Genomic DNA, 55,646 nt, shown 5'->3' with positions numbered 1-55,646 from the left:
GCATGGTCTCTCCGGATAAACCGGACAGCCTTGAACCGCTACGTTTTAGATAGCTGCTTGCGACCAGCAGACAAGGGCTGGAGGCCAATTTGACTCATAAAAAGTGGATGCAAGGCCTGTGGGCCGCTGCAGGCACCCGATGCGCGGCGGTAACGCGGCGAACAGTGCAAAAAACAAACCCAGGCCCTGAACGAAGTCAGGGTGCCTGGGTGATGGGCGGTTTCGGGCAAACCGCCCTGGCGGGCTAAAGGGCTTAGCCGCCTTTGTGTGGGCGCTTGCCCGGGTTTTTCTTGCTGCGTGTCCAGGTGCCACGCTCCAGGCTGACTTTCTGGCCACGGCCGGCGGTGCGGGTCATGCCGGCGGCAGGAATGGGTTTAGGGGCGCAAATGTCGGCTTCGACTCTGATTTTTTTCGGCATGAAGGGCTCCGGTTCGGGTTAGTGAAACCCCTAATTAGGCCACAATCCGGCGCGGCCTTGCCGCCGGGACCATGGACTGGGGCGAAAAACAGGGAAATTGAGGGGTTGGCAGCCCAGATGGCGCGGGATTTACGCCACATTTCGCCGATAGTTGGCCTACCCAGTTTTTTGAAACCCGCCATGAAACGACGCGCCCTTCTGCTGTCCGCAGCCGCTCTGCCCCTCCTGCCCGCCACTACCCAGGCCAGTGAAACTTGGGGCCAAGCCCAGGATTACCCTGGCGGCTGGGGCAGCCCGCCCAACTGGGCTGGCCACAAGACCTTGCGTGTAGGCAACTATTCGGGTGGTTACGAAAAAATGTTCCCCTGGCACACCATCGCCGCGCCGGCACACGCCAGCCCGCTCCGTGTCGACCTGCGCGACGACCTCAGCTACCGCTGGGGCCTGTTCAGCAAGACGGCCCCGGAGTACCTCAAGGGCTCGCCCGTCACCGGCCTGCTGATCGCGCGCCAGGGCGTGATCCTGGCCGAGCATTACCAATTTGATCGCCAGCCCCAGATGCGCCTGACCAGTTGGTCCATAGCCAAAAGCATCACCTCTTTGTTGCTGGGCATTTGCCTGGACCGCGGCCTGATCCGTTCGCTGGATGACACGGCGCAAAGTTATGTCCCAGAACTCCAGGGCACGCTGCACGGCGGTATCACGCTGCGCAACCTGGCCAATATGTCCAGCGGCGCGGCCATCCTGCATGACCGCGACAACCCGCAGATTTACCCCAAGGCTTTTTTGCGCAAAAACAGCGACCTTGAACTGACGATCAAGGACTGGAACCTCAGCGAAGGCCCGCAGGGTGCGCGCTACAACTACAACGAGTTGTGCCCGCTGACGGTCGGCATGGTGATACGCCGGGTCACCGGCAAAACCCTCGCCGCGTTTTGCCAGGAAGCCTTGTGGCAACCCATGGGCGCCGAAGCCGACGCGAGCTGGCTGACCGATTCAAAAGACCGGGAGTACAACTGCATCGGCTTTGCGGCCCGGCTGCGCGACTGGGCACGCCTGGGTCAGATGGTGGCGCAGAACGGCGCGATGGAAGGCCGGCAGGTGGTCAGCGCGCGCTGGATCAACGAATGTGCGTCCTGGTCGGACAAGGACGCCCAGGTGCGCCATGGCACGGCCATGAACGGCATGGGCTACAAGTGTTTTTTCTGGCACCCGAAAGCCGACGGCGCGTGGATGATGATGAACGGCCACCACGGCCAGCGTGTGTTGATTGATCGCAAGACACAAACCGTGATGGTGCAGACCGCGGTGGACAGCGAAGGCCCGTGGCAGCGCGAGTTTTTTGAGCTGTTTGCGGCAGCGACGCGGCTAACGTAAGTCCGCGCCAGCGACCGCTTAAGCCTTACTCAATCGTCGCGCCGGAGGCCTGCACAATACCCTTCCACTTCTGGTAATCGGTCTTGAGCAGATTTGAAAACTGCTCGGCGCTCATGTTCTGGGTTTCGGCGCCCTGCGCATGGATGGCGGCCTTCATCTCCGGCGTGGCCAGCAGCTTGTTGACCTCGGCATGCACCGTGGCGACGATGTCCTTGGGCGTGGCGGCCGGCATGAACAGGCCATACCAGGTGCTGACGTCAAAGTCCTTGTAACCCAGCTCGGCCACGGTGGGCACATCGGGCAGCGAGGTGCTGCGGCGGGCCGAGGTGACGGCCAGCGGGCGCAGCTTGCCGGCCTTGATCTGGCCCATGGCCGAAGGCAGGGACGACACCATCAGGTCCACATTGCCGGCCAGCACGTCCATCAGGGCGGCGTTGGAGCCTTTGTAGGGAATGTGCCGGATCTTGATGTTGGCGGCGGTCTTGAAAATTTCGCCGGCCAGGTGAATCGTGGTGCCGTTGCCGGGCGAGCCATAGGTGATGGCGTCGGGTGCGGCCTTGGCAGCGGCCACCACGTCGGTCAGCGACTTGAAGCGCGAATTGGTGCTGGTGACAATCACCACCGGCGTGTAGGCCACATGGGCCACGGCCACCAGGTCTTTGGTCGGGTCGTAGCTGAGGTTTTTGTACAGCCAGGGCGCGACCACCATGTTGTCTTTCTGGCCCATCACCATGTCGTAACCCGCGGGCGCAGCGCGCACGGCTTCGGCAATACCGATGGTGCCGCCGGCACCCGCGCGGTTGTCGGCAATCACGGTCCACTTGCTGACCTCGGTGAGTTTGTTGGCCACCAGCCGCGACAGGATGTCGGTGCCGCCGCCCGGTGGGAAAGGCACGATCATGCGTATCGGTTTGGCCGGGTAGGACTGGGCCTGCGCCGCACCCGCCGTCAATGCGAGGGCGAGCAACACAAAAGAAGAAAGCTGTCGAAACATGGATGGATCACCTGGAAGGTCCGCGCGCAGGGCGGAGGAACAATGAAAAAAAAAGGCGCACGGGCAAAACGCCTGGCAGCCCGCATTTTATTCGCCGTTAGCTTGGCAGCGGCTTACTGCCGTGCTGCGGCCAGCGGCAAACTCAGCAGCAGGTTCTGCGGCTTGAGTTTGACGACCTGGTCGGCCGTCATCATCAGTCCCAGGTAAACCGGTTTGCCGGCCACGTCGGCGCGCATCTCCTGCGGGTTGGCAAAGTCCAGCCGGAACAAACTCAGCAGGCGCGACATGCGCTCGGCCTCGACCGGCCGGTCTTCGTACAAATCATTGAGCAGCGCCGTGGCTTCCACGTCCAGCCCCACGTGCCAACGCCAGGCTGCGTCGTCAATTTTTTGCAACGGCCGGATGCTGACGGCGACACCGAGGAAATGTTGCACCCACTTTTCCAGCACGCGGGCCAGCGCGCTCAAGCCGGAACGCGCGCGCGTCATGGTGAACACCAGACCGTGGCTGAGGTCGTTGTGGACTTCGTGGGTCAGATCGAGCAGAAAGTGATGTTTGTCGCTGGCCGGCCAGTAGTCGGGCATGTTGTGGTCGCTAAGCACCTGCAGCTCGATGCTTCGCAGCGGGGCTTTGGCTTCGGCCAGAAAACGCCCGAAGTCGCCCAGCCCGCCGGTCTCGTTCAACATGTCCATCACGGCACGGTCGCCGGCCAGCACCTGCCCCTCCTGCGTGGAGAGGCGCTGGCTGCGAAACAAGAGTTCCGCGGCACGTACTTCGTAAGCGTCGTTCACATCGTCCAGCAGATGGCGCAGGATGGCCTGGGCCAGCAGGTCGATGAACAGCGGCGGGATGGTGATGGCCTTGCCGCGAAACAAACCCAGGTAATAAGCCTCCAGCGTGCCGGCAGCCAACAAGCCGTCGCGAAAAAGCAGGAACAGGCGATAACTGTCACGCGCATCGCCGTCCGCAATGGCCTGCAGCTCGGCATCCGCCACAGCCCGTGAGGGCGCTGCCCGCAGCGCGGCGTGCAAAGCCTGTTCGGCCGCGCAGGACTCGGGCAGCAAGGCCAGCTCGGGGCGGTCCAGGAACAGGCGCAGGTAGTTGTCGGTGGGCAGCAACCAGCCCCGCGTGTTGCGCTGGAGCTGGCTGTAGCCGCTGGAAGGCCAAAAGTTTTGCATGGACGCCATCGTCGCATATTGCGCAGTGTCGCTCATTTGCTACCAAATCAATAGCTTATTGCGCCCGTCGGATAAGGGCTAGAGACCTATTCTTCATATAAAAATGATCCAAATCACTCGCTGAAGGGAAACCGCCAGAGGCAAAGTCGGCACCGGTGTTTCCCGGCTTTGCGTAAAGTAGCGTTGTTCCCATCCGCTGGAGACACCCGATGAACAACACAATCACGCTGCCCCTCTGTTTACGCCCCCTGTCCGCGTTGCTGGCCACCAGCCTGCTGATGCTGGTCGGCCTGCCCGCCTGGGCGCAGTTTCCCACCACAAGCAACCGGACCGAAATCTGGAGCGGCTCAGGCGCAACGCCGGACCGCGACGCCATCGACAGGGACAACTGGCAATGGCAGCGCGAGCAACAGATGCGCCAGCAGCGTGAGTTGACACGCCAGCAGGACGAACAAATCCGGCAAAGCCAGGAGTCACTCGGCCAGCGCGCCTTGCGAGAGCAGGCGCAGCGCAACGGCACTTATGTACCCGACGGCCCCGGGCTCAGCGACCAGGAGCAAGCCTGGCGCGAACAGCAGCAACTGCGGCGCGCGCAAATTCAGCAGCAACGCGAATTGACACGCCAGGATGATTGGCGGCAGCAGCAAAGCCAGGAGTCGTTGGGCCAGCGCGCCTTGCGCGAGCAGGCGCAGAACCGGCGGGAACAGGGCCGCGCCGCGGTGCAGGACAACCGCCAGTTCAGCCCTGACACCAGCCCGCCGACCCGGCCACCCCGCCCCATGCCACGCCCGGGCCGGGACTAGGCAACCCGCGGCACGCGGGCCACCGTCCCCACCGTCTCGCGGTAACGCGTCGCCTCCTCGTCCAGCCAGGCCCGAAACAGCGCCAGCACGGGGTTGTCCGATTTTTGTTCGGGTAGATCAGGTAATAACGCCGGTCGCTGGAAAACTCATGCGGAATCAGCTGGACCAGGCGCCCCTGCTGCAAATCGTCTTCAATCAAAAAGCGCGGGATCAGGGCCAGGCCCTGGCCATGGATGGCGGCCTCGGTGGTGATGGAAAACAGCTCCATGCGGGCACCGGCCAGGTCGTTCTCGACCGACAGGCCCAGCGACGCAAACCATTGGCGCCAGGCATAGGGCCGGGTGCTCATCTGCAGCAGCGGCAGGCTGGCAAAATCCGCCGCCTTCAGCGTGCGGCGGGGTTTAACCAGCGCCGGGCTGCCCACGGCCACGATGCTTTCGTCCATCAGGAAACAGGACTCGGTGCCAGACCAGCCCGCCTCCACGGCACAAATCGCCGCGTCCAGGGCCGTATCGGCAAACAAAAAAGGCCGTGTACGGGACGACAGGTGCACCGTGATGTCGGGGTGCAGGCGGTGAAAAGCGCCCAGGCGTGGCACCAGCCATTTGGCGGCAAAGGTCGGCACAATGCCCAGCTCCAGCGCACCGCCGGCGCCGCCCTTGGCCATCATCTGCAGGGTGTCGCGTTCGACATCGTCCAGGCGGGCGCGCACATTGCGGGCGTAGTTGGCACCGGCGTCGGTCAGCAGCACACCGCGTTTGGTGCGCCGGAACAGCTTGACGCTCAGAAAATCTTCCAGGCCGGCGATCTGCCGGCAAACCGCGCTTTGTGTTACCGAGTGTTCCTCCGCCGCCTGGGTGAAACTCTGGTGGCGCGCCGCCGACTCAAACAGTGCCAGGGCCGTGGTCGAGGGGATTTTGCGTCGCATGGGGCTGGGCCTTCCGATCTTGGAGTTCTATTTTCGCACAAACATGTTCCAAATAATGGCTTGCGTCCAGGCCTCAGCTAGTCGTATGCTCTGGAAATCTTGTGATTCCCTCAAGGCCTGAGTTGCGATTTTCGCACACAGTGCGTTCCCCACACCCCCTGGAGATTTACCCATGAGCACTTCCCTGAAAAAAGCCAGCTTCCACTGGGCCGACCCTTTGCTGCTGGACCAGCAATTAAGCGACGAAGAACGTATGGTGCGTGACTCCGCACGCAGTTATTGCCAGGAGCGTCTGGCGCCACGCGTGCTTGAAGCCTTTCGCCACGAACGCACCGACGTCGCCATCTTTCGCGAGATGGGTGAGCTGGGCCTGCTGGGCGCCACCATTCCCGAAGCCTACGGCGGCGCCGGCCTGAACTACGTGTGTTACGGCCTGGTCGCGCGTGAAGTGGAACGTGTCGACTCCGGTTACCGCTCCATGATGAGTGTGCAGTCCTCGCTGGTCATGGTGCCTATCAACGAGTTCGGCAGCGAAGCGCAAAAGCAGAAATACCTGCCCAAGTTGGCCACCGGCGAATGGATTGGCTGCTTCGGCCTGACCGAACCCAACCACGGCTCTGACCCCGGCAGCATGATCACACGCGCCCGCAAGGTGGCCGGTGGCTACGCGCTGACCGGCAGCAAGATGTGGATCACCAACAGCCCGATCGCCGACGTGTTCCTGGTCTGGGCCAAGGACGACGAAGGCACGATCCGCGGCTTTATCCTGGACAAGGGCAGCAAGGGCCTGAGCGCCCCGGCCATCCACAGCAAGGTCGGTCTGCGTGCATCGGTCACCGGCGAAATTGTCATGGACGCGGTGTTCTGTCCTGAAGAAAACGCTTTCCCCGACGTGCGCGGCCTCAAAGGCCCGTTCACCTGCCTGAACTCCGCACGTTATGGCATCGCCTGGGGCGCCCTGGGTGCGGCCGAGGACTGCTTCGAAAAAGCCCGCCAGTACACCATGGACCGCAAACAGTTTGGCCGCCCCCTGGCCGCCAACCAGCTGATCCAGAAAAAACTCGCCGACATGGAAACCGAAATCGCACTCGGTCTGCAAGGCTGCTTGCGCCTGGGACGCATGAAGGACGAAGGCACGGCCGCGGTCGAAATCACCTCCATCATGAAACGCAATTCCTGCGGCAAGGCGTTGGACATCGCCCGCATGGCGCGTGACATGCTGGGTGGCAACGGCATCAGCGACGAGTTCGGCGTGGCACGCCACCTGGTCAACCTGGAAGTGGTCAACACCTACGAAGGTACACACGATGTGCACGCGCTGATCATAGGCCGCGCCATCACCGGCATCGCCGCTTTCTCCTGAAGCCGATGAACACGACTGCTGTTCGCCCGCCGCCGCTGACCGGTATTCGGGTGCTGGATTTGTCGCGTGTGCTGGCCGGGCCCTGGGCCGGCCAGATGCTGGCCGACCTGGGCGCCGATGTGGTCAAGGTCGAAAAACCCGGGAGCGGTGACGACACACGTTCCTGGGGACCGCCCTACCTGAAAGACGCCTCGGGCCGGGACACCAGCGAAGCCACGTATTTTTTGTGTGCCAACCGCAACAAACGTTCGGTCGCCATCGACATCGCCACACCCGAGGGCCAGGCGCAGATACGCGCGCTGGCGCAACAGGCCGACGTGGTGCTGGAGAACTTCAAGCTGGGCGGGCTCAAGCGTTACGGGCTGGACTACGCGAGTCTCAAAGAAAGCAACTCGCGCCTGGTGTATTGCTCCATCACCGGTTTTGGCCAGACCGGCCCTTACGCGGCGCGTGCGGGTTACGACTTTCTGATCCAGGGCATGGGCGGGCTGATGAGTGTGACCGGCCAGCCCGACGGCGAGCCGGGCGCCGGGCCACAGAAGGTTGGCGTAGCGCTGACCGACATCATGACCGGCCTTTACGCCACGATTGCCGTGCAAGCCGCTTTGGCCGAACGCGAAAAATCCGGTCTGGGCCAACACATCGATCTGGCTTTGCTCGACGTGCAAATTGCGTGTCTGGCCAACCAGGCCTCCAACTACCTGGCCGGTCAGTTGGTGCCACGCCGCATGGGCAATGCCCACCCTAACATCGTGCCTTACCAGGACTTTCCGACAGCCGATGGCGACATCATCCTGGCGGTGGGCAATGACGGCCAGTTCGCGAAGTTCTGCGCGGTGGCCGGCCACCCGGAATGGTCGGCCGACGCGCGTTTTTCAAGCAACGCCCAGCGTGTGGCCAACCGCGCCGTGTTGGTGCCGCTGCTGCGCCAGGCGACAGTGATGCGCCCCTCTAGCGACTGGATAACCGCGCTGGAAGCCGCCGGTGTGCCTTGTGGTCCGATCAACCGCATCGACGAGGTGTTTGCCGACCCGCAGGTGCAAGCGCGCGGTCTGCACATCACCCTGGACCATCCGCTGGCGGGCACTGTGCCGCTGGTGGCCAACCCAATTCGCCTCTCCGGCTCACCGGTCAGTTATCACTCACCGCCGCCTATGTTGGGCCAACACACGGACGAGGTGTTGGCGCAGTGGCTGGGCACGGTGCCCGCGCTTTGACACTCCTCCTCAGCCAAGGCTGAGGTTTTTTCGACAGGACTCTGCAGCATGAAACGCAACTACATTGCCGGCGAATGGGTGGCTGGCGCCAGCGCCAAACCCAACATCAACCCCTCGGACACCAGTGATGTGCTGGACGACTACGCCCACGCCGACGTGTTGCAGACCGAAACCGCGATTGCCGCCGCACGCCAGGCTTTTCCCGCCTGGTCCACCGGCTCCATCGAGGCACGCGCCGCGGCACTCGAAAAAATCGCCGCCGAACTGCTGCTGCGCAAGGACGAGTTGGGCAACCTGCTGGCGCGTGAAGAAGGCAAGTCACTGCCCGAGGCGATTGGCGAGGTTGCCCGCGCCGGACAGATTTTCCGGTTTTTCGCCGGCGAGGTTTTGCGCCAAAGCGGCGAACGCCTGCCCTCGGTACGGCCTGGCCTGTATGTGGAAGTCACACGCGAGCCATTGGGGGTGATAGGCATCATCACGCCCTGGAATTTTCCGATTGCCATCCCGGCCTGGAAAATTGCGCCGGCGCTGGCTTACGGCAATTGTGTGGTCTTCAAACCGGCCGACCTGGTGCCGGGCTCCGCCTGGGCGTTGGCCGAGATCATCAGCCGGGCGGGTCTGCCCGAGGGCGTGTTCAACCTGGTCATGGGCCCCGGCAGCCGGGTCGGCCAGACCATGATCAACCATCCCGACATCGATGCCATCACCTTCACCGGCTCCGCCGGCGTGGGCCGCCAAGTGATGGGCGCGGCCACCAGCCGCCTGGCCAAGGTGCAGCTGGAAATGGGTGGAAAAAATCCACTGATTGTTCTGGCCGACGCCGATCTGCAGACCGCCGTGAATTGCGCAATCCAGGGTTCTTATTATTCGACCGGGCAACGTTGCACCGCGTCCAGCCGGCTGATTGTTGAAAAAACCATCCTGCCGCAATTTGTGGACGCCTTGACCACACAGCTGCGCGCCTTGCGTGTGGGTGACGCGAGAAAACCGGACACCGACATCGGCCCGGTGGTGGATGCGTCCCAACTGGCGCAGGATTTGTCTTATGTGCAGATCGGCCAACAGGAAGGCGCACGTCTGGTCCACGGCGGTGTGGCGCTCCAGCGCGAGACCCACGGGTTTTATTTTGAGCCCGCGCTGTTTGTCGACGCCGACGCGTCCATGCGTATCGCCCGTGAAGAAATTTTTGGCCCGGTGGCTTGTGTGATCGCCGCCGACAACTACGAACACGCGCTGACGCTGGCCAACGACACGGAGTTCGGTCTGTCGGCCGGCTTGTGCACCACCTCGCTGAAACACGCGACCCACTTCAAACGTTTCGCCCAGGCCGGCATGGTGATGGTCAATGCACCCACGGCGGGTGTGGACTACCACGTGCCGTTTGGCGGCCGCAAAGGCTCCAGCTACGGGCCACGTGAACAAGGCCGTTATGCCGCCGAATTTTTCACCATCGTCAAGACCGCTTACACCGCGAGTTAAGACCCCCGCCAGGCGCTAAGCCTGGCGGGCTTAATGTTCGTCCGCGGCGTCGCGCAAGCGAGAAATACTGCTCTTCAAGTCGCGCCACGCCGGCTCGCCCGGCGCATAACGGCTGCGCATGTAAGTGGCCAGTGACTCGATCTGTTCATCGTTCAGGCTGTGGCGGAAGGCCGGCATGAACCCGAGGTCTGTGGTCGCAGGAGCACGGATGCCGCCGAGGATCACACGGATCAAGTTGTCGGGCCGCTCGCTGTGCAGATTGCTGTTGAGCGCCAGCGGTGTGTTCACGCCCAGCAGGCGCGGCCCGTCGCCGTCGTGGTGGCAGGAGGCACAAGCGCCGTTGAACAGGCGCTGGCCCGGGCCCGGCAAACCGGTGAAGGACTGCTGCGCGGACAGGACCACTTGCCTGGCGCGTTCGGCACTTTCCGCCTCGGACACAGGCTCGTTGTACGACGCCAGATAAGTGGCCATGGCCCGGATATCCTGGTCCGGCAGCGCACCCAACTCCTTGACCACCGGCCCCATGGGGCCAGCCGCCATGCCGTGTTGCGGCGAGTGGCCTTTGCGTAGGTAGCTATACAGTGCGTCGCCGGTCCAGGGCACGGGTGAGCGCGAGAGTGCGGTCAACGCCGGCGCCTCCCAGCCATCCACCATGGCACCGCTCAAAAAGGCTTTGCCACTGCGCTCGGCGCCAAAGGCGTTGCGCGGCGTGTGGCAGGCGCCGCAATGGCCCAGGCCATTGACCAGGTAGGCGCCGCGGTTCCACTCCACCGTCTGGGTCGGGTTGGCCTGGTACGGCGTGGGGTCGTGGAACATCGCGTTCCAGGCGGCCATCAGGGGCCGCACGCTGTAGGGAAAGGCCAGCTTCGTCGCCGGTAGTTCTGAACGCACGGCCGGCTGGGCCATCAGGTAGGCGTACAGCGCGGTCAGGTCCTCGTCGCTGGTTTTGGCAAAGGCGGTGTAAGGAAAAGCCGGGTACAGGTGATGGCCGTCGCGCGAGATGCCTTCACGCATGGCGCGCTGAAAAGCACTGAACGACCACAAGCCTATGCCAGTGGTCGCATCGGGCGTGAGGTTGGTGCTCACTATCTGGCCAAAAGGTGTGTCCATGGCCCGGCCGCCGGCATTGGGGATACCTCCCGGCGCGGTATGGCAGACCACACAATCACCCGCGGCCGCGAGTTGGCGACCGCGCTCCAGCGTGGCCGCCGTGTAAATCGACGCACCGCCCTGCACCACGGGCGCAATCGCCGGCCGCCAGCCCAGCAGGGCCGCCGCCAGGCCAAACACGCCGGTCAGCAAGGCGCCGGTTCGGGACCAGCGGCCCAGACCTCGCGGCCAGACCGCCTTTTCTGGCAATCGCGCCGGCCTCCGCGCGGGTCCCGGCAGACGTGTCGCTTCCTGTTCCGGCACCGGGTTGAGCGCCGCTCGCACCACCTCAGGCGTAAACGGCGGCTGGCGAAAACGCACACCGGTGGCATCAAAAATCGCATTGGCGATGGCCGCCGTACCGGGCACAGACGAAGACTCGCCGGCGCCCAGCGGTGGCTCGCCGGGACGCGCCATGGTCACAACCTCGATCACCGGCACATCCCTGAAATTCAAAATGGGATAACTGCCCCACTCCAGACTGGCCACGGTATTGGTTTGCGGGTTCAGTTGCACCTGCTCGGTCAGGGCGCGGCTGGTGGTCTGCATCACATTGCCGTGGATCTGGTGCTGCACACCGGCCGGATTGATCAGGGTGCCAGCGTCATGCCCCACCACCACACGTTTGACATGCACCTCGCCGGTTTTCCGGTTGACTTCCACATCGGCCACCCAGGCCGCCCAGGCGGCGCCATAACCCGGCCATTTGCTGTGCATATAACGTGCGTAAGCCACGCCCTGGCCCTGCACGATGTCCGTGGGCTCGCCCGCTTGCGGGCGCTGCTGTTGCGGACCGGTATGCACCTGCCAGCCGGCGCGGTCCGCCGTCGTCCGAACCAGTTCGGCGGCCCGCGGCTCCGTCAGGTAACGCAGGCGAAACTCCACCGGGTCAACCCCCGCCGCCGTGGCCAGCTCATCAATGTAGGACTCGTGTGCAAATGAATTGGGCAGCGCCGAGACACCCCGCAACCAGGAGGCACGCAGCATGGGCGCCATGTCGTTGACGGTGACACGCAGGTTGTCGTAATCGTAGGGCGGGCGAGCCGTGCGGTCACCCATTTCGTAGGCTTGCGCCAGCGGCTCTATGGTACGCGTGAGCAGCAAGGCCAGCATGGGCGCGCCGTTGGACGGATACGAGGTCTGAAAGTCATAGGCCGCGACGGAGCCGTCTGCGTTCAGCCCGCCCTGGACTTCCATGAGTTGCGCCGCACCCTTGGGCTCCCAGGCATGTTCCTGCTCGCGTGTCAGCTGCACACGCACAGGCGCGCCCACGGCACGCGACAACAAGGCGGCATCCGCGGCCACATCGTCGGCGCAGTTGCGTCCGTAACAACCGGCAGCTTCCATACGGATCACATTGATGTCCACATCGGCCAGGCCGATCAGGCGTGACAAGTCGGCGCGCAACACGTGCGGGTTCTGGCTTCCGGCCCACACCGTCATGTGGTCGGCGCGCCAGTCGGCCACCGCACAGGATGGCCCGATGGAGCCGTGCATCTGGTAGGGCCAGACATAGTGGCGCGCCATGGGCTGCGCCGCGCCTGCCAGCGCGGCATCGACGTCGCCTTCGTCAACCAGCTTGCGCTGCGTCGACGGGTTGGCGCGTATGGCCTGCGCCAGGTCGTCCAGATTGGTCAGCCCCGGCCAGGGTTTCCACAAGACGCGTAATTCGCGTAGCGCCTGTTCGGCCTCCTCCTCACGCTCCGCGACAATGCCAACAAAATCGCGAATCACCACCACGGCGCGTATGCCCGGGATATGTGCAATCGACGACTCGTCCACCGCCTCCAGCGTGTTGCCGATGAAATCACCGTGGTCCGCACCCGCATATGGTGGTCGCACGACACGGCCATGCAACATGCCCGGCACCCGCATGTCGTGCACAAAGGTCAACTCGCCGGTGGCCTTGGCGGGGATGTCCACACGGGCGGTGCTGGTCCCGACAATCCGGTGCTCTTCCGGCGCCTTGAGCGGCGTATTCAGCGCCAGGGAAAGCGCCACCTGTTGCTGTGCCAGCAAAGGCCCATAAGCGATGGATCGGGCCTCGTCACCTTTCACGCTGACCATGCCATCACGCACACCCAGCAGGGCGACGTCCACTTGCAGATGCATGGCAGCGCGGGCCAGCAGCCACGCGCGGGCCTGCGCCGCCGCCGCCCGTAGCGGCACCGAATGAATCTGTATCGACGCACTGGCAATCGTCGCGCCCTGGTTGGGCGCACGTGTGGTGTCGCCGAGAACCATGTTGACGCGCTCCAGCGCCACATCCAGTTCCTCGGCCACGATCTGACTCAGCGCCGTGCGTATGCCGGTGCCCAGGTCCACATGGCCATTGAGGGCCGTCACGCTGCCGTCGTCCCACACGGCAATCAGGATTTCAACACCCTCCTGCGGATTGCCACTCACCAGAGCAGGCTGGCCCTTGAACGGAGGCGGCGCGGGCGGCGGCTCGCGCGTCACGAGTAATACCCCCATCGCCGCATGAAAGTCGGCCCGTGTGAGCGGCGTGTCCGCGCGGCGGCTCATGGCTGGCTCCCAAGAGAACGGGCTTGCCGCATCAACACCGCCGCGCGCTGCACGGCCTTCACAATTTCGAGATGGGTGCCGCAGCGGCATAAATTGCCCGACAACTCGCGGCGTATCTCGCCCTCATCCGGATCGGGGTTGCGCGCCAGCAGCGCCGTGGTCATCATGATCATGCCGCTCAGACAATAGCCGCACTGGGCGGCCTGCTCGTCAATAAATGCTTGTTGAACCGGGTGCAGCGCGGCACGTGATCCCAGGCCTTCCAGCGTGGTGATTCTCCGGCCGGCCACACCGCAAGCCGGGATCACGCAGGCGCGTGCCGCAACCCCATCCACCAGCACGGTACAGGCGCCACACTCGCCCAGGCCACAACCGTATTTGGGACTGTTGAGTTCCAGGTCGTTGCGCAACACGCCCAGCAAGGAGGCCTCTGCAGAAACGGCCAGCGTGTGTTCCACCTGGTTGACGTGCAGGGTCACGACCTGGGGGGGTGTCATCGGATCAGACTACCGCTGGCGGTGTACATCTCGAGCTCCACGAAGTTGGAGCCATTGTGGTTTTTCGGGCCATAGTCCACCCGGAAGTCGCCCAGATCCAGACTGCCAAATCCTTCCAGTGCCGCGACAAAGTTCTCGCGGGTCAGTTGGCGCCCGGCACGACGCAAACCTTCGACAAAGGCCTTGGCCGCAATATAACCTTCCAGCACGGTGTAGTTGTCGCCAGATCCTGCCGACGCACCCAGTGCCTTGCGGTATTCCTTGACGATGGCATAACGCTCCAGGGTTGGCGACGGCACGATGCTGGCCGTGATGACACCACGCAAGGCGCCGTTCAAACGCGTGGCCGAGGCCTTGGCATCGGCCAGGCCCACCGAGATGGTGTACAGCGGCGCACCCAGGCCGGCGGCGCGCACATCCCGGATCAGGACTTCCGACATCTTGCCGGCCATGATCATGATGATGACGTTGGCCGAGGCCTGCTTGATCTGCGCCGCGATGTCCTGGGCGCTGCTCGCCTCAATCGCCATGGGAATGGTTTTGACGACCTGCAGCTTTTCCGCCTTGGCAAGTTCGAGCAAGGTGTCCAGATTGGACTTGCCGAACACACTGTCCTGGTAAACCACGGCCACCTTGTCATTACCCACCACAGCCAGTTGCTGCGTGATACGCGCTAGCTCGGCCTTGTAGCTGGCGCGCACATGAAAGAGGTAGCGGCTGTGTTTGAGGCGAATCGAGCTTGTCCCCACCAGCGGCGCAAACAGCGGAACTTTGGCTTCCTCGGCAATCGGTATGGCCGCGATCAGGTTGGCCGTGGCCACGTAACCGATCAGCGCAAACACCTGGTCCTTTTCGATCAAACGCCGGGTATTTTCGACCGTGCGTTTGGGATCGTAGGCGTCGTCCAGCGCGGTCAGCGCCAGCTTGCGCCCATGCACACCGCCGGCCCTGTTGACCTGCTCGAAGTAAAGCTCGATGCCGCGCCGGTAGTTGTTGCCGGTCGCCGCCACCGGCCCGCTGAAGACCGCCGTCTGCCCTATGCTGATAGCTGTGTCAGTGACGCCGGTCTCGGCCTGGACCGGCAGGACGGCAACCAGCGCCAGCATCCACACCGCACAGGTCCACCCGCGCGCTCGAAACGAGTTCATACATTTTTCCATCGGTTGTTCGGCCCTGGTCACGCGGCCAATCCGCCACGCCCACAAAGGCTTTGAGGGTCGCCGGCAAGTGCCGGCGTCGTGACTCAGGCCAGGTCGCTGGACTGGATCCGCTTGACGCCGCTGGCCGCCATCTTTTTCCAGGCCGCGGCCAGCGACCCGTTCAAATCGATTGCGCGTGTGGCGTCTTCGATTACATAGACCTCGAAGCCGGCCTTGCGTGCATCCAGCGCCGTCCAGGCCACGCAGAAGTCGGTCGCCAGCCCGGTCACAAACACACGCTTGATGCCACGCTGCTTCAGATACCCGCCCAGGCCGGTCGGGGTCTTGCCATCCGCCTCGGTAAAGGCCGAATAGCTGTCGACCTCCTGGTGGTAACCCTTGCGCACAATGACCTGCGCGGTGGGCACCTGCAGGTCCTTGTGCAGTGCTGCGTCCTCGGTACCTTGCACACAATGGTCGGGCCACAAGACCTGATTGCCATAAGGCATTTTTTGAATCTCGAAAGGTTTCTTGCCGGCATGTGCACTGGCAAACGAAGCATGGCCTTTGGTGTGCCAGTCCTGCGTCACCACGATGTTTTCAAAACTGGTGGCGAGTTTATTGATCACCGGCACCACCTCTTCGCCGCCTTTCACCGGCAAAGTGCCGCCAGTCACGAAACAGTTTTGCACATCGACCACAATCAGCGCGCTTTTTGCATCGGGCTTGACCTTGGTCGCTGCGAAGGCAAGGCCGCCAGCCGCACCGGCGGCCGCGAGCAAGCCGGCACTGGACAGGGCTTTCAACAGGGTTCTGCGTTGGGCTGGATGCATGATGCGATCTCCTGACGGTAGGTGACATGACGACGACAAAAAGGCGTATTACACACTGAGGTAAGCGCGCCTGACCTCTTCGTTGGCTGAGAGTTCGGCCATCGATCCTTCGTAACGGATCTGCCCTTTTTCAAGCACATAGGCCCGATCCGACACCAACTCGGCAAAATGCATGTTCTGCTCGGACAGCAGGATGCTCACGCCCTGGGCCTTGAGTTCCAGAATCATCTGTGCCATCTGCTCCACAATCACCGGCGCCACACCTTCGGACGGTTCGTCGAGCAGCACCAGATAAGGATTGCCCATCAACGTGCGTGCCACCGTCAGCATTTGCTGCTCACCGCCGCTCATGCGGCCACCGGGGCGATCGGGCATTTCACCGAGATTGGGAAACAGCTTGAACAGACGTTCCGGCGTCCAGACCGGTGCGGCGGCGCCGTCCGACCAGTGCCGCGCGGGCTGCCTGCCGACGTCAAGGTTCTCCATCACCGTGAGGTCGGTGAACACGCGCCTGTCCTCGGGCACAAAACCCAGGCCCAGACGTGCCGCCACATGCGGCTCGCTTCTGGAAATGTCCTGCCCCAGAAAATGCACAGCACCGCGGCGCTTGGAAAGCATGCCGATCAAGGTCTTGAGCGTCGTCGATTTACCCGCGCCATTGCGACCCATAAGAGCCACCACTTCGCCCCGCCGCACCTGCAGATCCACGTCGTAAAGAATCTGGGCCGCGCCATACCAGGCCGCGAGGCCCTTGGCATCTAACAGAAGTTCCGCGCTCATGATGCATCTCCGATGGAGGCCGCGACGGCCGCCGCTTTCTGCGCGATCTTCTCAAAAGTCTTCCCACTGCCGAAGTACACCTCCTGCACCTTGGGATGGTCGCGAATCTCCAGGGGTTTGCCCTGGGCGATGAGCCGGCCACGCGCCAGCACGATCATGCGGTCAGCATAGGCAAACACCACATCCATGCTGTGTTCGGTGAACAGCACGGCCATGCCGCGGTCGATCACAAGTTGTTTGGTCAGTGCCATCAGCGAATTGCGTTCCTTGGGGGCCATACCGGCCGTGGGTTCATCCATCAACAGCAGTTTCGGGCTGTTGGCCATGGCGATGGCGAGTTCGACACGTTTGACGTCGCCGTACGCGAGTTCGCTGCAGGGTCGGTCGGCCTGGGGTTTCATGCCGACCTGCTCCAGCAGCGCCAGCGCCTCCTCACGTTTGTAATCGGCGGCGCGGCGCCACATCGCAAACAGCTTGCCGTCATGTGAGAGCAAGGCCATCTGCACGTTTTCAATCACGGTCAGCGAGGCAAAGGTCTCGGCAATTTGAAACGTACGGCCCACACCCAGGCGCCAGATGGCGCGCGGTTTACGCCCCACCAGTTCTTGGCCATTGAGCAGGATGGAACCCTGGTCGGCCGCCAACTGGCCATTGACCATGTTGAAGGTGGTGGACTTGCCGGCACCGTTCGGGCCTATCAGCGCCAGCAATTCGCCGGCCGCGAGATCGAAGCTGATGCCGTCCACGGCTTTCACGCCGCCGAAAGATTTGCCCAGATTGTTGACCTGAAGCAGAGGTGCCAGACCCTGGCGACGCGTGCCGGCCTCTGGCATGGCCATATCTTGACTGCCCGCCGAAGAGGTGTTCATGGGCCCGGAGTAGGCCACAGCTGTCGTCATGCTTTCACCTTTTTTGTTTCAGCCTCTGAAATTTTTCCGCGCAGCCGATCAAACAGCTGTTTGGCAAAACCGGCCACGCCCTGAGGAAACAGCAGCACCAGCAGCAAAATGATGGCGCCCAGCATCGCGCGCCAGTAGTCGGTGTTGCGCGCCACGGTGTCGTGCAGCCAGGTGAAGGTCACCGCGCCCACCACCGGTCCCGCCAGGGTCTGGATGCCGCCCAGCAGCACCATCACCAGGCCATCCACCGACTTGCCCACACTCAGGCTCTCGGGTGAAATACTGCCCTTGGAGAAGGCATACAAAGATCCGGCCAGACCCGCGGCAGCGCCGGCGATGATAAACGCCGTCCATTGCATACGTTTGACATCGATACCGATGGCATCGGCACGCAGTGCCGAGTCGCGTCCGGCGCGCAAGGTGTAACCAAAAGGCGAAAACAACACGCGACGCAACCACAGGACGGCGGCAATCACCAGCACCAGGGTCAACCAGTAATACATGCGTTTGTCCGACAGCCATCCGGAAGGCCAGACCCCGGTGAGCCCATTGCTGCCACCGGTGAATGAATCCCACTGGTAGGTGATGGCCCAGGTGATCTGCGCAAACGCAAGCGTCAGCATCGCCAGGTACACGCCCGACAGCCGCACCGCGAACCAGCCGTAGATAAAGGCGCCGGCAGCGGCCACCAGCGGTGCGAGCACCAGTGCCAGTTCCATCGGCATGCCACTGGAACGCACCAGCAAGGCCGCGCCGTAAGCCCCCAGACCAAAATAGGCGGCGTGGCCGAAAGAATGCATGCCGGCCGGCCCCATGATGAAGTGCAGGCTGGCCGCAAACAATGCCGCAATCAGCAGATCAATCATCAACACCGTGGTGTAAGGCGAACCCGCGGTGAATAAAGGCATGGCCGCCAGCACCAGCCCCAGCACGGCCGCGGCAATGACATAGGTCCGGCTGCTTTTGCGCAGCGGCTCCTCCTGCATGCCGACATAACGGCTGGGTGCTTGTGGCCGGCCAAACAGGCCCCAAGGCCGCCAGACCAGCACAATGGCCATGACCAGGAAGTCAGCCACCAGCGTGAGTTTGGAAAACGAAATGCTGTAGCCGAAAATTTCGACCACGCCCAACCAGATACAAATCGCCTTGATCTCGGCAATCAGCAAGGCCGCCGCATAAGCCCCCGGAATTGACCCCATGCCGCCGACCACCACCACCACAAACGCCGAGCCTATGGTGTTGAGGTCCATCTCCAGCGTGGCCGGTTCGCGCGGCAATTGCAAAGCGCCGCCCAGGCCGGCCAACATGGCGCCCAGCGCAAACACGGCGGTAAACAGCCAGGCCTGGTTCACACCCAGCGCGCTGACCATTTCACGATCTTGTGTGGCGGCGCGCACCAGCGTGCCCCAACGTGTGCGCGTCAGCAGTAGCCACAACAGGCCCAGCACCACCGGCCCCACCACGATCAGGAACAAGTCATAGCTCGGGAACTGGCGACCCAGAATCTCGACCGAGCCCGATAGGCCCGGTGCACGGGGACCCAGCAGTTCGTCGGGGCCCCACAAATAAAGCACCGCATCCTTGATAACCAGCACCAGCGCAAAAGTCGCCAGCAACTGAAACAGCTCGGGCGCCTTGTAGATGCGGCGCAGAAGCACCATCTCTATCAGCGCCCCCAGGATACCGACGGCCACCGCGGCCAGCAGCAAGGCGGGCCAGAAACCCAGGCCACCGCCCAAGCGCTCGACCAGCGTGTAAGCGATGTAGATGCCGACCATGAAAAAAGAACCATGGGCGAAATTGACAATCCGCGTGACGCCGAAGATCAGCGACAGACCGGCTGCCACAAAAAACAGCGACGAAGCGCCGGCCAGCCCGTTGAGCAACTGGACGATGAAGCCTGAAAAACTCATTCAATAATCCTCTGGAGCCCATGGACCACATTGCGCTGCTCAAGCCACGCAATGCGGTACGGGCTGGTTGCTCAGTCTGCGGCGCGGGATTTCTTCACGTCGGCAGCGGAAGGCTGGAACATGGCACCGTCGAAATAGGTGTAGTCCACCATCACGCCCTTGCCATTGTCATTTTTCGTCTTGCCAACGAAAGCGCCCATCGTGGACTGGTGGTCCTCGGCCCGGTAGCTGATCTTGCCGAAGGGTGTCATGAGCTCCAGGCCCTTGAAAGCGGCCACCAGCTTGGCGGAATCCGTGCTTTTGGCCTTGGCTGCGCCAGCGGCGATGGACTTGATGGCACTGTAGCCAACCACCGAGCCAAGGCGTGGATAGTCCTTGAACTTGTCCTGGTATGCCGTGAGGAAGGCCTTGTGTTCCGGTGTCTGGATGCCGTGCCAGGGGTAACCGGTCACAATCCAGCCGTTCGGGCTCTCATCCTTGAGCGGGTCGAGGTACTCGGGTTCACCGGTCAACACGCTGACCACGTCGCGGCCCTTGAACAGTCCGCGCGTGTTGCCTTCGCGAACGAACTTCGAGAGGTCGGCGCCGAACAAGACGTTGAAAATCGCATCGGGTTTGGCATCGGCCAGGGCCTGCACCACGCTGCCGGCATCCACCTTGCCGAGTGGCGGCGCCTGTTCGGCCACGAACTCGACATCAGGCTGCGCGGCCTTGAGCAGTTGCTTGAAAGCGGCCACGGCCGACTGGCCATACTCGTAGTTGGGGTACACCACCGCCCAGCGCTTTTTCTTCAGCTTGACCGCCTCGGGCACCAGCATCGCGGCCTGCATATAGGTTCCTGGACGCAAGCGGAAGGTGTACTGGTTGCCACCCTGCCAGGTCATCTTGTCGGTCAGCGGTTCGCCGGCCAGGAAGAAAAACTTTTTCTGCTTGGCGAAGTCGGCCACAGCCAAACCGGTGTTCGACAGGAAAGTGCCGGTCAACACGTCAATCTTTTCGCGCGAGATCAGTTCTTCAGCCACACGCACGGCATCACCGGGGTTGGCATTGTCGTCACGCGTGATCAGTTCGAGCTTTTTGCCATTGACACCACCGGCGGCATTGATCTCCTCCACCGCGAGTTCCATGCCTTTTTTGTAGGGCTCGAGAAAAGCGGGCTGGGCCTTGTAGCTGTTGACCTCGCCAATCTTGATCACCCCTTGGGCATGCGCTGTCACCAGCGAAGCCATAAGCCCCAGGCAGGTCACCGTGCTCAGAACTTTGAATTGCATTTTCATAAAAACTCCTGTCGTGGATCGGATTAAGCTGGAAGGGTTCGGTGTTTACCGGAGCCCGTCTTCGCCCTTGATGTCGTGGATCTGCAGTCCGCCCACGCGCGGTAGTGGCCGGCCACTGTCTGTAACGACGACAGCAACCACAATTTCATTGGCACGGGGCGCATCGGCCACACGGGCTTCCATCGCATCGAAGTGGCTGCGCACAAAAGCCGCATCCTTGTGCCCCAGCGGCACATCAATCGCAGTACCCAGACCCCCGCGTTTTTTGCTGGACGGCACCAGGGCCGCACCTTTTTCAACCGCCAGGCGCAGCGGCGCACCCCAGCTTGGGATGCAGGATGGCCGCGGCATGCTCCAGTTCCCCGGCCTCACCCACAATCGCCGCCTTGCCATAACTGTGCGCCTGGCCAGGCGCAATACCCAGGGCTTCCACGCATTTTTTCCCCAGCAGAGCGCCCAGTTCTTCGCCGATGGCGATCAACTCATCGAGGTTTTCCTGGTACACGCCGGCAAACGGGTTGGCGATCACGGCCATGGCGAGTGCCTTGCGGGTTGGCGGATTGACCGCGTGGCCCATTTCAACACGGGTCTCGTCGACCTGAACAATGATTTTGCGAATTTTGGCTGTCATGATTTTTTTCCTTGAAGGGGGTCGTTCTATGCCGTGCGGGATCAGCGCAAGCCGTCCCACTTGCTGATGGCGCTGGCAGCCAGGCCACCCACACGCGCGTGAACGCGCGGGCCGGTACTCATCGCCAGAATGAAGACAATTTCGTCCGCCAGCGGCGCGCCAGGCACGCGCACTTCGATGGCGTCGAAATGGCTGCGTACATAAACGGCATTGACATGGGTCATGGGCACATCCAGCGTGGCGCCGGGTCCGCCCACTTTTTTGGTCGAAGGCACGATGGCCAAGCCGTTACCGGGTTGCCCTGTTTTTTCTTCGCCCTGGCCTTTGGCGTAGGCCTTGGCGTCGCCTTTCCAGCCCAACAGTTCGCGCATGGCATAACCGCCTGGCACATGCCAGAGCGCGCCATGTTCCAGCTCCCCGGCTGCCCCCACGATCGCGCCTTTGCCATAACCCTCAATGCGCTCAGCGGGCACATCCATCGCGGCACGCAGGCGCTGCGCCATGTCGAGACCGACGGGTTGCAGCGCCTCCATCATCGGCAGGATGTCAGCTTCGTAACGGCCCGCATACGGATTCGTGAGCACAACCCCAATCGCACCTCGCAACAGCGGGGTGGAAGCCACAGGACCAAACTCGTGCTGAATTTGCTCCACGTGCGTAAAAATGCGTCGTATTTCAATCATCGCTTTGCGTCCATCCATTTCATTAAGCAAATACCGAACCAACCCGCTGGTGCGCGCGCCGGTTTTCCAATGTTTTCATGGCGGTGTCGCCGGTGGTCGCGATCTGATTCTGACAAACCAGCGCGGCAGACCAGATCAAGCCAGCAGCGCGCAAGGCCTGCGCGCGCTTGAGCCCCGCACGCAAGGCCTGCTGCACCCTGTCAGGCGCCAGTGGCGGCACATCCACCGTCACCAGCAACGACCCCAGGTCGGTGTCGTCTTTTAGCTCGCAGGCGGGCCGGCGCACGATACGGGCGTCGTCCAGGTTCACGGCATTGGCAATCACGGTCGCCGCGGCGTCGGCTTCTGAAGCCGTGCGCGCCAAGACCGTGACGCTGTCGGCAATTCCCAGCGAAAAACTTCGCCCGCGCCAACCGCTGGTGGCCACACCACGGACCGGCAACACGCTGGACACGTCAAACTGGCCATCTGTCAGGATGCCATCCCGAATTTCATCCAGGCCCAGGCGGGCAATATCCGCGTAAAGGCCGATCCGCACCGATTGCGAGGGCGCCAGGTGCAAGGCGATGTCGCCGCCGTTATTGATCCAGGCCCGCGTCACACCGCTGCGCTCGTAACAGGCGACAAGCTCCTGGGCCACCGCACCGGCCACCGCCGCCATCGGGGTGATAAAGCTGCTTTGATAAGGCTGGCAGGCCTGCCACATGCGCCTGGCGATCGGCCCTTGCACCGGGCAGTCGCCCTGCACCGGTCGCCGCAGGGCGGCGAGCTCCTGCACCAGCTCGTCCAGAATGCTTGTGAAACGTTGCCACGCCGCGGCATGCGCTGCGTCCACGAAGGCCGGACTGCCATGGGCACCAATGACAATGTCCATGGGCCCATGCTGGAAATGCCAGCGGCCATCGGACAGTTGCGTGCGTTGGGCAAGCATGCTTGATCCGTTTAGCCCAGCAAGGGAGGACGCGCCAGCGGCCAGGGATTGGCCAACGGCAGCTGGACCCACGCCAGTGCCGATGGCGCACCTTCGTTGTGCCAGGCGCCCCGCCGCAGTGCATCTTCCAGCGTACGCACGTAGTCCATGTGGCCACCTAGGGCACGGTAGTCGTCCAGCTTCATGCTGAACTCAATCGGCGCCACGATGGCCGGTGTAGGCACGGTGCCAAAGCTGTTGTCCGGCATACGCATGACATCGGCCATCACGGTGATGCCGCCCCCCGGCCACACATAGGCCGGCGCGCCGCCGCAGGTGACATTCACCAGGGCCTCCTTGATGGCGCGGGTCAGAAGCACCGGATTTTCCGTGACACCGGCACGCAAGCTGCCGCCTGCGCCGCCGAGAAAAAGCACGGTGGACAAAGACGGTTCACAATTTTCGCCAATCCGCTCCACGATGCGGCGCACCTCTGCGGGCATCTCCTGCTCCACAGGTTGAAGCGCTTCATCCAGCACATACCAACTTGCATGTTCGCCGGTGGTTGAGGTCATCAGCAGGCGCAAGCCCGGCCAGGCGGTGGCCGCATCCCAGCTTTCAATGATGGACAAAGGGTCGGCGATGTCGGTGCCGCCCCAGCCGGTGCCGGGGTTGGCCACCTGGAAATACCGGCCTGGCGTGGATTTTCGCCCGCGCATCTTGATGCCCGACGCCCGCATGTCCAGACAGCGGCCGGCCTGGTGCTCGGTCAACACACCGGTGATGTGGTCATCCACCACCACCACCTCGTCCAGCTTGCCGAACAGCTGCTTCGCAAAAATGCCTATGGTGGCCGAACCGCAGCCGACACGCATGCGTTTTTCTTCCACGCCGTTGACAATCGGCGCACGACCGGCCTGGATCAGGATCTGGGAGCCGCCGTCGATGGTGAACTCCACGGCCTGCTTGTTGCCCAGCGCCTTCATCATCTCCACCGTCACGCGGCCTTCTTTTTTGCTGCCGCCGGTCAGGTGATGCACGCCGCCCAGCGACAACATCTGGGAGCCGTACTCCGCCGTCGTCACATGGCCAACAACCTCCCCCTTGCAGCGGACATTGGCCTGCTCGGCGCCCAGAAAACGGTCGGTGTCTATCTTGACCTTGAAGCTGCAGTAACTGAAGATGCCCTCCGTGACCACGGTGACCAGATCGACGCCGGCGGCTTTCGACGACACAATAAATGGCGCTGGTTTGTAGTCCGGGTAAGTCGTCGACGACCCGACACCGGTAACAAACACCTCGTCAGCCAGCAACAAATCCCCACTCCACGACGCTGGCGCAGCCGCCGCCGGGGCACCTTCCGGCAACAAGGCTTGCTCATCCACAGCCACGCGACCGGCAAAAGCCACCACAGGCGCTTCCTGATCCGCCAGGGTGCGACGCAACAACAACACCGGATCGACCCGCACCAGGGTGCCGCTGCGATTGGCATACCGGTCGCAAGCGCCGCTGCGGCCGTCCGAAATCTGGCACAACACGGGGCAGGCATTGCACTCGATTTTTTCGCTGTTCATGCGCTCATTGCGCGGCCGGGCTTTCTCCAGCACCTGGGGAAGCTCGGGTGCATCCATGCCGGGCAAACCATCCGTCTTTGTATGTTCAGTCATCGTTGTCGCCGTCTTGCGGCCATCCGTTCGATCGTGTCTTTGATGTAGTGCACACTTAATTCATGTGTTGCATTCGCTACATTTAAAATCAATGTAGCGCATACGGATTTCCTGCGCAATAGTGTTTGCGAGCCGTTTTTCTGAAATCGCAAAAAATGTTGCACTCACTACATTTCAATGTTGCGTTCACTACATTAATGTGGCACATTGGCAGCCATGGATGATTCGCCAGCCACCTCGGCCTGTGCCACCAAGGAGCACCTATGACTCACGTTGTCACCGACCCCTGCATCAAATGCAAATACACGGATTGCGTCGATGTCTGTCCGGTAGACTGTTTCAAGGAAGGACCGGACTTTCTGGTGATTGATCCGGACGAATGTATTGATTGTGCCGTCTGCATCCCGGAATGCCCGGTGAATGCCATTTATGCCGACACGGACACGCCCGATCACTTTCAGTCCTTCCTGGAAATCAATGCGCGCCTTGCCCAGGGCTGGCCCACCATCTCCAAACGCATCGCGCCCTTGTCCAGCGCAGAGCAATGGAAAGACAAAACCGGTAAGCTGGCGAGCCTAGACTCTGTCAACTGAAGACTTCAACCCCTCTCCTACATCCGTCCATCACCATGAGCGCTTTCAACGAAGAAACTGTCCTGTCCGTCCACCACTGGACCAACAAGCTGTTCACGTTCACCACCACCCGCGACCAGTCCTTGCGCTTCAGCAACGGCCACTTCACCATGATTGGCCTGCGCGTCAATGACAAACCGCTGCTTCGTGCCTACAGCATCGTGAGCCCGAATCACGAGGAACACCTCGAGTTTCTCAGCATCAAGGTGGCAGACGGCCCCTTGACCTCGCGCCTGCAGCACATGAAAGTCGGCGACAAGATCATCGTCGGACGCAAACCCACCGGCACGCTGGTGATTGACTACCTGCTCCCCGGCAAACGCCTCTACCTGCTGTCCACCGGTACCGGTCTGGCACCGTTCATGAGCATCATCCGCGACCCGGAGACCTACGAGCGGTTTGAACAGGTCATCCTGGTGCATGGCGTGCGCCAGGCTGACGAGCTGGCCTACCACGACCTGGTGGTCGACCACCTGCCGCAACACGAATTCCTCGGCGAGCTGATCTCCAAGCAATTGTTGTATTACCCGACCGTTACCCGGGAAGCCTACCGCAACATGGGCCGCGTCACCGACCTCATCGAGAGCGGCAAGATGTTTGCCGACCTGAACTTGCCAACGCTGGACCCGGCCCATGACCGCGTCATGATTTGCGGCAGCCCGGGCATGCTCAAGGATCTGAAACACCTGCTTGAAAAAACCGGCTTCAAGGAAGGCAACACCTCCAAACCCGGCGACTTCGTCATTGAGCGTGCTTTTGCCGAGCAATGAAGAGGATGGCCCCCACGCTTGTCGCTACGCGTACTGAGCTGCCCCCCGAGGGGGCTTTTCCGCCTAGGGGCGGCCCGACGGCGGAACGGGCTTCCCATATGGCGCGACCCCTGACGCGGCGGACAGCGGCTGATTTTCCTGGCACGGCCCGGCAAAACGTAGCCCTCTGAAGACTCACCAGACCGCGACCGGAATTCCACCCAGCCATGACAGCCAAGACCACCACACCCCGTTCACCCGCCCCCAAGCGTGCACCCGCAAAACGGCCTGGGGTACGGGAGCAGGCGGCGCAAACCACACGCGACAACATCCTGCGCGCGGCCACCAAGGTGTTCGCCCGTTATGGCTACGAGGGCGGCAGCGTCGAAAAAATCTCGCAAACTGCGAAATCCTTCGACCGGATGATTTATTACTACTTCGGCAGCAAGGAAGGCCTGTTCATCGAGGTTCTTGAGGACATGTATCGCCGCATGAACGACGCGGAGCTGGCGCTGCAACTCGACATCGAACAACCGGTGGCATCGCTCACGGAAGTCATCAACTTCGTGGTCTCTTATTACAGCAAAAACCCCGAGTTCATCACGCTGCTGAACACGGAAAATCTGCACCGCGGCAAACACATCGTCAAGTCGGCGCGCGCCCGGGAATATTCGTCTCCGGCGATTGCCATCATCCGGAAACTGCTGGAAAGTGGTGTCAACAAAGGTGTTTTTCGCGCCGATGTTTCCGCGCGCAATGTTTACCTCCTGATCGCCGCGACCGCCTATTTTTACATCTCCAACCGCCACACCCTGTCGGCCTTCCTGGGTGAAGACCTGCAGGCGCCGGAAGCCCTGGCCGAATGGCAGGCCTTCATCATCAGCACCGTGTTGCGCACCGTCATGACCACCCCCTGAGCGCCGCGACCACGCCAGCGTGGTCGCGCGCACCGGCGTCATTCCCACACCCCCCATAAAAAAGGACTCCCCATGGCAGAAGCCGCTTCGACCGGAAAATCAGGAAAAGTCGTCATCACCAACATAGGCCTGCTGCTGTCCGGGGACATCGACCAGCCCATCCTGGACGCCGACACCATTGTGGTGAACGATGGCCTGATCGTGGCCGTCGGCAAGGCCAAGGATTGCGACACCGCCCATGCACAAACCGTGATTGACGCGCACCAGACCTGCGTGGCACCTGGCCTGATCGACAGCCATGTGCACCCGGTTTTTGGCGACTGGACCCCGCGCCAGAACCAGATCGGCTGGATTGACTCCACCATGCACGGCGGCGTCACCACCATGATCTCGGCGGGCGAGGTGCACCTGCCCGGCCGGCCCAAGGACATTGTGGGCCTGAAAGCGCTGGCCATCACGGCGCAGCGCGCGTTTGACAACTTCCGGCCCGGTGGCGTCAAGGTGCTGGCCGGTGCACCCGTCATTGAAAAGGGCATGGTCGAGCAGGATTTCAAGGAACTGGCCGAAGCCGGCGTGACCCTGCTCGGCGAAGTCGGCCTGGGCTCGGTCAAGGCCGGTTACGAGGCCAAGGAAATGGTGGCCTGGGCACGCAAATACGGCATCCAGAGCACCATCCACACCGGTGGCCCGTCGATTCCCGGCTCCGGCCTGATCGACAAGGACGTGGTGCTGGAGGCCGATGCCGATGTGATCGGTCACATCAACGGCGGCCACACCTCCCTGTCGGAAAACCATGTTTGCGAGTTGTGCGAGAAATCATCACGTGCGATCGAGATCGTCCACAACGGCAACGAAAAGGTCGCGATTGCCGCGGCCCAGGCCGCGTTGCAGCTCAAATGCCCGCACCGCGTGATCCTGGGCACCGATGGCCCGGCCGGCTCCGGTGTGCAGCCGCTGGGCATGTTGCGGCTGATTTCGCTGTTGTCCAGCCTGGGCAACATCCCGGCCGAACTGGCCTTTTGTTTTGCCACCGGCAACACCGCACGCATTCGCAACCTCAACTGCGGGCTGATAGCAGTCGGCCGCGACGCGGATTTTGTTTTCATGGACAAGGCCCAGCACACGGCCGGCCGCGACCTGCTGGACAGCGTGCAGCGCGGCGATATTCCGGGTGTGGGCATGGTGATGATCGACGGCCTGGTGCGTTGCGGCCGCAGCCGCAACACGCCGCCAGCCACCACCATTCCCAGCGTGGTGACCCATGCGTGAGGCCTTCGCCACGCCCTGGCCGTCACCCTTGAAGCCGGGGCGCTGAGGCATGCCGCATCGCCACACGCCGACCAAAGAAGAAACGTCGGCGCTTGAGCCGCTGGACCGCCTGGCTTTGAAGGACATTGTGCTGGTCGCCACGCGGGAACAGGCCGAGTTGGCCCTGCAGGACCTGGCGCCCAGCACGGTGCTGGGTTTTGACACCGAATCCAAACCCACGTTTTTCAAAGACCAGGTGTCCGAAGGCCCCCATGTGGTGCAGTTTTCCACGCCGCACAAGGCGTATGTCTTTCAATTGCATGACGCGGGATGCCGCGAGGCGGTCTCGGCCTTGCTGCAGTCACCCAGCATCACCAAGGTCGGTTTTGGCCTGGCCGGCGACCATCAGCAGATCCGGCGCACCCTGGGGGTGGAGCCCCAGAATGTGCTGGACCTCAATGTCGTGTTCCGGAAGATGGGTTATGTCAAGGAGATCGGCGTGCGAGGCGCCGTGACCGTGGTGTTCAAGCGGCGGTTTTTGAAGTCAAGAAAAGCCACCACCTCGAACTGGGCCAACCGCCAGCTGACGGAAAGCCAGCTTGTTTATTCGGCCAACGACGCCTGGGCGGCGATCCAGGTCTTTCACCAACTCGGCTTGTCGCCGCAGCCGGCTTGAACGCTTAGTCGGTGTCAAAGCGCTGCCGGAAGGCGGCGCAAAACTGCGGGCTGCCGCTGATCACCAGGCTCAAAGTCTGCCAGGACGCAGCGCCATCACCTTCGCTGGCCTCCTGCAAGTCCATGTCCCACTCGCCGCCCTCGTCCAGCGACGCCTGCTGGCCCGGAAAGGCAGCATGCGCCCAATCCAGCACCCGTGCGATTTCGGCCCGGACCGCGGCGACCTGTTCGGGCCGGACCGACGCCATGGCGTCAAACGTCCCGCCGCCCTGCGGGTCCTCGCTGTAGTCAAAGTCCAGGAAGTTCAAGTTCAGGGCGCGTCCTGCTCGTCCGACTCGTGCTGTGCAGCACCCGGCTCGCCGGCCGGCCTGGCCTGGCGGTGACCGGCCTTGGCCAGCAGTTCCAGGTAAAAGGCATCGCCACCTTCTTTGGCGACCGCATCCACCAGGGCCATGATGGTGGCAAAGTGAACCACCTCCGCCTTGTCTTCGCTGCTACCAAAGCGGCAGTCAAAGTCCCAATAATCCACACCCTCGGGCAAGGGCACACGGCGCTGCCGTTTGACGTATTTGCGGATTTCGTGTTTGACGGCGTCCAGCACGCGGTCGCGGTTTTTACCTTCGATGGTGAGTTTGAATGTTTTTTTCATGGCTTCCCTTTAGTCGCTCGATGCTCAGTCCTGAAGCGGCTGATTCGCAAGCCTTCGATTATGCGGCCTCCCCCTGTTGCCCCGTCTTGGGCGCGGGGGCTTAAACTGGGTCTTTGCGACGGGCTCTTTGCCCTGTCCGCGGTCACCTTCACAAAGCCCCTGTTCATGCCATTTTCTTCCCTGGGTTTGTCCCCCGCCCTCCTGCGCGCCGTCAGCGCCAAGGCCTACCCGGCCCCCACGGCCATCCAGGCGGCGGCCATTCCGGCCGTGCTGCAAGGCCGCGATGTGCTGGGCGCGGCGCAAACCGGCTCGGGCAAAACCGCCGCTTTTGCGCTGCCGCTGTTGCAACAGTTGCAACAAATCCCCGGCGAAAAGCCGCGTCGCGTGCGTGTCCTGGTCCTGGTGCCCACCCGTGAGCTGGCGGCCCAGGTTGGCGAAGCGATTCACAGCTTCTCGCAGCAGTTGCCGCAGGCCTTGAAGGTCGCGGTGGTGTTTGGCGGCGTGTCCATCAACCCGCAAATGATGCATCTGCGCGGCGGGGCCGAGATCGTGGTCGCCACCCCCGGCCGCTTGCTGGACCTGATGAACCAGAACGCGCTGGTTTTGTCCGGCGTCTCGGCGCTGGTGCTGGACGAGGCCGACCGCCTGTTCGACCTGGGTTTTGCCGACGAACTCGCGCGCATCCTCGCCTTGCTGCCACCCAAGCGCCAGAACCTGTTTTTCTCGGCCACCTTTCCGACCGCCGTGCAGGCGCTGGCAAATCAGTTGTTGCACGATCCGGTCCGTATCGACGTGTTGGCGCAGGAACAAGACGAACCCGACATCCTGCAGCGGGCGATTGCGGTCGATCCCGAGCGACGCACCCAATTGCTGCGCCACCTGATCGTGGAAAACGCCTGGCGCCGGGTGCTGGTGTTTGTGGCGACCAAACATGCGGCCGAAATGGTGGCCGACAAATTACGCAAGGCCCGCATCAACGCCGAACCTTTCCATGGCGAATTGAGCCAGGGCAAACGCACACAGGTGCTGGCCGACTTCAAGGCCTCCCGGCTCAAGGTGGTGATTGCCACCGACATCGCCGCGCGCGGCCTGGACATCACGCAACTGCCGGTGGTGGTGAACTACGACCTGCCACGTTCAGTGCACGACTACATCCACCGCATAGGCCGCACCGGCCGGGCGGGCGAAAGTGGTGTGGCCCTGAGTTTTGTCAGCGCCGAGACCGAGGCGCATTTCCGCCTGATCGAAAAACACCAAGGCCTGGCTCTGCCGCGCGAACAAGTCCCAGGGTTTGAACCGCTGCAAGACCCGGTGGCGCTGCCGCCCTCCACCGGCGGCATCAAGGGCAAACGCCCGAGCAAAAAAGACAAGCTGCGGGCGGCTGCGGCCGCCGCAGGCCACTAAGCGCCGTCGTTGACCCGGCCGTTCAGGCTGGTGATGGCATAACCTTTTTCGGCGATCTGCTGCTCCAGCCCGTCAATCGCGTATTTGCCCAGTAACTCAGCCTGGGCGCCGCCTTCCACACCGCGGGCCTCGGACGCCCAATCGGTGTTGGTCGCCTCCTCGGGAATAAGCCGGCCCTCAGGCACGGCCAAGTAAGAGTGCCGCTGATCGGATTCGGCTCGGCGGTAAATGTCCACACGCATGGTTTTCTCCTTGGCTGGCTCGCTGAGCGTTCTACCTTATCGCCCTGTCGCCACAACGCTCTAGGGAAAACCCTTTATCCCTTCTGAAAACCCTGACAAACGCGGTTCAGGCGCCGGCCTTCGCTCCTGTTTTTATAGCTTATTGCGCCCATCCACCAAGGGCTGGAGGCCAATTTCGCTCATAAACATGGTGTTACCCCATGGACCAGGCGCCGGAGCGGCGCGCCAGACACCCAGGTGACGGGCCGGCGGGATCCGCCGCGCTAAGCTGGGACAACATCCCACTCAGGAGCTCCCCATGAACGATCTTTTTTCCCTCCAGGGCCGCAGCGCCCTGATCACTGGCGGCTCGCGCGGCATAGGCCGCATGATCGCCGCCGGTTTTCTGGCCCAGGGCGCACGGGTATACATCTCTGCCCGCAAGGCCGCTGCCTGCGACCAGGCCGCGCAAGAACTCTCCAGCCTGGGCCACTGCATCTCGCTGCCGGCCGATGTGTCCACCCTGGCCGGTGCGGCCGCCTTGGTTGCCGCCTACGCCGCGCACGAGCCCCAGCTCGACATCCTGGTGAACAACGCCGGTGCCGCCTGGGGCGCACCGTTTGACGAGTTTCCGGAAAGCGGCTGGGACAAGGTCGTGGACCTGAACCTCAAAACCCCGTTCTTTCTGACCCAGGCCTTGATGCCGCTGCTGCGCAAGGCGGCGGAAAAACGCCCGGCCAAGGTCATCAACATCGCCTCCATCGACGGGATTTCGGTCAACCCCATGGAAACCTATTCTTATGCGGCCAGCAAGGCCGGCCTGATCCAGTTGACGCGGCGCATGGCGATTCGTCTGGTCCAAGACAACATCGTGGTCAGCGCGATTGCGCCCGGCGCTTTTGCCTCGGACATGAACAAGGACGCCAGAGACCACGGCGAAGCGGTGGCGGCGCGGATTCCGGCCGGGCGTGTCGGACAGGACGCCGACATGGCCGGCGCGGCGATTTACCTGGCCTCGCGCGCCGGTGATTACGTGGTTGGCTCCACGCTGGTGGTGGATGGCGGCGTCACCCACGCACGTTAGTCAAGTCCTTGACCCACGCTGCAGTCGCTATTTTTTTGATAGCTGCTTGCGCTTGTACGGCATGGGCCAGAGCCTCTTTTTACTTAAGAAGCTGGCCCAACGCCGCTGGAGAGCCGACAGCCGCGTGCCCAGCGTGCGCGCAGCCGTACCACACATTGGTGCATCGCAGCATGCTGGTGAAACTACTTAAGTTCTAACCCGCTGGTGTGGGCCAGTGGGGCTCGCTAGCATCCGCTTATCTTGTCGTGGATCGGGGATGTCCGCCACATGCCATCTAAATAGCCGGAGAGCAATTTGCCAGCGGAATTCATTCTTGAAACGCAGGGTTTGACCAAAGAATTCAAAGGATTCGTGGCCGTCAACCAGGTGGACCTGAAGGTCCAGCGCGGGCATATCCACGCGCTGATCGGCCCCAACGGCGCGGGAAAAACCACCTTCTTCAACCTGCTGACCAAATTTCTGTCCCCGACCACGGGCACCATCCTGTTCAACGGCAACGACATCACCACCGAAAAGCCGGCGCAGACGGCGCGGCGCGGCATTGTCCGCTCCTTCCAGATCTCGGCGGTGTTTCCGCACATGACGGTGCTGGAGAACGTGCGTGCCGCGCTGCAGCGCAACCTGGGCACCTCGTTTCATTTCTGGAAAGCCGAAAACACGCTGTTTCACCTGCACGACCGTGCGCGCCAGTTGCTGGCCCAGGTCGACCTGAGCGCCTTTGCCGACGAACTCACCGTCAACCTGCCCTACGGCCGCAAACGTGCGCTGGAGCTGGCCACCACCCTGGCGCTGGAGCCCGAACTGATGCTGCTCGATGAACCCACACAAGGCATGGGCCATGAAGACGTGGACCGTGTGACCCAGCTGATCAAAAAAGTCTCCGCCGGCCGCACCATCCTGATGGTGGAACACAACATGAACGTGGTGGCCTCGATTGCCGACCGCATCACCGTGCTGCAACGCGGCGCCATCATTGCCGACGGCCCGTATGCCGAGGTGTCCAAAAACCCGCTGGTGATCGAGGCCTACATGGGCACCGTCAACACCGAGTTGCAAGGCGCTCACTGATATGACCCCCACGCTTGTCACTTCGTGTACTTCGCTGCCCCCCGAAGGGGCTGATTTTCCTAGGGGCGGCCCGTCGGAAAATGGCCTGATCGGAGCTTCGCATGACTAAAGAACTCCTCCGCATCGACAACCTGCACGCCTGGTATGGCGAGTCGCATGTGCTGCATGGCGTGAACCTGACCGTGCACCAGGGCGAGGTGGTGACCCTGCTGGGGCGCAACGGCGCCGGGCGCACCACCACCATGCGCGCCATCGTCGGCCTGACCGGCACGCGCAAAGGCTCCATCCAAATCAATGGGGAAGAAACCATCAAGCTGGCACCCCACAAGGTGGCCCGCCTGGGTGTGGGTTATTGCCCGGAAGAACGCGGCATTTTCGCCAGCCTGACGGCCGAAGAAAACCTGATGCTGCCGCCCACCATCGCACCGGGCGGCATGAGCATTGCCGAGATTTACGACATGTTCCCCAACCTGAAAGAGCGCGCGTCCAGCCCCGGCACCCGCCTGTCGGGCGGCGAGCAGCAGATGCTGGCGGTGGCGCGTATTTTGCGCACCGGCGCCCGCCTGCTGCTGCTCGATGAAATCTCCGAAGGCCTGGCGCCCGTGATTGTGCAAAAACTCGGCGAGATGATTCTCGCGCTGAAAGCCAAGGGTTACACCATCGTGCTGGTCGAGCAGAACTTCCGTTTTGCGGCGCCGCTGGCCGATCGTTTTTACGTGATGGAGCACGGCACCATCGTGAAACAGTTTGCCCAACACGAGCTGACCCAGAACATGGGCATGTTGCAGGAATACCTGGGCGTTTGAGCGCCCCGCGCCGCGCCCACCGGATTTTTTTTCGTTTTCGATAGCCCCACCTTAACCAGGAGACACCATGAAACTCAAAACCCTCGTCGCCGCTTTGGCCATTGGATTTGGCGCCGCGGCGTCCGCGCAAACCAACACGGGACCGATCAAGATCGGCATGATCACCGACATGTCCGGCCTGTATGCCGACATCGACGGCCCGGCGGGTGTCGAAATGGTCAAGTGGGCCGTGCAGGACTTCGGCGGCAAGGTGCTGAACCGCCCGATCGAAGTGTTGTCGGCCGACCACCAGAACAAACCCGACATCGCCAGCTCCAAGGCCCGCGAATGGATGGACAAGGACAACCTGGCCATGCTGGTGGGCGGCACCAACTCGGGCACGGCGCTGGCCATGGCCAAGGTCGCGGCCGAGAAAAAACGCCCCTTCATCGCGATTGGCCCCGGCTCGGCCCGCCTGACCAATGAAGACTGCTCGCCCTACACCGTGCACTATGCCTACGACACCGTGGCCCTGGCCAAGGTGGCCGGCTCCGCCCTGGTCAAAGCCGGCAACAAGAGCTGGTACTTTCTGACGGCGGACTATGCCTTCGGCCATTCCCTGGAAAGCGATGCAGCCTCGGTGGTGAAGGCCAACGGCGGTACCGTGGCGGGCGCGGTGCGGCACCCGCTGAATGCGTCTGACTTCTCGGCCTTCTTGCTGCAGGCGCAATCCTCCAAGGCGCAAATCCTGGGCCTGGCCAACGCCGGCGGCGACCTCATCAACTCCATGAAAGCCGCCAAGGAGTTCGGCATCACCAAAACCATGAAGGTGGCCGGTCTGCTGGTGTTCATCAACGACGTGCACAGCCTGGGCCTGGCCAACACCGAAGGCCTGCAACTGGCCGACAGCTGGTACTGGAACCAGGACGATGCCTCGCGCAAATTTGCCAAACGTTTCTTCGAGAAGTACAAACGCATGCCTTCCAGCCTGCAGGCCGCCGACTACTCGTCCGTCACGACCTACCTCAAGGCCGTCCAGACCGCCGGCACCACCGACGCCGACAAGGTCATGAGCACGCTCAAGTCCATGAAGGTCGACGACTTCTATAACAAGGGCCAGATTCGCGCCGATGGCCGCATGATTCACGACATGTACCTCTACCAGGTCAAGGGCCCGAAAGAGTCCACCACACCATGGGACTACTACAAGACCGTGGCCAAGGTGCCTGGCGATCAGGCCTTCACCACGGTGGCCGACTCCAAGTGCTCCTTGTTCAAGAAGTGATCTGACGGTGCCGGTGGCCCATCGCCCCTGCGATCGGCCACCGGGCTTTTTTACCTTTGCATTTTTCTCACTCTCCAGGCGTGAACTGACGGGCTTTCATGGAAATTTTCGGCATTCCCCTTCAAGCTTTTATGGGCCAGCTCTTGCTGGGCCTGGTCAATGGCGCGTTTTACGCCCTGCTCAGCCTGGGGCTGGCGGTCATCTTTGGCCTGCTGGGCATTGTCAATTTTGCGCACGGCGCGCTGTACATGCTGGGCGCCTTTGTCGCCTGGATCATGCTGGACCAGCTCGGCATCAATTATTGGGCGGCGCTGTTCCTGGCGCCACTCGTCGTGGGCATTCTGGGCGTGGTGATAGAGCGCCTCTTCCTCAAGCACCTGTACAAGCTGGATCCGCTGTACGGCCTGCTGCTGACCTTTGGCCTGGCCTTGATTGCCGAAGGCATTTTCCGCGAACTCTACGGTGTCTCGGGCCAGAACTACCCGGTGCCCGAACTGCTGTCAGGCGCGACCAACCTGGGTTTCATGGTGTTGCCCAACTACCGTGCCTGGGTGGTGCTGGTGTCGCTGGTGATCTGCCTGGGTACCTGGTACCTGATTGAACGCACCCGGCTGGGCGCCTACCTGCGCGCCGGCACCGAAAACGCCGCGCTGGTGCAGGCTTTCGGCATCAATGTGCCACTGATGGTCATGCTGACCTACGGCGCCGGCGCTGCGCTGGCGGCGCTGGCCGGCGTGCTGGCCGCCCCCATCATTCAGGTCAATCCGCTGATGGGCTCCAACCTGATCATCGTGGTGTTTGCCGTGGTGGTGATTGGCGGCATGGGTTCGATTCTGGGCTCTGTCCTCACCGGTCTGGGTCTGGGCCTGGTCGAAGGCCTGACCCGTGTTTTCTACCCCGAAGCCTCGAATATTGTGGTCTTTGTGATCATGGTCATCGTGCTCATGTTCAGGCCCGCCGGCCTGTTTGGCAAGGAAGCCTGAACCATGAACAACAGCCTGACCGATACTGCCGTCCATCCAAGCACCATGCCCAAAGCCGCTCCCGTCATGACTGCCTCCCGCATCACCTACCTGGCCCTGCTGGTGCTGGTGCTGGTGGCCCCCCTGCTCGGGCTTTATCCGGTGTTTGTCATGAAGCTGCTGTGCTTCGCCCTGTTTGCCTGCGCCTTCAATTTGCTGCTGGGTTTTACCGGCCTGCTGTCCTTCGGCCATGCCGCCTTTTTTGGCTCGGCCGCCTACGTCACGGGCTGGTTCATCAAGTCACAAAGCTGGACACCGGAGCTGGGCATTGTGGCCGGCACCGTGGCGGCCGGACTGATTGGTCTGGTGGTGGGCCTGGTCGCCATCCGGCGCCAGGGCATTTATTTCGCCATGATCACACTGGCGATTGCCCAGATGGTGTTTTTTGTCTGCCTGCAAGCGCCGTTTACCGGCGGTGAAGACGGCTTGCAGGGCGTGCCTCGCGGCCGCCTGCTGGGCCTGCTCTCGCTGGAATCGGACACCACCATGTATTACTTCGTGGTGGCGGTGTTTGTATTGTGTTTTCTGCTCATCTCGCGCATCGTGCATTCGCCTTTCGGCCAGGTGCTCAAGATGATCCGTGAAAACGAACCGCGCGCCATCTCGCTGGGCTATAACGTGGACCGCTACAAGCTGCTGGCCTTTGTACTGTCCGCCGCACTGGCCGGTCTGGCCGGCTCGCTCAAAACCCTGGTCATGGGTTTTGCCACCTTGTCCGACGTGCACTGGTCGATGTCGGGCGAGGTCATTTTGATGACCTTGCTGGGCGGCGTGGGCACCTTCTTCGGTCCGGTGTTTGGCGCGGGCATCGTGATCGCGCTGCAAAACCTGCTGGCCGACAAGGTCGGCTCCTGGGTCACCGTGATCATCGGCGTGATTTTTGTGCTGTGTGTGCTGGCCTTCCGCAAGGGTGTGGTCGGCGAGCTGCAGGCCTGGCGCGAGCGCCGGCGCCGCGCCGCGACCGACACAAACGCAGACTAAGCCTCTGGCGCCAGAGGCGCCGGAGGCCCCGCGCCACGCCGTGCTCGGCGGCCAGCGTCTGCTCGGCCGGTACAGGCTGAGGCAAGGCGTTCATGACTGCTTTGCACCTCCTCAGGACGAGAGCAGTTTAGGAACCTCGCTCGATCTGTCAGCGGCGGAGACTAATTAGCCATCTTGGTTGCTACTAATTAGATAGCGAATTACGCAATTTCCGCAAGGGCAGCGGGCCTATTTTCTATAGAAGAAAGGCGCCAGGCCGGCCTGAAACAGGCCTCACCCCTTCACACACACCACCTGCTTCAAAGTGTGCACCACCTCGACCAGGTCCTTCTGAGCCAGCATCACCGCATCGATGTCCTTGTAGGCCGCCGGCGTTTCGTCGATCACGTCCTTGTCCTTGCGGCACTCCACGCCCTCGGTCGCGGCACGGTGATCGGCCAGCGTGAAGCGGCGCTTGGCTTCGCCACGGCTCATCACCCGGCCAGCGCCGTGCGAGCAGGACTCAAAGCTCTCGGGGTTGCCCTTGCCGCGCACGATGTAGCTGCACGTGCCCATGCTACCGGGAATGATGCCCAGCTCGCCGGCTTTCGCGCTGACCGCCCCCTTGCGCGTGACGTAGACGTCCTGGCCGAAGTGGTGTTCCTTCTGCACATAGTTGTGGTGGCAGTTCACAGCCTCGATGTGGTTCTGGAAGTTCTTTCGGATCACTGTCTTCGCAGCTTCGATCACGCGGCGCATCATCACCTCACGGTTCAGGCGTGCGAACTGCTGGGCCCAGCCCACCGCGCGCACATAGTCGCCGAAGTAGCGCGAGCCCTCTTCGAAGTAGGCCAGGTCGCGGTCGGGCAGATGGACGTTGTTACGCAGCGCGTCCTGCTTGGCCAGTTCGATGAACAGGGTGCCGATGGCGTTGCCCACGCCGCGCGAGCCCGAGTGCAGCATGAACCAGACAAAACCTGCCTCGTCCAGGCACACCTCAATGAAGTGGTTGCCGCTACCCAGCGTCCCCAGGTGGTTGCGGTGGTTGGTCTTGGCCAGCCTGGGGTAGCCGCGGCACAGCTCGATGAACGCCGGCTCCAGTTGGGCCCAGGCCGTGTCGACCACGCCCGGTACCTTGCTCCAGGCGCCCGGGTCACGCGTGCCCGGTGTGCGGCCGTGCGGCACGGCGCGCTCGATCGCCGAACGCAGCGGCGCCAGGTTGTCCGGCAAGTCCCCGGCCGCGAGCGTGGTCTTGCAGGCGATCATGCCGCAGCCGATGTCCACCCCCACGGCCGCCGGGATGATGGCCTTGAAAGTGGGAATGACGGAGCCGACGGTGGCGCCAATGCCGAAGTGCACGTCGGGCATGGCGGCGATGTGCTTGAAGACGATGGGCAGGCGCGCGGCATTGGTCAGCTGGCGCATGGCTTTGTCCTCGATCGGCACGCCGCGCGTCCACATCTTCACCGGCACGCCGCCGGGCACGGCTTCATGGATGTAGTTGGTTTCCATGTTGTTCCTTTCGCAAGCGAAGGTGCCAGCATCCATTAGAAAGTGCCGACCGGCTCATTTTCGGATGAAGTGCAGTGGGTGATGCGCAAACACAGCCCTATCGAGGCGAAGAAAGCTACACGCAGGTCAATGAATGTGGCGTCTAATCGTCTGCCCCGGCCGTCGACAAGGCCTCGGTCCCATGTTGCGGCAACACCAGAACCCCCTCGTCGTCGGGCAAGGCTTCAATGCTGATCACCGGTGCGGAAGGCGTGACACCCCCGAACAGGGTGGCAAAGGCGGCGGACGCCGCGTCGCGGCCGGTGGCAATCCGCACAAAACCCATGGGAATCGCGGTGCCCGACGGATCGAACAGGTACCAGCGGTGGCCCACATAGGCCTCGACGTACGCGTGAAAATCGGTCGGGCCCAAGGCCGGGTCGGCGCCGTAATCGATGCCGCTGACAAACCGCGCCGGAATGTTGACCGCGCGGCACAAGGCAATCATCAGGTGGGCAAAGTCGCGGCAAACACCCACTTCGTCGATCAGCGTATCCACCGCCGTGGTGTTGCCGGTGGAGCTGTTGGACCGGAAGGTCACACGCTGCTGGACCCAGTCGCAAATCGCCTGCACCCGGCCGTAACCCTGGCGCAAATGGCCGAACTCCTTGACCGCCAGCCGGTGCAAACGGTCGGACTGGCAATAACGGCTGGGGTAGAGATAAGGCAGCACAGTCCCAGGCAGTTGCAGCACGCCGACCTCCAGCAGTTGCTCGGCTTGCGCCACATGGTGCCGGATGTCGACCGTGGCGCCATAACTCACCGTCAAGGCGCCGGCCTCGGCCCGTAATTTCAGGTAGCGGTTGCGGCTGACCGCATCGGTGTACATCTCGGGCTGCACGATCTGGCTGATGCCCAGGGTTTCAGAAAGCACGGTTTGTTCGGGCGTGTGTGCTGCGTGGATGTTGAAAATGAAATCGCAGCCGGCGTCCGCGACCTGGTAACTCAGTTCAATCAAAAATTTAAGCCTGACCATACGCTGTCTTCCTGAAGTGTTGCCGCCACCCGGCCGACATGGACGGGTGGGGTTCCTGCAAAGGGGGTGACGGCGCGGCGCATGCACCAGGCGGCAACATCGGGCTGCGGGCAAAGGCGTGGCCGCGCGCCAAACCAGTGTGGCACGGGACAACGGGGGGATTGGCAGGTCAAGCCAAATGGCCATGGTGCTGGCGCTGACTGCGCATGCCAGGCGCACGCCGCACCTGACAGCGATGCGGCCTGTGCGCCTACAAAAGCGCGGTGCCGTCTGGCACCGGAGAAGGACGGGGGCTCAGTCGCTATATTTTTTATAGCCCCTTACGCCCATCCAATAAGGGCTGCAGCCTTTTTTACGCTGAAACAGCGCTCAACTCAAGCGCCGACTTCATCCATGAAACGCACTTTGACGCTTTTGCCCTTGACCCCGCCGAAACTCAGCTTTTGCTGGGCCAGGCTGGCAATGTTGCGGTCCACGGCCACATAGGTGGAGAACTCGTTGACGTTGATTTTGCCAACCTGTTCCCGCGTGAAAGGCGGGACATTGCCAGCATCGCCGGTCAGCGCACCCAACACGTCGCCGGCGCGGATTTTCTCCTTGCGGCCACCGACAATTTGCAGCGTCACCATGGGCGGCAGCAGCGGCTCATTGCTGGCCGAGGTCAGTTCGGTCAGCTTGTGCCATTCGGACTCGGCTTTTTGCAACACCTCGATCTTGCCGACATACCCCATCTCGTCCATGCTGGCCAGGCTGATGGCCCAGCCCTCTTCATCGGCGCGGCCGGTGCGGCCAATGCGGTGAATATGCACCTCGGCATCCGGCGTCACATCAACATTGATGACCATGGCCAGCTGCGCGATGTCCAGGCCGCGCGCGGCCACGTCGGTGGCGACCAGCACAGAACAACTGCGATTCGAAAACTGCACCAGCACCTGGTCGCGTTCGCGTTGCTCCAGCTCGCCAAACAGCGCGAGTGCGCTAAAGCCCTGTTCTTTCAAATAGGCCACCAGCGCGCGGCATTGCGATTTGGTATTGCAAAAAGCCAGCGTGCTGGCCGGGCGGAAGTGCCGCAACACCTGCGCGACGGCGCCCAGGCGGGCCTCGTCATGGTCGCTGTCCGGCACCTGGTACCAGCGCTGCTGGATTTTGGTTTTTTCATGCTGCGCCTGCACCGTGATGGTTTGCGGCGTTTTCATGAACTGCTGGCTCAGCTTGGCAATGCCTTCGGGGTAAGTCGCCGAAAACAGCAGGGTCTGGCGCTCTTTCGGGCATTGTTTGGCGACGGTGGCGATGTCCTCGAAAAAGCCCATGTCCAGCATGCGGTCGGCTTCGTCCAGCACCAGGGTGTTCAGGGCTTCCAGGTTCAGGTTGCCGCGTTCCAGGTGGTCCATGATGCGGCCTGGCGTGCCGACCACGATGTGGGCGCCGTTTTCCAGGCTGGCGGTCTGGTTGCGCAGTGGCACACCGCCACACAACACCACGACCTTGACGTTTTCTTCGGCGCGCGCCAGACGGCGGATTTCGGTGGCAACCTGGTCGGCCAGCTCGCGCGTGGGGCACAACACCAGGGACTGCACGGCAAAACGCCGGGCGTTGAGGTTGGCCAGCAGGGCCAACCCGAAGGCGGCGGTCTTGCCGCTGCCGGTTTTGGCTTGCGCAATCAGGTCTTTGCCCAGCAGCGCCACAGGCAGGCTGGCAGCCTGAATCGGGGTCATGGCCAGGTAACCCAGCTGCTGCAGGTTGGCCAGCATGTGGGCTGGCAGGGACAAGGTACTGAAATCGGAAGAGGAAGAGGTCATCCCCCATTATCGGTGCCCGGCCTAGGTAACTACCCCTAGGGGCCAGAATGACCCGTGCTGTCCCTCACAGAAGCCGCTTCATGGCGCACCGTTGAGGCCCTCCTGCCACGGCTCTTTACAGGAAAACAGGCTCTAGCCCTTATTCAACGGACGCAGTCAGCTATCATTTTCATACTAAAAACCCCTGCATGTTGCGGGTTCAAAGCGCTACAGGCATGCTTGCGTCCTACGTCTGACCAGAACACCAAAGATTATTTATGCAAAATTTCGACTTCGACCTGTTTGTCATAGGCGGCGGCAGCGGCGGTGTACGTGCTGCCCGCATGGCGGCGCAACGCGGCGCGCGCGTGGCGCTGGCCGAGGTGGCTGCCATGGGTGGCACCTGCGTCAACGTGGGTTGCATCCCGAAAAAGCTGTACAGCTACGCCGCCCACTACGCCGAGAGTTTTGAGGAGTCCCATGGTTTCGGCTGGGTTGGCGAAGCGCCCACGCTGGACTGGGAATTGCTGAAAACCAACCGCGCGCGCGAAATTTCGCGCCTGAACGGTATTTACATCCAGCTGCTGAAAAACGCCGGTGTGCAAATCATTGAAGACTGGGCCACGCTGGCGGGCAAACACAGCATCGAGGTGGGCGGCAAGACCTACAGCGCCAAACACATCCTGATTGCCACCGGCGGCACGCCCACCGTGCCGGAAGTGCCGGGTCGTGAACATGTGATCACCTCCAACGAAATATTTGACCTGGCGCCCTTCCCGAAACGCCTGCTGGTGGTGGGCGGCGGCTACATCGCCTGCGAATTCGCGTCCATCTTCAACGGCCTGGGCGCCCAGGTCATACAGGCTTACCGCGGTGCCCAGGTGTTACGCGGCTTTGACGACGAGGTGCGCGCCTTTATTGCCGGCGAAATGCGCAAAGCCGGTGTTGACCTGCAACTCAACACCGACGTCGCCAGCATCAGCAAAACAGACCAAGGCCTGCTGGTGACACTCAAAAGCGGCGCGACCCTGGTGGTCGACACCGTCTTGTACGCCACCGGCCGCGAGCCGCTGACCGGCGGCCTGTGCCTGGACACCGCGGACGTGGCGGTGAATGAGGCCGGCGCCATCCAGGTGAACACGCATTACCAGACCTCGGTGCCTTCGATTTACGCGGTGGGCGACGTCACCGCGCGGCTGCAACTCACACCCGTGGCGCTGGGCGAAGCCATGGTCGTGGTCGACCAGCTGTTTGGCCCCGCCGCCGGCAAAAGGCCGCGCAGCATGAGCTACGACTTCATTCCCACGGCGGTGTTCACCCATCCCAACATCGGCACCGTGGGTTATTCGGAAGCCGACGCACGCGAAAAATTTGGCGCCATCAGTGTCTACAGCTCTGACTTCAAGGCCCTGAAACACACACTCAGCGGCAGCAGCGAACGCACCTTCATGAAGCTGCTGGTCGAAGATGCCACCGACCGCGTGGTCGGCCTGCACATGGTGGGCGCCGATGCCGGCGAAATTGTTCAGGGTTTTGCCGTGGCCATGAAAGCCGGGGCCACCAAGGCGGTGTTCGACAGCACGATAGGCATACACCCGACCGCGGCGGAAGAATTTGTGACCCTGCGCGAACCGGTGAAAAAACCGGCCTAAGGCCGGTTGTCCTGCTTGCTCGCCGCCGCCCGCGGGGCGGATTTATCGATTTCGGCGTCAAAACTCGCCAGTTCCGCGTCGTCCGGGCGCGCTGGACGTGCATCCAGCGGGCGAAACACCTTGTGCTGCAAGTGGCGCAAGGCATCGGACTTTTTCATCGCTTCCAGCACCCGCTCGGGCGCCATCATCAACACAAAGGGATTGGCGCGAGGGACATCGGTTCTCATGGCAGCGGCTCCTTGAATAAATCCGGGGGACAGTCAGGGTTGGATGGGGTGACTGTAGGAGCGCTGGAGAATTCGGAAAAGTCAGCGGACAGCCAGAGGTCTTGTAGGCCGCAGGCTGACACGCACTTGCCGAAAAATCGCGTCAGAAAGCCCGCTCCCCTTTGTGCCAGGCGCCGCGCACCATGGGCATGCCGCTGCTCATTTTGACCCGGATCAGGTCGGCACGCAGCCCGGGCGCAAGTTCACCGCGGTCCATCAAACCAATCGCACGTGCCGGGTTGCGCGTCACGGTGTTGATGGCTTTGGGCAAGCTCCAGCCCACGCTGTCACGCAGCAAAAAGGCCGACTGCAACAGGCTGGCAGGCACGTAGTCCGAGGAAAAGATGTCGAGCAAATCCAGCTGCGCCAACTCGGCCGCCGACACATTGCCGGAGTGTGATCCGCCCTTGACCAGGTTGGGTCCACCCATGACGATGGCAATGCCCGCCGCCCGTGCGGCCTGCGCTGCCGCCACCGTGGTGGGAAATTCCGAGATCGCAATGCGTTCCTCGCTGGCTTGCGCCACATGTTCGACTTCGGTGTCATCGTGGCTGGCCAGCGGCACGCTGCGTGCGTGGCTGCCGGCAATCACGGCGACGCGGTTGGGGATGGCATAGCGCTGCTGGTGGGCGGTCAGTTCGGCCACCAGGGCCTGGTACTCGGCATTGTCGAAACTGCCATAACGCTCGGCATAACGCCGGTACTTGCTCAGGTCACGCCACTGACGCTGGCCGGGTGTGTGGTCCATCACGCTGACCAGTTCCAGCAGCGCATCGTCCGCATATTGCTCAAACACCTCCACGATGTCAGGCGCGGACACTTCACAACGCAGGTGCAGCAGGTGTTCCACCCGCAGCAGCCCTTCCTTGCGGCAGTCGTGTAGCGCCTGAATCGAGACATGCTGGGTCTGGCTGCGCGCGCCGCCCCGGTCCATGTCACCGATCACGATGGAGTCCAGCACCGTGGTGATGCCGGCGGCCGCACACAAGGCGTCGTGCATCACGGTGGCCGAATGGGCGTTCCAGAGCACGCCGGGGCGCGGCACCAGGTGTTTTTCAAGGTTGTCGGTGTGCAGCTCGACCAGACCGGGCAGCAGCCAGTCACCGGCCCAGTCTTCGGCACCGGGCACCGAGGTGTCGCCGCGTTCAATGGAGCGGATCTTGCCTGCTTCGATCACCATGCAGCCGGTGAACTCCTCGCTGGCAGTGACAATTTTTGCATTCCTGATGATTCGTTGTGTCATGAGAGGGGTCCGGGTTAAAGAGGTTTTTTATGGTGTTCAACGTCAAAGCAGCGGCTCGCAACGGCTTCGCGGACTTCGTCGTCGTGAAAAATGCCGACCACGGCGGCGCCGCGCGAGCGGGCCTCCCAGATCAGCTCCACCACCACCCGGCGGTTGTCCGCGTCGAGTGAGGCGGTGGGTTCGTCCAGCAGCAGCACCGGCTGGTTGGCAATCAGGCCGTGCGCGATGTTCACGCGCTGCTGTTCGCCGCCGGAAAAAGTCGCCGGCGGCAAGTGCCACAAACGCTCCTGCAAATTCAGCCGCGCCAGCCACTCCGCGGCCTGGCCGCGCGCCTGCTCGGCCGCCACACCCAGACGGCGCAACGGTTCGGCCACGATGTCCAGGGTCGAAACGCGGGGAATCACGCGCAAAAACTGCGAGACATAACCCAGCGTGCGGCGCCGCACTTCCAGCACCTCGCGCGGCGCGGCGTTCGACAAGTCCACCCATTGCTCGTCATGAAGAATGCGCACCTTGCCGCGGCTGGCGCCGTAGTTGCCATACAGGCAACGCAGCAAAGAACTTTTGCCACTGCCGGAATGGCCGGTCAGCGCCAGGCATTCGCCTGGAAAAACCTGCAGGTCGATGTTGTCAAACACCGGCAGCGCCAGGCCACCGCGGCCATGCAAGGTAAAGGTTTTGGACAGTTGATGGGTTTCAAGCAAGGCAGTCATGGGGCATCACGGTAAAAAAGAGGGGCACACCGGTTCATGGCGTGAGAACGGAAGACACCAGCAACTGGGTGTAGGCGTGCTGCGGGTCGTCGAGCACACGGTCGGTCAGCCCTTGCTCCACCACCTGGCCGTCTTTCATGACCAGCATGCGGTGCGCCAGCAATCTGGCCACCGCCAGGTCATGGGTCACGATGACGGCCGCCAGTTGCAGTTGGTCCACCAGTTCGCGCAGCAAATCAAGCAACCGCGCCTGGACCGACACATCCAGCCCGGTGGTCGGTTCGTCCATGAACACCAGCCGCGGATGGGTCACCAGGTTGCGGGCAATCTGCAGGCGTTGCTGCATGCCGCCGGAATAAGTGCCCGGCAGATCGTCGATGCGGTCCACGTCGAGCTCGACACGTTCCATCCAGCTCAGGGCCTGGCCGCGCAGCTTGCCGTAGTGGCGGCTGCCCAGGGCCATCATGCGTTCACCGATGTTGGCGCCGCCCGAAACATTCATGCGCAAGCCATCACGGGCATGTTGTTCGACAAAACCCCAGTCGGTACGGGCCAGCCAGCGCAAACGCGCTTCGGACAAATCCGCGAGATTGACCAGGCCGGCCTCGCTGCGTTCCGGCGCGGCAGACACCGCGCCAGCCTCGTCTCGCACGTCGTAGTGCACCGAGCCTTCGTCACAGGCCAGACGGGCCGCCAGCAGCCGCAACAAGGTGGATTTTCCGGAACCGGACTCCCCCACCACGGCCAGCACTTCCCCGGGGTAGAGGTCAAAACTCACGTCGCGGCAAGCCCAGCGCAGGCGACTGCCCTGCATAAACTGTTTGCCGGCGCCGCGTACGGATAAAAGCAAATCGCTGTTGTTCATCATGCCCCCTGCCCTGCGGGCTGTGTGTGGTGTGCTGTGTTGGCCAACGCGTCTGGCATCTGCACCGCCTGTTGTGTCCCGACATGACCGGCGTCACGGCGTTCGCCGCAAAAATCGCTGTCCGAACAGACAAACAAACGGCTGCCTTCGTCGTCCACAATCATTTCGTCAAGAAAGCTGTTCTCCGCTCCGCACAAGGCGCAAGCATGGTCCCAGCGCTGCACCTCGAACGGATGGTCCTCAAAGTCGAGGCTGCGCACCGAGGTGTAAGGCGGAATCGCGTAAATCCGTTTTTCCCGTCCAGCGCCAAACAGTTGCAGGGCCGGGTTCATGTGCATCTTGGGGTTGTCAAACTTCGGTATCGGCGAAGGCGAGGTCAGGTAACGCTCGTTGACCAGCACCGGGTAGTCGTAGGTTTTGGAGATGGCCCCCAGTTGCGCGATGTCTTCGTAAAGCTTGACATTCATCAGGCCGTATTCGGCCAGCGCATGCATGGTGATGGTCTCGCGGCGGCGCGGCTCCAGGCGGAACAGCGGCTCCGGCATGGGCACCTGGTAGACAATGATTTGCTTTTCGCTGAGCGCCGCTTCCGGAATGCGGTGGCGGGTCTGGATGATGCTGGCCAGCGCTGTTTTCTCCGTCGTCGGCACCCCGGTGGTGCGGGCAAAAAAGCGGCGGATGTTGACCGCATTGGTGGTGTCGTCCGCGCCCTGGTCAATCACCTTGAGCACATCCTCACGCCCGATGATGCTGGCCGTGACCTGCACACCGCCCGTGCCCCAGCCATAGGCAAAAGGCATTTCGCGTGAGCCAAAAGGAACCTGGTAACCGGGAATCGCCACCGCCTTGAGCATGGCGCGGCGAATCATTTTCTTCGTTCGCTCGTCAAGAAATCCAAAGTTGTAATGTCCGTCCATCATGCTGCTTTCTGTATCGCCGGAGCGGGGTTGTGGCTTGAGTCTTCATCGCGCGCGTTGCCCGCTTCTTTCTCCAAGGCATGGGCGGCGCGCAACTTGCGCACCAGCTCCAGCTCGGACTGGAAGTCCACGTAATGCGGCAACTTCAGGTGTTGCACAAAACCGGAGGCTTCCAGGCTGTCGGCATGCGACAGCACAAACTCTTCGTCCTGCGCGGGAGCTGTGGCCAGCTCGCCCAGTTCGCGGGCGCGCAGCGCCCTGTCGACCAGCGCCATGGCCATGCTTTTGCGCTCGGCCCCGCCGAAGGCCAGGCCGTAACCTTGGGTGAACTGAGGCGGCACCTCGCGGTTGCCGGCAAACTGGTTGATCATCTGGCATTCGGTCACCTCAACGTCGCCGATCTCGATCGGGAAGCCGAGTTCGTCCGCCAGGATTTCCACCGCCACCTTGCCGCGCCGGATTTCTCCGGCAAAAGGATGGGCATTGGCATAACCACGCTGGGTCGAATAACCCAGCGCCAGCAGCCAGCCTTCGTCACCCCGTGCCAGGGCCTGCAGGCGCAGCGGCCGTTCCGCCGGGAACATCAAAGGATCACGTGTCAGGTCGCCGGGTTCAGCGCCGGACGTCGGGCGTGGCGTTTCCATCAAGCCTTCACGCGCCATCAGTTCGTTGACACGCGGCATGTGCTCCGGCAATGCCTGCTCGGCGACCGGGGCCGCCGGGGACGCCGCATCGCCGCCTTCTGCCAGCAGGGCAAAGTCCAGCAGACGCTGGGTGTAGTCATAGGTAGCGCCCAGGACCTGGCCGCCGGGCACATCCTTGAAGGTGGCCGACACACGGCGCACCAGCTGCATCTGCGCGGTATCCATCGGCAGGCTGTAGCCAAAACGCGGCAAAGTGGTGCGGTAGGCGCGCAGCAAAAATATGGCTTCGACCAGGTCGCCGCTGGCCTGCTTGATGGCCAGCGCGGCCAGTTCCGCGTCGTACAAGGAGCCCTCGGCCATGACGCGGTCCACCGCCAGCGGCAACTGTTCGCGGATTTGCGCCACCGACAGTTCCGGCAGCGAGGTGTCGCCCCGGCGTTGTTCGGCCAGCAGGCGCCAGGAATGCTCGATGGCGGCTGCGCCGCCCTTGACTGCAACATACATCAGGGATGCTCCTCATGATTTCCGCCGTGCGCGGCGTGGTTTTGCGGGATGAGCCGCAAGGCGAAAAACCCAAGGCAAGGCTGGACGCCTTGCCTGGTTTTGCAACGAAGTGGATCGCCCGCAAAACCACTCCCCTTCGGGTTCGAACCAAAACGGGCGCTTTGCCCACCCAACCCCTTGCGTGTGCCTCGGCAGACGCTGCGAGGTCTTGGCGAGCAAATCATCCCGTTTTGGACTCGAACGCGCATGGCGCAAATCATGAGGAACATCCCGGGACTCCTTCCAGGCGCCGCACACGGGTGGTGCGCGGCAAACCCAGCGCCGCATCGGCGCAGGTAAAAACAATGTCCACCCCCTGAGGGAAAGACGCGTGGTTGGCTTGCCATTGCGCCCAGAAGTTCTCCGGCAGACCGGCCATCCGCACCGTCTGCATGTCCTTGATGCCCGGACCGCGCCACTCGACAGCGGGTCCGGTTTCCAGTGACGCGACCTCCACCAGCAAAGTGGCGGATGTTTCGGGCGCCTCCATGGTGCCGGCTGCAAACATGTCGAGCGAAGGCAGGCCGGCTGTACCGGTCAACACGGCAAAAGCCGCTTCTGCAGGGGTGGTCGCGCGCGGTGCACCGGTATGAAAACGTAACCAGTTCGCCTCCGCGCTATCGCCTTGTGGCCACCACACGGCGGTGTCGTCGTCGGTCAGGGTCAGCAACAGATGCGCCATCGCCGGGCCGAGCGCCAGGCCCTTGACGGGTTGGCCCAGGGTCACACGCTGGCCAGGCCGCGACAGGGCATCAAGCACCCGGCGGAAAGCATGTTGTGCGTCATGCACCGGGTCGGTAAAACCGGCACTCAGTAGATGTTGCTGCGTCATGCTTCACCCCGCACAAACGTAAAAAATTCGACTTTGGATGCCGCGGCCGAACGGCTGGCGGCATCGCGCTGCGCCGCTTGCTGCCTGGCCAGCGGATCCAGCACCGTCTGCTGCAAATGCGCCTGACGTGTTTCGTCTTGCAGCAGCGCGTCAAAAAGCGCCACCAGCTCGGCTTTGCGGCGGTCACGCCCCAGCGTGTAACCCACACCCAAGGCACCGGACCCCACACGCAGCGCACAACGGGTGACCGTGGCTTCGCCGAGGTTGAAGGCGTCACCGGTGCCGCCTACACGTCCGCGCAACATGACCATGCCGGGCTCGGACGGCCTCACATGTTCAAGCGCCGGCAAATCCCCCACAAGCGCCAGCGCGTCTTCAAGCTCGGGCCGGGTGGCGCGTGTCAACACGCCCAGCCAGCGCCTGCGCGGCGCATGGTTTGCATTCATTGCATCGTTTGTCATACAGATGTCTAAATCAGTCACTAGAGTTGGATAGGTTGCTGCAAAACACCCGCAGTGGGTGCGAAGAGCCTCTAGTTCAACCGGACAACATGACCAATTGATGACAAACGAATACACACTTTCCAGCGCGCCCGGCCGGCGCAGCGGTGTTGCGGTCTGGAAGCAGATCGCCAACACGCTGAGCACCGAGATCCGTGACCGCGCCTTCACCGCCAGCGGCCGGCTGCCCAGCGAAAACGAACTGTCCACACGTTTCGGCGTGAACCGCCATACATTGCGCCAGGCGGTGGCGGCCTTGCAGGTTGATGGCCTGGTGCGTATCGAACCGGGTCGCGGTACCTTTGTCCAGCACGAGTTACTGGACTACGTGCTCTCACGCCGGACCCGCTTCAGTGAAAACCTGCAGCGCCAGGGCTTGTTACCCAGCAAACAATTGTTGACGGCGCGGGAAATACCGGCACCTGAACGCGTCGCCCATGAGCTCCGGCTGGACAAGGGGATGGCCGTGCTGATGGTGGAAACACTGGACGAAGCCGACAGCCAGCCCATCGCCCTGGCCACGGCGTATTACCCTGCGCTGCGATTTTCGGGACTGCTGGAAATGCTCCATGACGGCACTGGCACCACAAAAATCCTGCGCCATTTCGGCGTGGAGGATTACGTTCGTGCAGAAAGCCACGTCACCACCCAAATGCCTTCGGATGAAACCGCCCGTCTGCTGAAGCAACCGGCCACCCGACCGGTGTTGTGTGTGGAGTGCCTGGACGTGGACATGGACGGCCAGCCCATCAAATACGGCGAAACTGTGTTTTCCGGCGACCGGGTCCAGTTGGTGGTCAGCGCGGGACAAGAAGCCGGAGACAAACCATGAGCGTGCGTTATGCCATTTATTTTGCGCCGGCCAAAGACACCCCCTGGTGGGACTTTGGTGCGCACTGGCTGGGCCGCGATGAACACGACAACACGGCGCTGCCGCAACCGTTGCTGGATGAGGTCTCACCCACGGAGCTAGCCAGCATCACACAAGCACCCCAGCGTTACGGCTTTCACGCCACCCTGAAAGCCCCTTTTCGCCTGGCGGCCGGGACGGACGAACCCGGTCTCATCACAGGCTTGCGCACGCTGGCGCAGACCTTGAAGCCTGTCGCACTGGGACCTATGCGTGTCGCGACCCTGGGCAATTTTGTGGCGCTGATCCCGCACACGGCCTCGGCTGACCTGCAGGCGCTGGCAGATGCTTGCGTGACCGGGCTGGATCACTTTCGTGCGCCACTTCTGGCGGCCGACCTCCAACGGCGCCGTATCGAACAACTCGATGAACGCGAGACTGAACTGTTGAGCCTCTATGGCTACCCTTACGTGCTGGAGCGTTTTCGCCTGCACCTGAGCTTGAGCGGCCCGGTAGACGAGGCGGTAGCGCAAGGCGTGACCCAGGCTGTCTCTGCACACATTGACAGGCTCAATACCGAAGCACCGCTGTTGCTGGATCGGCTCTGCCTGTTTGTCGAAAGAAACCCTGGTACGCCCTTCCAGCGCATCATTGACCTGAGGTTACAGGCATGAGCGCCGCGCAGAACCGCTTCAAGCAAGCTCACGCCCCCTCGGGGGGCAGCGTATGACACGAAGTGAAAAGCGTGGGGGCCCTATGACTGGTGCATGGATTTTTGTCTGCGGCCCCTCCGGTGCCGGCAAAGACAGTGTCATGGCCTCGGCCCGACAACTGCTGGCCCAGCGCCAGGACATCGTTTTTGCACGCCGCATGGTCACACGCGCCATGCAGGCCGGCTCGGACCACGATGCACTAACGGAGCCGGATTTTTTATCGTTGCTGAGGACTGGCGGACTGCGCTGGCATTGGCAGGCCCATGGTTTTTACTATGGCATTGCCCAGCACTACGCGGCCGAGGTACAAGCCGGGCGGTTGGTGGTGGTGAATGGTTCGCGCGCACATGTCCAAAGCCTGGCCCCATCGCCTGAACGAAGGGTGGTGGAGGTCACGGCCAGCCCCGAGCAGTTGGCCACCCGGCTGGCGCTACGCGGCAGGGATGCCGCCAGCGCCGTGGTCGAACGGCTGGCACGCAACACGGGGTTTGCCGACATGCAGGCCGACTGTGTGATCGTCAACGACGCGACGCTGGCCGTGGCCGGCCAGCGCCTGGCAGACTACCTGACAGCTTGAGGCATCGCTCAGGCGATGCGGGCGCTTTCAAGGACCGCCACATAATGCGCCCAGGCGGGCGGGTTGGCGGCGGGGTCCTTGGCGCCGTCATCCCAGCGGCGCAAGGCCACTGCATCGGCAGCAAACGGCTGCTGGATAAAAACCGCGGCATCGTCATCCGAAAACGGCCCGCCTTGCAAGGCCAGGCTGCGCTGGGATGCCGGCGACAGACTGGCCGCATAGTGCGGGTCCACCTGGCAAAGATAACGTTTGGCGTCCACGTGCAGACGGATGGGCGCCAGCACGGCCTCGTCGAACACGCCACGTAAAAACGGCATCGCCAGGTATTGGTGCACATCGTCAATCGCCGCCGTCCTGGCCTCTGTCCTGGGCGCCATCAAATGCCCCAGGTCATGCAGCAGCGCGGCGGCGATCAAGGCTGGTGACGCACCGGCCTGCTCGGCCAGGTGCGCGCACTGCAAGGCATGCTGCTGCTGGCTGATGGCTTCCGCGCCGTATTGCACGGCCCCCTGGGTTTGGTACAAGTCGGTGATCTCGGCTATTTGCAAGGCCATGATCCGTCCTACACCAGGGCCTGGCGGATACGCGCGGACACCAGATCGATCACCGTGACCGTGACAATGATGATGATCATCACCGCGCAGGTTTCGGCATACTGAAAACCACGGATGATCTCCCACAAAATCACGCCAATGCCACCGGCGCCCACCATGCCGACCACAGAGGCCGAGCGCACATTCGACTCAAAACGGTACAGGGAATACGAAATCCACAGCGGCAAGACCTGCGGGATGATGCCGTAGACAATTTCTTCCAGCGCATTGGCCCCGGTCGCCCGTATGCCCTCGACCGGCTGGGCATCAATCGACTCCACGGCTTCGGAGAACAGCTTGGCCAGCACACCGGTGGTATGGACAAACAGCGCCAGCACACCGGCGAAGGGCCCCAGGCCCACGGCCACGATGAACAACATCGCAAACACCATTTCGTTGATGGCACGTGCCGCATCCATCAAGCGCCGAACCGGTTGCCGAATCCAGGCGGGTGCGATATTGGACGACGAGAGCAAACCGAGCGGCACGGCAAACACCACGGCCAACGCCGTCCCCCACAAGGCAATCTGCAGGGTCACCAGCATTTCCTGCAGGTAGAGACGCCACTGGCTGAAGTTTGGGGGGAAAAAATCCGCCGCATAGGTGGCCATGTTGCCGGAATCACGCACCAGGTCCAGCGGACGCATGTCTGCGCCCTGCCAGGAAGCGCCCAGCAAGGCAATCACGACGGCCCAGCCCAGCATGGCCAGCACGCTGGTTTTGGGTAAATTGACCTGGAGGGGGGCCACCACCAGAGGAGAAGCAGGTGTGCTCATGTCAGTTGGACTGGAATCAGAAAGACGGGAGAGAAAGGCATCTGTTTACTGACCCAGTTCGGCCAATTTTTTGTCGATTTCGGCAAGCTTGACCTGCTTGTCGGCCGCCGCCATGCCGGCATCGGCTTCAAACTTGTTGCGCTCCTTGAACAACTCCAGCTGGCGGATGGGAATCAACTGCGCATTGGTCGAGGCCTTGAAACCTGACAGCTTGGAGAGTTTCATCAGGTTGTCTTTTTCCTGCTGGCTGCCCTTGCCGTAGTTGTAGAAAAACTCGCGCACGTTTTTCTTGGTGGCTTCGGGCAAATCCTTGCGCATCACCAGCGGGTCCAGCGGAATCAGCGGCGAGGTCCAGAGGATGCGGATCTCGTTGAACTTCTCGGGCAAACGCTCCTTCATCTTCTCCAGGTTCTCGCTGTTGTTGGTGGCCACATCGACCTGCTTGTTGGCGACCGCCAGGCCGTTGCTCTCGTGGTTGGCGCCGCGCGCCACCTTGAAAAATGTTTTGGGATCAATCTTGTTTTTTGCGAACACGTAATAACCGGGAACCAGAAAACCCGAAGTGGAGTTGGGGTCGCCGTTGCCAAAGGACAGGTTTTTGCCGTTCTTGAACACATCGTCCAGCGATTTGAGCGCGCTGTCCTTGTGTGTGATCAGGTGCGAGTAATAACCCTGGCTGCCATCGGCATTGACCATTTGCGCAAACACTTCGCCGCCTGCGCGGTCCACCGCCTCCATGGCGGACTTGTTGCCATACCAGGCGGCATGCACCTTGTTGAAACGCATGCCTTCAATGATGCCGGCGTAATCGGAGGCAAAAAAGGCATTGATTTTCATGCCCGTCTTTTTGGCCATGTCGTCCAGGATGGGTTGCCAGTCGGACTTCAGATTCTGCGAAGACTCGGTGGAGATGATGCCGAAATTGAATTCCTTCATTTCCTGTGCGCCCACAGGGGTCAGGGCGACCAGCGCCGTGGCGGCCAGTCCGGTGAGTAGTTTTTTAAGCATGGGGATTCCTTGGGCTATGAATGAGTGATGAAAAAATGGGGTTCAGGCCGCATGCGCCAACGGTGTAGGCCAGGCCAGATGCGGCACGGGTTTGACTTTGTCTTCCAGGCTGGAAATGTGGTCGCCAAGCGACAGGATGTCGTCGGCGTCGGCGCCGTACAGATTGCGCAACACCTCGGGGGTGAGCCCGACCGAGAGGCCGTCGTACACCACCTTGCCCTGGTGCAGGGCCACCGTGCGCGCGCAATATTTGATGGCGACATTGACCTGGTGCAGCGACACCACCACCGTGCACTGGTCTTCCCGGTTGACTCTGGCCAGGATGTCCATGACCTTGCGTGAGGACTCGGGGTCCAGCGAGGCAATGGGTTCGTCGGCCAGCACCACCTTGGCACCCTGCACCATGGCGCGGGCAATCGCCGCACGCTGCTGCTGGCCGCCCGACAGGGTGGAGGCGCGCTGGGCCCAGCATTCGGCAATGCCCACGCGGCGCAAGGCTTCGATGCCGCGCGCTTTTTCCTCGGGGGTGAACCAGCGGAGCAGGCTGCGCCACATCGGCACCCGGTGCAAGGTGCCGGCCAGCACGTTGATGATCACCGGCAGACGGCCCACCAGGTTGAACTGCTGGAACACAAAACCGATGCCGGAACGCACAGAGCGGATGTTGGACACAATTTTCCCGTTGCGCTGCACGGTCCGGCCGTGGATTTCGATGGACCCCGGCTCATGCGTGTCGCCGGCCATCAGCCCGGCCATGTGACGCAACAAGGTGGATTTCCCAGAGCCCGAAGCGCCTATCAGCGCCACCATTTCGCCGGGCGCAATACGCAGGTTGATCTGTTGCAGGGCTTTGCGGCCGTTGCCAAAGGTTTTGCTCAGGGTATTGATTTGAATTGCTGCATGCATGGTCTTTTCCGGTGGTGAACGGCTTGAATCTAGGGCCGCAATGTGTCGGTTTCGTGTCAGGCCTTGACCTTGCAGGGGACTTGCCATGGCGGGATGAGGCGTTTGCGCCTGCCGCGCTGGAACGGCGCACAATCAAGGTCATGGCTTATCTACCAACCTTCATTGCCCCCACCCGTTACACCGACCCGGTTGCCGCGCTGGCCCAGGTTCAGACGATTTATGACCGGCAGATCAGCCACTTGCGCGCGGCCATGCAGCGTTATGTGACCGGCGAGACCTTGCCCGGCCATGTACGCGCCTGTTACCCCTTTGTGCGCATACACACCGACACGGTGGTGCGTTCCACGCTGGCCTCGGTCGATATTTCCAAGCTCAGTTATGGG

Annotated in this window: 54 protein-coding genes and 2 pseudogenes (1 of these 56 only partly in view); 22 read left to right on the top strand and 34 right to left on the bottom strand. The window is 62.3% G+C overall.

What is annotated here, in order from left to right:
• Positions 1–253: 253 nt before the first annotated feature.
• A complete protein-coding gene (locus ACHMXK_RS03090; protein ID WP_397437588.1) occupies positions 254–418 on the bottom strand; it encodes a hypothetical protein in 165 nt (54 codons plus the stop codon).
• A gap of 180 nt (positions 419–598) precedes the next feature.
• On the opposite strand from ACHMXK_RS03090, the gene ACHMXK_RS03085 reads away from it, so the two are divergent.
• Positions 599–1,795 carry a serine hydrolase domain-containing protein gene (locus ACHMXK_RS03085; protein ID WP_397437586.1) on the top strand — a complete coding sequence of 399 codons (1,197 nt, stop codon included), beginning with the start codon at positions 599–601 and terminating at the stop codon, positions 1,793–1,795.
• A gap of 25 nt (positions 1,796–1,820) precedes the next feature.
• On the opposite strand, the gene ACHMXK_RS03080 is transcribed toward ACHMXK_RS03085, so the two are convergent.
• A complete protein-coding gene (locus ACHMXK_RS03080) occupies positions 1,821–2,789 on the bottom strand; it encodes a Bug family tripartite tricarboxylate transporter substrate binding protein (RefSeq protein WP_397437584.1) in 969 nt (322 codons plus the stop codon).
• Positions 2,790–2,902: 113 nt separating this feature from the next.
• Complete coding sequence (locus ACHMXK_RS03075; RefSeq protein ID WP_397437582.1) at positions 2,903–4,003, bottom strand: DUF6352 family protein; 1,101 nt, start codon at positions 4,001–4,003, stop codon at positions 2,903–2,905.
• A 173-nt stretch (positions 4,004–4,176) separates the two neighbouring features.
• Between ACHMXK_RS03075 and ACHMXK_RS03070 the strand changes: the two genes are divergently transcribed.
• Positions 4,177–4,770, top strand: a complete 594-nt coding sequence (locus ACHMXK_RS03070) for a hypothetical protein (RefSeq protein WP_397437580.1) — start codon at positions 4,177–4,179, stop codon at positions 4,768–4,770.
• On the opposite strand, the pseudogene ACHMXK_RS03065 reads toward ACHMXK_RS03070, so the two are convergent.
• Positions 4,767–5,698: pseudogene (locus ACHMXK_RS03065) on the bottom strand (LysR substrate-binding domain-containing protein). The gene ACHMXK_RS03070 and the pseudogene ACHMXK_RS03065 sit on opposite strands and share 4 nt — an antisense overlap.
• A gap of 172 nt (positions 5,699–5,870) precedes the next feature.
• Between ACHMXK_RS03065 and ACHMXK_RS03060 the strand changes: the two are divergent.
• Genes ACHMXK_RS03060 through ACHMXK_RS03050 form a run of 3 tightly spaced genes read left to right on the top strand, consistent with a single transcriptional unit; the run spans position 5,871 to position 9,757 of the window.
• The gene (locus ACHMXK_RS03060) at positions 5,871–7,061 is read left to right on the top strand and encodes an acyl-CoA dehydrogenase (RefSeq protein WP_397437578.1); all 1,191 of its coding nucleotides are present in this window, start codon (positions 5,871–5,873) and stop codon (positions 7,059–7,061) included.
• A 5-nt stretch (positions 7,062–7,066) separates the two neighbouring features.
• Positions 7,067–8,278: a CaiB/BaiF CoA transferase family protein gene (locus ACHMXK_RS03055; RefSeq protein WP_397437577.1), complete on the top strand. Its 1,212-nt coding sequence runs from the start codon at positions 7,067–7,069 to the stop codon at positions 8,276–8,278.
• A gap of 48 nt (positions 8,279–8,326) precedes the next feature.
• Positions 8,327–9,757 (top strand): aldehyde dehydrogenase family protein, encoded by a 1,431-nt coding sequence (locus ACHMXK_RS03050; RefSeq protein ID WP_397437575.1) that lies wholly within the window; start codon positions 8,327–8,329, stop codon positions 9,755–9,757.
• Positions 9,758–9,787: 30 nt separating this feature from the next.
• Here ACHMXK_RS03050 and ACHMXK_RS03045 read toward each other — a convergent pair whose 3' ends face one another.
• The 12 genes and pseudogenes from ACHMXK_RS03045 to ACHMXK_RS02990 all read right to left on the bottom strand — a co-directional run bounded on the left by ACHMXK_RS03045 (position 9,788) and on the right by ACHMXK_RS02990 (position 24,661).
• Complete coding sequence (locus ACHMXK_RS03045; protein ID WP_397437573.1) at positions 9,788–13,432, bottom strand: molybdopterin cofactor-binding domain-containing protein; 3,645 nt, start codon at positions 13,430–13,432, stop codon at positions 9,788–9,790.
• Positions 13,429–13,929, bottom strand: coding sequence for a (2Fe-2S)-binding protein (locus tag ACHMXK_RS03040; protein WP_397437571.1), 501 nt, complete (start codon positions 13,927–13,929; stop codon positions 13,429–13,431). The genes ACHMXK_RS03045 and ACHMXK_RS03040 overlap by 4 nt, the downstream gene beginning before the upstream one ends.
• A complete protein-coding gene (locus ACHMXK_RS03035) occupies positions 13,926–15,077 on the bottom strand; it encodes an ABC transporter substrate-binding protein (RefSeq protein WP_397437569.1) in 1,152 nt (383 codons plus the stop codon). Before ACHMXK_RS03035 ends, ACHMXK_RS03040 begins: the two co-directional genes overlap by 4 nt.
• A gap of 95 nt (positions 15,078–15,172) precedes the next feature.
• Positions 15,173–15,901, bottom strand: a complete 729-nt coding sequence (gene pncA, locus ACHMXK_RS03030) for a bifunctional nicotinamidase/pyrazinamidase (RefSeq protein WP_397437567.1) — start codon at positions 15,899–15,901, stop codon at positions 15,173–15,175.
• 48 nt (positions 15,902–15,949) lie between these two features.
• Positions 15,950–16,681 carry an ABC transporter ATP-binding protein gene (locus ACHMXK_RS03025; protein WP_397437565.1) on the bottom strand — a complete coding sequence of 244 codons (732 nt, stop codon included), beginning with the start codon at positions 16,679–16,681 and terminating at the stop codon, positions 15,950–15,952.
• Positions 16,678–17,514 carry an ABC transporter ATP-binding protein gene (locus tag ACHMXK_RS03020; RefSeq protein ID WP_397442427.1) on the bottom strand — a complete coding sequence of 279 codons (837 nt, stop codon included), beginning with the start codon at positions 17,512–17,514 and terminating at the stop codon, positions 16,678–16,680. The genes ACHMXK_RS03025 and ACHMXK_RS03020 overlap by 4 nt, the downstream gene beginning before the upstream one ends.
• 62 nt (positions 17,515–17,576) lie before the next feature.
• Positions 17,577–19,493: an ABC transporter permease gene (locus tag ACHMXK_RS03015; protein WP_397437563.1), complete on the bottom strand. Its 1,917-nt coding sequence runs from the start codon at positions 19,491–19,493 to the stop codon at positions 17,577–17,579.
• A 71-nt stretch (positions 19,494–19,564) separates the two neighbouring features.
• Positions 19,565–20,764: an ABC transporter substrate-binding protein gene (locus ACHMXK_RS03010; protein WP_397442426.1), complete on the bottom strand. Its 1,200-nt coding sequence runs from the start codon at positions 20,762–20,764 to the stop codon at positions 19,565–19,567.
• Between the two features lie 51 nt (positions 20,765–20,815).
• Positions 20,816–21,401 (bottom strand): annotated as a pseudogene (locus tag ACHMXK_RS03005) (amino acid synthesis family protein).
• Between the two features lie 41 nt (positions 21,402–21,442).
• On the bottom strand, positions 21,443–22,084 hold the full coding sequence (locus ACHMXK_RS03000; protein WP_397437561.1) for an amino acid synthesis family protein: 642 nt from the start codon (positions 22,082–22,084) through the stop codon (positions 21,443–21,445).
• Between the two features lie 22 nt (positions 22,085–22,106).
• A complete protein-coding gene (locus ACHMXK_RS02995; RefSeq protein ID WP_397437559.1) occupies positions 22,107–23,015 on the bottom strand; it encodes a UPF0280 family protein in 909 nt (302 codons plus the stop codon).
• 11 nt (positions 23,016–23,026) lie between these two features.
• On the bottom strand, positions 23,027–24,661 hold the full coding sequence (locus ACHMXK_RS02990; protein ID WP_397437557.1) for a 6-hydroxynicotinate reductase: 1,635 nt from the start codon (positions 24,659–24,661) through the stop codon (positions 23,027–23,029).
• Between the two features lie 263 nt (positions 24,662–24,924).
• Here ACHMXK_RS02990 and fdxA point away from each other — a divergent pair, with 263 nt between their 5' ends.
• From fdxA to ACHMXK_RS02965, 5 genes are all read left to right on the top strand, one after another.
• Complete coding sequence (fdxA, locus tag ACHMXK_RS02985) at positions 24,925–25,254, top strand: ferredoxin FdxA (protein ID WP_397437555.1); 330 nt, start codon at positions 24,925–24,927, stop codon at positions 25,252–25,254.
• Between the two features lie 35 nt (positions 25,255–25,289).
• A complete protein-coding gene (locus ACHMXK_RS02980) occupies positions 25,290–26,063 on the top strand; it encodes a ferredoxin--NADP reductase (RefSeq protein ID WP_397437553.1) in 774 nt (257 codons plus the stop codon).
• A gap of 206 nt (positions 26,064–26,269) precedes the next feature.
• Positions 26,270–26,959: a TetR family transcriptional regulator gene (locus ACHMXK_RS02975; protein ID WP_397437551.1), complete on the top strand. Its 690-nt coding sequence runs from the start codon at positions 26,270–26,272 to the stop codon at positions 26,957–26,959.
• 72 nt (positions 26,960–27,031) lie between these two features.
• Complete coding sequence (locus ACHMXK_RS02970; protein ID WP_397437549.1) at positions 27,032–28,228, top strand: amidohydrolase family protein; 1,197 nt, start codon at positions 27,032–27,034, stop codon at positions 28,226–28,228.
• Between the two features lie 49 nt (positions 28,229–28,277).
• A complete protein-coding gene (locus ACHMXK_RS02965; RefSeq protein ID WP_397437547.1) occupies positions 28,278–28,883 on the top strand; it encodes a 3'-5' exonuclease in 606 nt (201 codons plus the stop codon).
• Between the two features lie 4 nt (positions 28,884–28,887).
• On the opposite strand, the gene ACHMXK_RS02960 is transcribed toward ACHMXK_RS02965, so the two are convergent.
• Positions 28,888–29,196: a hypothetical protein gene (locus ACHMXK_RS02960; protein ID WP_397442425.1), complete on the bottom strand. Its 309-nt coding sequence runs from the start codon at positions 29,194–29,196 to the stop codon at positions 28,888–28,890.
• Positions 29,193–29,531 carry a DUF6172 family protein gene (locus ACHMXK_RS02955; RefSeq protein WP_397437545.1) on the bottom strand — a complete coding sequence of 113 codons (339 nt, stop codon included), beginning with the start codon at positions 29,529–29,531 and terminating at the stop codon, positions 29,193–29,195. The genes ACHMXK_RS02960 and ACHMXK_RS02955 overlap by 4 nt, the downstream gene beginning before the upstream one ends.
• 165 nt (positions 29,532–29,696) lie before the next feature.
• Between ACHMXK_RS02955 and ACHMXK_RS02950 the strand changes: the two genes are divergently transcribed.
• Complete coding sequence (locus tag ACHMXK_RS02950) at positions 29,697–30,935, top strand: DEAD/DEAH box helicase (protein WP_397437544.1); 1,239 nt, start codon at positions 29,697–29,699, stop codon at positions 30,933–30,935.
• Here the strand turns inward: ACHMXK_RS02950 and ACHMXK_RS02945 are convergent.
• Complete coding sequence (locus ACHMXK_RS02945; protein WP_397437542.1) at positions 30,932–31,177, bottom strand: DUF6139 family protein; 246 nt, start codon at positions 31,175–31,177, stop codon at positions 30,932–30,934. The genes ACHMXK_RS02950 and ACHMXK_RS02945 overlap by 4 nt on opposite strands.
• Positions 31,178–31,475: 298 nt before the next feature.
• Between ACHMXK_RS02945 and ACHMXK_RS02940 the strand changes: the two genes are divergently transcribed.
• From ACHMXK_RS02940 to ACHMXK_RS02915, 6 genes are all read left to right on the top strand, one after another.
• A complete protein-coding gene (locus ACHMXK_RS02940; protein WP_397437541.1) occupies positions 31,476–32,240 on the top strand; it encodes an SDR family oxidoreductase in 765 nt (254 codons plus the stop codon).
• A gap of 294 nt (positions 32,241–32,534) precedes the next feature.
• The gene (locus tag ACHMXK_RS02935; protein WP_397437539.1) at positions 32,535–33,308 is read left to right on the top strand and encodes an ABC transporter ATP-binding protein; all 774 of its coding nucleotides are present in this window, start codon (positions 32,535–32,537) and stop codon (positions 33,306–33,308) included.
• 101 nt (positions 33,309–33,409) lie between these two features.
• Positions 33,410–34,114 (top strand): ABC transporter ATP-binding protein, encoded by a 705-nt coding sequence (locus ACHMXK_RS02930; RefSeq protein WP_397437537.1) that lies wholly within the window; start codon positions 33,410–33,412, stop codon positions 34,112–34,114.
• A 67-nt stretch (positions 34,115–34,181) separates the two neighbouring features.
• Positions 34,182–35,378, top strand: a complete 1,197-nt coding sequence (locus ACHMXK_RS02925) for an ABC transporter substrate-binding protein (RefSeq protein WP_397437535.1) — start codon at positions 34,182–34,184, stop codon at positions 35,376–35,378.
• A gap of 98 nt (positions 35,379–35,476) precedes the next feature.
• A complete protein-coding gene (locus ACHMXK_RS02920) occupies positions 35,477–36,361 on the top strand; it encodes a branched-chain amino acid ABC transporter permease (protein ID WP_397437533.1) in 885 nt (294 codons plus the stop codon).
• A 66-nt stretch (positions 36,362–36,427) separates the two neighbouring features.
• Positions 36,428–37,381, top strand: coding sequence for a branched-chain amino acid ABC transporter permease (locus ACHMXK_RS02915; RefSeq protein WP_397442424.1), 954 nt, complete (start codon positions 36,428–36,430; stop codon positions 37,379–37,381).
• A gap of 273 nt (positions 37,382–37,654) precedes the next feature.
• Here ACHMXK_RS02915 and ACHMXK_RS02910 read toward each other — a convergent pair whose 3' ends face one another.
• From ACHMXK_RS02910 to dbpA, 3 genes are all read right to left on the bottom strand, one after another.
• Positions 37,655–38,872, bottom strand: a complete 1,218-nt coding sequence (locus tag ACHMXK_RS02910; RefSeq protein WP_397437531.1) for an RtcB family protein — start codon at positions 38,870–38,872, stop codon at positions 37,655–37,657.
• Between the two features lie 142 nt (positions 38,873–39,014).
• Positions 39,015–39,887 (bottom strand): transglutaminase family protein, encoded by an 873-nt coding sequence (locus ACHMXK_RS02905; protein WP_397437529.1) that lies wholly within the window; start codon positions 39,885–39,887, stop codon positions 39,015–39,017.
• Positions 39,888–40,261: 374 nt separating this feature from the next.
• Positions 40,262–41,686 (bottom strand): ATP-dependent RNA helicase DbpA, encoded by a 1,425-nt coding sequence (gene dbpA / locus ACHMXK_RS02900; RefSeq protein ID WP_397437528.1) that lies wholly within the window; start codon positions 41,684–41,686, stop codon positions 40,262–40,264.
• Between the two features lie 257 nt (positions 41,687–41,943).
• On the opposite strand from dbpA, the gene gorA reads away from it, so the two are divergent.
• Positions 41,944–43,317 carry a glutathione-disulfide reductase gene (gorA, locus tag ACHMXK_RS02895; RefSeq protein WP_397437526.1) on the top strand — a complete coding sequence of 458 codons (1,374 nt, stop codon included), beginning with the start codon at positions 41,944–41,946 and terminating at the stop codon, positions 43,315–43,317.
• Here gorA and ACHMXK_RS02890 read toward each other — a convergent pair.
• From ACHMXK_RS02890 to phnG, 8 genes are all read right to left on the bottom strand, one after another.
• The gene (locus ACHMXK_RS02890; RefSeq protein ID WP_397437524.1) at positions 43,314–43,544 is read right to left on the bottom strand and encodes a hypothetical protein; all 231 of its coding nucleotides are present in this window, start codon (positions 43,542–43,544) and stop codon (positions 43,314–43,316) included. The genes gorA and ACHMXK_RS02890 overlap by 4 nt on opposite strands.
• Before the next feature lie 142 nt (positions 43,545–43,686).
• Positions 43,687–44,826: an alpha-D-ribose 1-methylphosphonate 5-triphosphate diphosphatase gene (locus tag ACHMXK_RS02885; RefSeq protein ID WP_397437522.1), complete on the bottom strand. Its 1,140-nt coding sequence runs from the start codon at positions 44,824–44,826 to the stop codon at positions 43,687–43,689.
• Between the two features lie 14 nt (positions 44,827–44,840).
• Positions 44,841–45,539 (bottom strand): phosphonate C-P lyase system protein PhnL, encoded by a 699-nt coding sequence (phnL, locus tag ACHMXK_RS02880; RefSeq protein WP_397437521.1) that lies wholly within the window; start codon positions 45,537–45,539, stop codon positions 44,841–44,843.
• Between the two features lie 34 nt (positions 45,540–45,573).
• Positions 45,574–46,353: a phosphonate C-P lyase system protein PhnK gene (gene phnK / locus ACHMXK_RS02875; RefSeq protein WP_397442423.1), complete on the bottom strand. Its 780-nt coding sequence runs from the start codon at positions 46,351–46,353 to the stop codon at positions 45,574–45,576.
• A 50-nt stretch (positions 46,354–46,403) separates the two neighbouring features.
• Complete coding sequence (locus ACHMXK_RS02870) at positions 46,404–47,324, bottom strand: alpha-D-ribose 1-methylphosphonate 5-phosphate C-P-lyase PhnJ (protein ID WP_397437519.1); 921 nt, start codon at positions 47,322–47,324, stop codon at positions 46,404–46,406.
• Positions 47,321–48,469 (bottom strand): carbon-phosphorus lyase complex subunit PhnI, encoded by a 1,149-nt coding sequence (locus tag ACHMXK_RS02865; protein ID WP_397437517.1) that lies wholly within the window; start codon positions 48,467–48,469, stop codon positions 47,321–47,323. Before ACHMXK_RS02865 ends, ACHMXK_RS02870 begins: the two co-directional genes overlap by 4 nt.
• A gap of 256 nt (positions 48,470–48,725) precedes the next feature.
• Positions 48,726–49,340 carry a phosphonate C-P lyase system protein PhnH gene (gene phnH, locus ACHMXK_RS02860; RefSeq protein WP_397437516.1) on the bottom strand — a complete coding sequence of 205 codons (615 nt, stop codon included), beginning with the start codon at positions 49,338–49,340 and terminating at the stop codon, positions 48,726–48,728.
• The gene (phnG, locus tag ACHMXK_RS02855; protein WP_397437514.1) at positions 49,337–49,801 is read right to left on the bottom strand and encodes a phosphonate C-P lyase system protein PhnG; all 465 of its coding nucleotides are present in this window, start codon (positions 49,799–49,801) and stop codon (positions 49,337–49,339) included. The genes phnH and phnG overlap by 4 nt, the downstream gene beginning before the upstream one ends.
• 100 nt (positions 49,802–49,901) lie before the next feature.
• Between phnG and phnF the strand changes: the two genes are divergently transcribed.
• From phnF to phnN, 3 genes are all read left to right on the top strand, one after another.
• The gene (gene phnF / locus ACHMXK_RS02850; RefSeq protein WP_397437512.1) at positions 49,902–50,672 is read left to right on the top strand and encodes a phosphonate metabolism transcriptional regulator PhnF; all 771 of its coding nucleotides are present in this window, start codon (positions 49,902–49,904) and stop codon (positions 50,670–50,672) included.
• A complete protein-coding gene (locus ACHMXK_RS02845) occupies positions 50,669–51,364 on the top strand; it encodes a DUF1045 domain-containing protein (protein WP_397437510.1) in 696 nt (231 codons plus the stop codon). The genes phnF and ACHMXK_RS02845 overlap by 4 nt, the downstream gene beginning before the upstream one ends.
• 82 nt (positions 51,365–51,446) lie before the next feature.
• Entirely contained in the window at positions 51,447–51,980 is a 534-nt protein-coding gene (gene phnN, locus ACHMXK_RS02840; RefSeq protein ID WP_397437508.1) for a phosphonate metabolism protein/1,5-bisphosphokinase (PRPP-forming) PhnN, read from the top strand.
• An 8-nt stretch (positions 51,981–51,988) separates the two neighbouring features.
• Here the strand turns inward: phnN and ACHMXK_RS02835 are convergent, their stop codons facing one another.
• The 4 genes from ACHMXK_RS02835 to phnC form a co-directional block, all read right to left on the bottom strand.
• Entirely contained in the window at positions 51,989–52,534 is a 546-nt protein-coding gene (locus tag ACHMXK_RS02835) for a phosphonate degradation HD-domain oxygenase (RefSeq protein ID WP_397437506.1), read from the bottom strand.
• Between the two features lie 8 nt (positions 52,535–52,542).
• Entirely contained in the window at positions 52,543–53,277 is a 735-nt protein-coding gene (gene phnE / locus ACHMXK_RS02830; protein ID WP_397442422.1) for a phosphonate ABC transporter, permease protein PhnE, read from the bottom strand.
• A 117-nt stretch (positions 53,278–53,394) separates the two neighbouring features.
• Complete coding sequence (gene phnD / locus ACHMXK_RS02825) at positions 53,395–54,357, bottom strand: phosphonate ABC transporter substrate-binding protein (protein WP_397437504.1); 963 nt, start codon at positions 54,355–54,357, stop codon at positions 53,395–53,397.
• Positions 54,358–54,399: 42 nt separating this feature from the next.
• The gene (phnC, locus tag ACHMXK_RS02820) at positions 54,400–55,263 is read right to left on the bottom strand and encodes a phosphonate ABC transporter ATP-binding protein (protein WP_397437502.1); all 864 of its coding nucleotides are present in this window, start codon (positions 55,261–55,263) and stop codon (positions 54,400–54,402) included.
• Positions 55,264–55,403: 140 nt separating this feature from the next.
• Between phnC and ACHMXK_RS02815 the strand changes: the two genes are divergently transcribed.
• Positions 55,404–55,646, top strand: the start of a protein-coding gene (locus ACHMXK_RS02815; RefSeq protein ID WP_397437500.1) for an AMP nucleosidase. The gene runs 1,257 nt beyond the window's last position; the window shows 243 of its 1,500 coding nt (coding positions 1–243); its start codon is at positions 55,404–55,406; its stop codon lies beyond the right edge, outside the window.

Source organism: Polaromonas sp. UC242_47, assembly GCF_044452385.1.
In the GTDB taxonomy this organism is placed as follows: Bacteria; Pseudomonadota; Gammaproteobacteria; order Burkholderiales; family Burkholderiaceae_C; genus Polaromonas.
Note: the sequence above shows the minus strand (reverse complement) of the source record. Positions and strands in the feature narration are given on the sequence as shown.

Coding starts and splice junctions, on each gene's coding strand:
- gorA (WP_397437526.1), top strand. CDS start 41,944: ATGCAAAATTTCGACTTCGACCTGTTTGTCATAGGCGGCGGCAGCGGC.
- ACHMXK_RS03020 (WP_397442427.1), bottom strand. CDS start 17,514: ATGCCAGAGGCCGGCACGCGTCGCCAGGGTCTGGCACCTCTGCTTCAG.
- ACHMXK_RS02925 (WP_397437535.1), top strand. CDS start 34,182: ATGAAACTCAAAACCCTCGTCGCCGCTTTGGCCATTGGATTTGGCGCC.
- phnG (WP_397437514.1), bottom strand. CDS start 49,801: ATGACAAACGATGCAATGAATGCAAACCATGCGCCGCGCAGGCGCTGG.
- ACHMXK_RS02995 (WP_397437559.1), bottom strand. CDS start 23,015: ATGCTTGCCCAACGCACGCAACTGTCCGATGGCCGCTGGCATTTCCAG.
- ACHMXK_RS03045 (WP_397437573.1), bottom strand. CDS start 13,432: ATGAGCCGCCGCGCGGACACGCCGCTCACACGGGCCGACTTTCATGCG.
- ACHMXK_RS03090 (WP_397437588.1), bottom strand. CDS start 418: ATGCCGAAAAAAATCAGAGTCGAAGCCGACATTTGCGCCCCTAAACCC.
- ACHMXK_RS02920 (WP_397437533.1), top strand. CDS start 35,477: ATGGAAATTTTCGGCATTCCCCTTCAAGCTTTTATGGGCCAGCTCTTG.
- ACHMXK_RS02905 (WP_397437529.1), bottom strand. CDS start 39,887: ATGGTCAGGCTTAAATTTTTGATTGAACTGAGTTACCAGGTCGCGGAC.
- phnD (WP_397437504.1), bottom strand. CDS start 54,357: ATGCTTAAAAAACTACTCACCGGACTGGCCGCCACGGCGCTGGTCGCC.
- ACHMXK_RS02975 (WP_397437551.1), top strand. CDS start 26,270: ATGACAGCCAAGACCACCACACCCCGTTCACCCGCCCCCAAGCGTGCA.
- phnE (WP_397442422.1), bottom strand. CDS start 53,277: ATGCTGGGCTGGGCCGTCGTGATTGCCTTGCTGGGCGCTTCCTGGCAG.
- ACHMXK_RS02835 (WP_397437506.1), bottom strand. CDS start 52,534: ATGGCCTTGCAAATAGCCGAGATCACCGACTTGTACCAAACCCAGGGG.
- phnC (WP_397437502.1), bottom strand. CDS start 55,263: ATGCATGCAGCAATTCAAATCAATACCCTGAGCAAAACCTTTGGCAAC.
- ACHMXK_RS02915 (WP_397442424.1), top strand. CDS start 36,428: ATGACTGCCTCCCGCATCACCTACCTGGCCCTGCTGGTGCTGGTGCTG.
- ACHMXK_RS03080 (WP_397437584.1), bottom strand. CDS start 2,789: ATGTTTCGACAGCTTTCTTCTTTTGTGTTGCTCGCCCTCGCATTGACG.
- ACHMXK_RS02890 (WP_397437524.1), bottom strand. CDS start 43,544: ATGAGAACCGATGTCCCTCGCGCCAATCCCTTTGTGTTGATGATGGCG.
- ACHMXK_RS02910 (WP_397437531.1), bottom strand. CDS start 38,872: ATGGAAACCAACTACATCCATGAAGCCGTGCCCGGCGGCGTGCCGGTG.
- ACHMXK_RS02845 (WP_397437510.1), top strand. CDS start 50,669: ATGAGCGTGCGTTATGCCATTTATTTTGCGCCGGCCAAAGACACCCCC.
- ACHMXK_RS03070 (WP_397437580.1), top strand. CDS start 4,177: ATGAACAACACAATCACGCTGCCCCTCTGTTTACGCCCCCTGTCCGCG.
- ACHMXK_RS03060 (WP_397437578.1), top strand. CDS start 5,871: ATGAGCACTTCCCTGAAAAAAGCCAGCTTCCACTGGGCCGACCCTTTG.
- ACHMXK_RS03055 (WP_397437577.1), top strand. CDS start 7,067: ATGAACACGACTGCTGTTCGCCCGCCGCCGCTGACCGGTATTCGGGTG.
- phnK (WP_397442423.1), bottom strand. CDS start 46,353: ATGCAGGGCAGTCGCCTGCGCTGGGCTTGCCGCGACGTGAGTTTTGAC.
- ACHMXK_RS03015 (WP_397437563.1), bottom strand. CDS start 19,493: ATGAGTTTTTCAGGCTTCATCGTCCAGTTGCTCAACGGGCTGGCCGGC.
- ACHMXK_RS02930 (WP_397437537.1), top strand. CDS start 33,410: ATGACTAAAGAACTCCTCCGCATCGACAACCTGCACGCCTGGTATGGC.
- ACHMXK_RS03040 (WP_397437571.1), bottom strand. CDS start 13,929: ATGACACCCCCCCAGGTCGTGACCCTGCACGTCAACCAGGTGGAACAC.
- dbpA (WP_397437528.1), bottom strand. CDS start 41,686: ATGACCTCTTCCTCTTCCGATTTCAGTACCTTGTCCCTGCCAGCCCAC.
- ACHMXK_RS02980 (WP_397437553.1), top strand. CDS start 25,290: ATGAGCGCTTTCAACGAAGAAACTGTCCTGTCCGTCCACCACTGGACC.
- ACHMXK_RS02945 (WP_397437542.1), bottom strand. CDS start 31,177: ATGCGTGTGGACATTTACCGCCGAGCCGAATCCGATCAGCGGCACTCT.
- phnN (WP_397437508.1), top strand. CDS start 51,447: ATGACTGGTGCATGGATTTTTGTCTGCGGCCCCTCCGGTGCCGGCAAA.
- ACHMXK_RS03075 (WP_397437582.1), bottom strand. CDS start 4,003: ATGAGCGACACTGCGCAATATGCGACGATGGCGTCCATGCAAAACTTT.
- ACHMXK_RS02970 (WP_397437549.1), top strand. CDS start 27,032: ATGGCAGAAGCCGCTTCGACCGGAAAATCAGGAAAAGTCGTCATCACC.
- fdxA (WP_397437555.1), top strand. CDS start 24,925: ATGACTCACGTTGTCACCGACCCCTGCATCAAATGCAAATACACGGAT.
- ACHMXK_RS02955 (WP_397437545.1), bottom strand. CDS start 29,531: ATGAAAAAAACATTCAAACTCACCATCGAAGGTAAAAACCGCGACCGC.
- pncA (WP_397437567.1), bottom strand. CDS start 15,901: ATGCATCCAGCCCAACGCAGAACCCTGTTGAAAGCCCTGTCCAGTGCC.
- ACHMXK_RS03035 (WP_397437569.1), bottom strand. CDS start 15,077: ATGAACTCGTTTCGAGCGCGCGGGTGGACCTGTGCGGTGTGGATGCTG.
- ACHMXK_RS03010 (WP_397442426.1), bottom strand. CDS start 20,764: ATGCAATTCAAAGTTCTGAGCACGGTGACCTGCCTGGGGCTTATGGCT.
- ACHMXK_RS03050 (WP_397437575.1), top strand. CDS start 8,327: ATGAAACGCAACTACATTGCCGGCGAATGGGTGGCTGGCGCCAGCGCC.
- ACHMXK_RS03000 (WP_397437561.1), bottom strand. CDS start 22,084: ATGATTGAAATACGACGCATTTTTACGCACGTGGAGCAAATTCAGCAC.
- ACHMXK_RS02965 (WP_397437547.1), top strand. CDS start 28,278: ATGCCGCATCGCCACACGCCGACCAAAGAAGAAACGTCGGCGCTTGAG.
- ACHMXK_RS03085 (WP_397437586.1), top strand. CDS start 599: ATGAAACGACGCGCCCTTCTGCTGTCCGCAGCCGCTCTGCCCCTCCTG.
- phnL (WP_397437521.1), bottom strand. CDS start 45,539: ATGACTGCCTTGCTTGAAACCCATCAACTGTCCAAAACCTTTACCTTG.
- ACHMXK_RS02870 (WP_397437519.1), bottom strand. CDS start 47,324: ATGATGGACGGACATTACAACTTTGGATTTCTTGACGAGCGAACGAAG.
- ACHMXK_RS03025 (WP_397437565.1), bottom strand. CDS start 16,681: ATGAGCGCGGAACTTCTGTTAGATGCCAAGGGCCTCGCGGCCTGGTAT.
- phnH (WP_397437516.1), bottom strand. CDS start 49,340: ATGACGCAGCAACATCTACTGAGTGCCGGTTTTACCGACCCGGTGCAT.
- phnF (WP_397437512.1), top strand. CDS start 49,902: ATGACAAACGAATACACACTTTCCAGCGCGCCCGGCCGGCGCAGCGGT.
- ACHMXK_RS02940 (WP_397437541.1), top strand. CDS start 31,476: ATGAACGATCTTTTTTCCCTCCAGGGCCGCAGCGCCCTGATCACTGGC.
- ACHMXK_RS02865 (WP_397437517.1), bottom strand. CDS start 48,469: ATGTATGTTGCAGTCAAGGGCGGCGCAGCCGCCATCGAGCATTCCTGG.
- ACHMXK_RS02950 (WP_397437544.1), top strand. CDS start 29,697: ATGCCATTTTCTTCCCTGGGTTTGTCCCCCGCCCTCCTGCGCGCCGTC.
- ACHMXK_RS02990 (WP_397437557.1), bottom strand. CDS start 24,661: ATGACTGAACATACAAAGACGGATGGTTTGCCCGGCATGGATGCACCC.
- ACHMXK_RS02885 (WP_397437522.1), bottom strand. CDS start 44,826: ATGACACAACGAATCATCAGGAATGCAAAAATTGTCACTGCCAGCGAG.